This is a genomic window from Luteimonas sp. AC640a, from assembly GCF_979256585.1.
Map to the genome: position 1 here is coordinate 1 of NZ_CEEDOV010000011.1, position 54946 is coordinate 54946.

A 54946-nucleotide genomic window follows, 5' to 3' on the forward strand; every position below is an offset into this window, starting at 1 on the left:
ACGCGGCACGCAGCCCAAACTCGCTGCGCTCAGACATGGGCTGCTCTTCGGCCACGCCAGGCTCCGGTGCTCGGCTCTCTTTACGGCTCGATTCAAGTCAAAGGCTGAAAGCCAGAGCCAGAGCCAGAGCCAGAGCCAGAGCCAGGGCCAGGGCCAAAGCCAAAGCCAAAGCCAAAGTCAGAGCAGAACCAGAGCCCAAGCCGGCCAGAAGCAGCAGCCGAACGAAGCAGAACGAAACCGGAGTGCGTGCCGGCGCCGAATCCAGAGCAGGTGAAAAAGACGCGCGAACCGAGGCTGGCATGCATGTACGCGCGGAGATCGCGACGACGGCAATCCGGTCTTGAGGCGCCCGGAGCCTGCGTGAAGTGCGTCCTTATCGACCCGAAACCGCTCCGAATACGCAACAAAAAAGCCGCGCAATCGCGCGGCTTCTTCGAGTCCACAGACCTCAGCGCTGCGCGATCGCAGGCCGCAGGTCGCGTCGCAGCCAGTCGTCGATCAGCTGCTTCTCGTAGCGCAGCGCATCGCTGTTCATGCTGCTGGCGCGGCTGAGGAACCCCATGTCGCGCAGTTCGCGCGGGCCTTCGGCGATCACGGTGCCGCCGGCGTCGCGGAGCACGAAATCGAGATCGATCCGCGGCGGGTAGTGGTCTTTGATGATCCGTACGTGGTCGTAACGCGGGCCGTTCCAAGGCTCGTACATACCGGCGCGACGGATGTCGCGGATGGTCACGTCGAGCGTGCTGCCAGCCGGCAGCTCGCGCTCCGCGCGCTGGCGTACGTAGCGCGCGATCTGCTCGACCCAGTCACCCCGACGCGCTTCCCAGCGATTGCCGCTGAGCCGGATATCGGAGAACGCTTCGGGATCGGTCCACGCCACCGCGACCGGGCTGTCGCCGGTCAGGCTGCGCGGCAGTTCGGGATCGGTGACGTCGTTGCCGGCGAGCGCCGGCATCGCGAGGGCGCTCAGCGCGGCGGCGAGCAACAGGGGCAGGGATCGGCGATGCATCGCGGGTACTCCCGACTGCGGGCGGTGCGCGCAGGATGGATGGCTGGAATTCGATCATGCGCCGGGTGGGCTTAACCGGCAATCAAGGTATTCGGCCGATTCAGTCCAGCAGGAACGCATGCGCGCTTGCGCGGAAGCGTCGCAGCGAAACGCGTGCAGCCATCAGATAGGCCGCCGTCAGCGTGATCCAGAGCGCTGCCCAGACAGCAGGGGACGATTCCACCGGAAGCGGGATCACGGCGACCATCGCCGAAGCGATTCCAGCGATCAGCAGCGGCAGCAGGATGAAGAATGTACGCATGCTCGCGACATCCATCCGGGTGAGCGCGATCGCGCACAGCAGCACGCCGCTGGCACCAGTGCCGGCCAGTACACCCAGCAGGAGCACGACATGCGGCCAGGTGATGCCGCGGATCCAGGCCAGAAGCAACACGCCTGCAAGCGCGAACAGCATCAACTGCCCGAGCCGGACCATGACGCTGCGCAGCAGTCGCGTGGCGGCTTCGGCCGGCGTGCCCAGTCCCGGCAACAAAGCCAACTCGGCCAGTTCACCTGAGACGCGACGACGTTGCCGTTCCAGCCGGAGGGCCAACGTCCAGCTACCCGCGAACAGGCCGAACAGCGCGCCGATCAGCAGCGCGTCGCGCACCATCGGCGTGTCGCCGCGGAACGGAATCACCAGCACTGCGATGACGCAGAGCGTCAGCAGAGCCCACTGCTTCAGCACCGCGCGCCGCGCGATGTATCCCATCGGGCCGGCCAGCAGCGTGTCGATCGCCGCGCCCGGCGTGTGTGGTCCGGCGTGCTCCGGTCGAGGCAACGCGACCAGCCATCCCGTGTGCACCTGCGGCGCATCGGGGCTTGCGGCGATCTTCGAGTCGGTCCACGCCACCATGCCGCCGGGCGCCTGCAACATCACCGGACGACGCCAGGCAGGAATGTCCGCCGGGTCGGGCGTTCGCATGATCGAGCGGACGCACGCGGCCAGCACCAGGACGCCGAGGACGGCGATCGCCAGCAGATGCGGGGTGGCCATCGGCGGCAGCACACTCGCGAGCACCCGCGACAGCCCCGGCAGGGTCAGCAGGGCCACTGCGGCAGGCCAGGACAGCACCGCGAACAACAGGCCGCCGAGCATACCCAGCGCCGCCGCACCCAACGCGGTTGCAAGGGGGACACCCAGCGCGAGCAGGAGCGAGGCAGGCAGCAACAGGGTCACAACGGCGGCGCCTGCCAGTGCAGACAGCACTGCAACCGTGATTCCGGGCGTGCGCAGACCGGCGGCCTGCGACTGCATCAGCAGCAGGCGTGAGAGCCAGCCGCCCCAGATCGAGAAATTGGCAATCAGGACGAAGAACGCCAACCCGTTAGCGCGTGAGGCTGCGTCGTCGGACGGGATGAGCACGCCCAGCAGGCCGGCCGACGCCAGCAGCACGACGTACACCGTGAGCATCCAGATCCGGTGACGCAGCGTGGAGCAAGCACGGAGCGCGGCGATCCCCGGGCCCAGGCCGGTGGACCCTGGCTTCGGCATCACGGCGGCGTTCATGCCGACACCTCGATGAAGAGATCCTCCAGCGGCAGCGCTTCGGCGCGGACGCCGGGCACCTGCAGCAGGTCGGGCCAGGGCGCGTCTTCACCGCGCAACACCGTGATCGACAGGCCGCCGTAGGGATGCGGCCGTCGCGAGACCTCGCCGGGCACGTCCTGGCGCAGTTGCACTGCAACGGCCGCGGGCACGTGCAGGCGCAGATTGCGTTCCTTGAGGCTGTCGAGCTCGCTGTGCAACAGCAGCTGGCCCTCGTGCAGGAACGCGACATGCGAGGCGACGCGCTCGAGGTCGGACACGATGTGGGTCGAGAAGAGCACCGTCGTGCCGGACTCGCCGGCGCGCGACGCGATCTCGCGCAGCAGTTCGCGGCGGCCGACGGGATCGAGCGCCGATGCGGGTTCGTCGAGCACCAGCAGTTCTGGACGCGGCGCGAGCGCGCGCAGGATCGCGACGCGTTGTCGCTCGCCGGGAGAGAGCTTCGCGAGCATGCGGTTGCGCGGCAGTTGCCAGCGTTCCAGGGTGGCGTCGACATAGGCGGCGTCCCAGCGCGGATAGAACCTGCCGATGAAATCCAGCATCTCGCCAACCTGCAGCCACGCCATCGCCTCGGGCTGCTGCGGCACGTAGCCGAGCCGCTGCTTGATCGCATCGGTCAGGCGCAGGGCCGGCACGCCCCAGACGGTGGCGCTGCCGGCGTCGGGTTCGATCAGGCCGAGCATCGCGCGGATGAGCGTGCTCTTGCCGGCGCCGTTGCGACCGATCAGGCCGAGCACGGCGCCGGGTTCGATTACCAGCGAGACGCCGCGCAACACACTGCGGTGGTCGTACTGCTTGATCAGGCCGTCGACGGCGAGCGGCGCTGCGGCATCGAGGGCGGGCAGGGAGCGTTCGAGCATCGCATTCATTGCGGATCCTCCGAGAGTCGGGTCTTGAGGCGGTCGAGCAAGGCGTCGGCCGGCAGTTCGAGTTCGCGCGCCTGGCGTGCGAGCGCGTCGAGTGCAGGATCGATCAGCGCCCAGCGCCCAGCGAGATCGGGTGGGGCCGCGAGATCGGCGACGACCATCCCCTTGCCGCGCAGCCGCAGCAGCACGCCCTCCGCTTCGAGCTGGCTGTAGGCCTTGGACACGGTCATCGGGTTGATGGCGTGCAATCCGGCCACATCGCGCACCGAGGGCAGGGATTCGCCGGGCTGCAGCACACCGCCCGCGACCAGCCGCCGGATCTGACCGGTGATCTGCCGGTACAGCGGCTCGGCGGCGTTGGGCTGGATCGAGAGCAGGCATGCGTCCATGTGTATCAATACAACAATACACTTGGACGGGTGTCAAGCGACAGGCCGCGCTACGCGCCACGGCAGGCCGTTGGTCGTGCCGTTGAGGCGCTTGGCGTTCAATCTGCCAGCGATAAACTGCTTCGCATGCGCACCACTATCCTTCGGGCATCGCTGATCCTGTCGCTGCTGGCGTCGTCGTCGCTGCTGCAGGCCGCCGATGCCCCGCTCGACACCCTGGCCGCTGCTGCGCCGGCGCTTGATCGCAACGTCCTGTCGCTCGCACTCGATGCACGCGCATGCGCGGCACGTGGTCACAAGGTTGGACGCCGGCTCGCGGTCATCGACTATTCGCGTCCCTCGACCGACGTCCGCATGTGGATCTTCGATGTGCAGAGCGGTCGCCTGCTGCATGCCGAGCATGTCGCGCACGGACGCGGCAGTGGCGACAATGTGCCCAAGGTGTTCTCCGATGTCGAAGGCAGCTACCAGTCGAGCCTCGGCCTGTTTTCGACGGCCGAGACCTACACCGGACAGAACGGGTATTCGCTGCGCATGGATGGACTGGAGCCCGGCATCAACGGGCGTGCGCGCGAGCGGTTGATCGTCATGCACGGCGCCGATTACGTCGATCCCGCGCAGGCGCGGCGCCAGGGCAGGCTCGGGCGCAGCTGGGGTTGTCCCGCCGTGCGCGATGAAGTGGCGCAGGCGGTGATCGACGATCTCAAGGACGGCCAGCTGCTGTTCGCCTATGCCAACGATCCGGCGTGGCGGCGCGACTCGAAGCTGTTGCGCTGCCCGGTACGCTGAACACTGGCAGCGGGGCTTCACGCGGATGGCGCGCGTGTGCCGGGAGCATGCGATGTCACGAGCCCAAGGAACGACCCCATGCCTGCCCACTGGATCCGCACTGCCCGCGCGCCTGTCTGCGCCTTCGCCATGCTGCTGGTCGCCGCGCCCGCGTTCGCACAGGATGCGCCTGCGCGCGATGCCACCGCGCAGCCTGCTGAGGCTGCCACCGCGCTGACGGCCGAGTCGGTCAATGCGGCCGGCATGGACGCCGGTGATGCGGCGATGCTGCGCACCCAGGTGCTGCTCGACCGCGTGCATTTCTCGCCCGGCGAGATCGACGCGCGCGGCGGTACCAACACCACGCGTGCGATCGCCGCGTTCCAGCGCTTCCGCGGTATCGAGGCCAGTGGCGAACTCGATGCGCCCACCTGGGAGGCGCTCACCAGTGGTGATGCACCTGCACTGCTCGCGCACACGCTGACGGCCGAAGATGTCGCCGGTCCGTTCGTCGCGGTGCCCGACGACATGATGGCGCAATCGAAGCAGGACGCTCTCGGCTTCGAGACTGTGGTCGAAGCACTCGGCGAGCGCTTCCATGCATCGCCCGCGTTGCTGCGCCGGCTCAATCCCGGCAGCGAATTCGAGGCCGGTGCGCGCATCGTCGTCCCGAACGTCGCCGAGACCGCGCCGCTCGCCGAACCCGCGCGCGTGGTCGTGAGCAAGTCGGATTCGGTCGTGCGTCTGGTCGATGCGGGCGGCAAGGTCTATGCGCAGTTTCCGGCCTCGACCGGCACCGAACACGATCCACTGCCGACCGGCGAGTGGAAGATCGAAGGCGTCGCCACCGACCCCACGTTCCACTACAACCCGGACCTGTTCTGGGATGCCAACCCCTCGCACGCGAAGGCCGCGCTGCCGGCCGGCCCGAACAATCCGGTCGGCACGGTGTGGATCGATCTGTCAAAGCCGCATTACGGCATCCACGGCACGCCCGAGCCGCAAAACATCGGCAAGACCCAGTCGCACGGCTGCATCCGCATGACCAACTGGAGCGCGCGCCGCGTCGCCGACGTGGTCAAGCCGGGCACGGTCGCGCTGCTCGAGGAGTAAGCGATGAAACGATCGGGCATCTGGATCGCACTGGTTGCGGTGCTGCTCCTGGTGAATATCGCCTGGTTCCTATGGCAGGGCGGTCCGCTGCTCGAGCGAGGCGCGAGCGAAGCAGATGACGCGGCGCGCGCGGCGCCCGCCCAGACAGCCACCGGGACTGTGAAGTCCGGAAGCACATCTCCGTCTGCCCCCGCAGCGGAAATCGATGCCCAGGTCGCGACCCCGACGATCCCGCCGCCGACGGTGCCACCCGCTGCACCGGTCGTGGATTCCGCATCGCCCGACGGGCTGCTGCTGCCGGTGCAGGGCATCGCCATCGCCGACATCCACGACACGTTCGGTGATGCGCGCGGCAGCGAACGGCAGCACGAGGCGCTCGACATCATGGCGCCGGCCGGCACGCCGGTCCTTGCGATCGCAGACGGCACGATCGAAAAACTGTTCACCAGCGATCGCGGTGGACTGACGATCTACCAGTTCGAGCCCACCGGGCAGTTCTCGTATTACTACGCACACTTGCAGGCGTATGCCCCCGGTCTGGCCGAAGGCGCGACCGTGAAGCGCGGCGATGTGCTGGGCAGCGTCGGCAGCACCGGCAATGCCGATCCCGCCGCGCCGCACTTGCACTTCGCGATTTTCCAGCTGACACCGGAGCGGCAATGGTGGTCGGGAACACCGATCAATCCGTATCCGCTGCTGCGCGATGCCGCCGAGGCACCAGCGCCTCGTTGACCGTGCGGGCCACGCTGTGTGGTGCGATCGGCATTGATGTCCCCCGACCCACACCCGTCGACTGCGCGCGCTGGAACCGCAGGCATGAAAAAAGGAGGCGACCGGATGGCCGCCTCCTCCTGGAGACACGCAGACCAGACGAGGAATCCGCGTGGGTGACACGTGGTGCCGGCACCGCGCAGCGGCGATGCCGACGGATGCGTTACGGCATCAGCACGGTGTCGATGACGTGGATCACGCCGTTGCTCTGGCGGACGTCGGCGGTGGTGACCGTCGCCACATTGCCCTTCGCATCAGTCAGCGTGACCTTGCCGCCGTCGGTCTTGGCAGTCAGCTCTTCGCCTTCCACGGTCTTGAGCATCGCGCTGCCACCGCCGGCCTGGATCTGCTGGGTGAGCGCGGCTGCGTCGATGTTGCCCGGCACCACGTGATAGGTCAGCACCTTGGTCAGGTCGTCCTTCATTTCCGGCTTCAGCAAGCCGTCGACGGTACCCGCCGGCAGCTTCTCGAACGCGGCGTTGGTCGGCGCGAACACGGTGAACGGGCCAGCGCCCTTCAGCGTGTCGACGAGACCGGCGGCCTGGACCGCGGCGACCAGCGTGGTGTGATCCTTGGAATTCACCGCGTTGTCGATGATGTCCTTGTTGGCATACATCGGCGCGCCGCCCACCATCGGGTTCTCGGACTGCGCGGTCGCGTCGGCTTCGGCAGACATCGCCGGATCAGCGACGGGGGCGGTAGCGGGTGTTTCGGCCTGCGACGGCATCGCGGCCGTGGAATCGGCAGCCGCTTCCTTCTGGCAGGCGGTGAGGGCGATCGAGGTGAGCAGCATGGCTGCGAGCAGATTGCGCTTCATGGCGGTATTCCCTGGTTGGGTGACGGGACCTGCCACGTGTGCGGCAGGTTCAAGTCATCTACGCAACGCGGGCGCCAACTGGATGCATCACGCGGCGCTCACCTTCCCGAATACGCAGCGGCGTCCGGATGCGTACGTCGCATCATGGAGTGCGTCAGTCCAGCAGCGGCCGCAGCGCGGGCCACATATGGTCGAGCAACTGCACCTGCACGGCGGCGGTGGGGTGCAGGTTGTCGTCCTGGAAGTTCGCGCGGTCGTCGGCGATCGGCTCGAGCAGGAACGGCAGCAGCGCGGTGTCGAAGGTCTTCGCCAGCAGGCGGTAGTTGTCCTCGAAGCCGCGCGTGTAGTCGGCGCCCAGATTCGGCGGCATGCGCATGCCGACCAGCAGGACCTGCGCGCCGACGTACTGGGACGCGCCGATCATCCGCGCGAGATTGCGACGCGCATCAGCCAGCGGCAGACCGCGCAGTCCATCGTTGGCGCCGAGCGCGATGATCACGATGTCGGGCTGCTCGCGGACGACCGCCTCGGAAATTCGCGATGCGCCACCCGCACTGGTCTCGCCGGAGATGCTCGCATTGACCACGCGCCAGCCGGGCGCGTCGCGCTGCAGACGCTGCTGCAGCAGCGAGACCCAGCCTTCGCCGGCGGACATGCCGTAGCCCGCGGAGAGTGAATCACCCATGACCAAAATGGTCTTCGCCGCGCCACCGGGTGACGCAGCAGGCGACGCCGACTGCGCCTGTGCTAGAACGGGCAGGGCCAGCAGGCACGCCAACATCCAGCGCATCCACCGCGCTTGCATCCGGCGGCGCGCGGCCGCAGTTCTCTCAATCATTCCCACATCTCCGGTCGGTCCGGCGACGCCGCTGCTTGGCGACGTGCGCGGCGCTGGTTCGAAACATCGAAGGATATCTATGCACGACGGCACCCCCACGCAAGATGAAACCGCACGCGCCGGTCATGCACTCGACGTCACGGCGCTGGGCAAGCGGGTCGCACTGCCGTCGGGCGAACTGACCATCCTGCAAGACGTCGCGTTCCGCATCGGCCACGGCGACACGGTGGCGATCGTCGGCGCATCGGGGTCGGGCAAGAGCACGCTGCTGTCGCTGCTCGCCGGTCTCGATACGCCGAGTACTGGCACTGTCGTGCTCGATGGTGCGTCGATCTCCACGCTCGACGAGGACGGCCGCGCGAAGGTGCGCGGCGAGAAGGTCGGCTTCGTGTTCCAGAGCTTCCAGCTGCTGCCGTCGCTGACCGCGCTGGAGAACGTGATGCTGCCGCTCGAGCTGCGCGGCGACCGCGAGGTGGAAGGGCCGGCGCGCGACGTGCTCGCGCGCGTGGGCCTGGGCGAGCGCCTCGGCCATTACCCGCGCCAGCTCTCCGGCGGCGAGCAGCAGCGCGTGGCACTGGCACGTGCGTTCGTGACCCGGCCGGCGCTGCTGTTCGCCGACGAGCCCACCGGCAACCTCGATACCGCGACCGGCCAGTCGATCATCGAACTGCTGTTCGCGCTCAATGCCGACGCCGGCACGACGCTGGTGCTGGTCACCCATGACGATCATCTGGCGCAGCGCTGCCAGCGCCGTCTGCGCATCGACAGCGGGCGCCTGGTCGCCGACGAGGCGATGACCGCATGAGGACCGCCGCGCTCGCGTGGCGCCAGCTGCGCCGCGATTTCAAGGCCGGCGACATCCGCATCCTGTTCGCCGCGCTGGTGCTCGCGGTTGTCGCGGTGACTGCGGTCGGCTTCGTTACCGATCGCGCCGAGCGCGCGCTGGCGATCGAAGCCAACCGACTGCTCGGCGGCGATGCGGTCGTGCGCGGCGACGCGCCGATCGAAGGCGCGATCCGCGATGCGTCCAAGGCAGCGGGTCTCGAAGCTGTCGACACGATCGAACTCGACAGCATGATCCGCGTTGGCGCAGGCGACACCGCGAATCTGCAGCTGGGCGACGTGCGCGCGCTCGGCGACGGCTTTCCGCTGCGCGGCAGTTTCCGCATCGCCGGCGCCGATGGCGTCGAGCGCGATGCCGAGGCCGTGCCCGAGCCCGGCACCGCATGGATGAGCCGCGCCGGTGCCGACACGCTGGGCGCGTCGGTCGGCGACACCGTGTTTCTCGGCGACCGCAGCTTCCGCCTGGCTGCGCTGGTGCTGCAGGAACCGGATGCGTCGATCGACTATTTCAACGTCGCGCCGAAGGTGTTCCTGCACCTGTCCGATCTCGAGGCGACGGGGTTGATCCAGCCGGGCAGTCGCATCCGCTATCGCCTGGTGATCGCCGGTGACGCGAATGCCGTCGACAGCTTCGCCAACGCCGCGCGCGCGAACATCGGCCGTGGCCAGCGCGTGGAAACCATCGGCGATGCGCGCCCGGAAGTGCGCTCCTCGCTCGATCGCGCCGGCCGCTTCCTCGGCCTTGCTGCGCTGGTCTCGGTGATCCTCGCTGCGGTCGCCGTCGCGATGGCCGCGCGCCAGCATTCGGCGCGACATCTGACCTCCGTCGCGGTCATGCGTTGCATGGGCGCGCAGCAACGCACGCTGGTCGGCATCCATGTCGGCGAACTGCTGTTGCTCGGCGTGATCGCCTGCACGCTGGGCGTGGTCATCGCCTTCGGTCTGCAGTGGGGCATCGGCCGCTGGCTGGAGTCGCTGCTGGGCCTGTCGATTCCGTCCGCCGGGCTGATGCCGGCTTTGCAGGGTTACGGCGTCGGCCTCGTCGTGCTGATGGCCTTCGGCGCGCCACCGGTGCTCGCACTCCGTCGCGTGCCGGCGTTGCGCGTGCTGCGGCGTGATCTCGGAGGTTTCGAGCCGAGTGCGTGGCTGGTCGGTGGCGCCGGGTTCATCGGTCTTGCCGCACTGCTGTGGTGGAAGGCCGGCTCGGCGACGCTCGGTGGCGCGATGCTCGCGGGCATCGCGGCGACGTTCGCCGTACTCGCACTGCTGGCCTGGGGCCTGATCCTGCTGGTGCGCGCGTTGCGCACGCGGCTGCGTGGCAGCCTGCGCTACGGCCTGGCCAATGTGAGCCGGCGCGCGGGCACCAGTGTCGCCCAGGTCACCGCGCTCGGCCTCGGCCTGATGGCGCTGCTGCTGCTGACCTTCGTGCGCACCGACCTGCTCGACCGCTGGCAGCTGGCCATCGGCCAGGACGCGCCGAACCGCTTCATCATCAACGTGCAGCCCGACCAGCTCGATCCCGTGCGCGCTTTCATCGCCGATCAGGGCGTCGATGCACCGGTGCTGTTCCCGATGATCCGCGCGCGTCTGGTCGAGCGGAACGGTGAACCGGTGCGCGGCGAGGACTACGCCGGCCGCAGCGGCGACGAGGCGCAGGACCGTCAGGCGCAGCGTCGCGCCGAGCGCGAGTTCAATCTCTCGATGCAGAGTGATCTGCGCGACGACAACCGGGTCACCGCCGGCACGTTCTGGGGCGAGACCGCGCCGGCCACGCCGGAGATCTCGGTCGAGGAAGGCTTTGCCAAGGATCTCGGCTGGCAGCTCGGCGATCGCATCGTCTTCGACATCGCCGGCCAGCGGTTCGAAGCACCGATCACGAGTTTCCGCAGCATCGAATGGGAGAGCTTCCGGCCGAACTTCTTCGTCGTCGCCTCACCCGGCGCGCTGGATGCGTATCCCGCCAGCCACATCACCGCGGTCCGCGTACCGACCGACAAGCCGCGCTTCACCGCCGATCTGGTGCAGCAGTTCCCGAACCTGTCGGTGGTCGACATCGACGCGGTGCTCACCCAGGTACGCAGTACCGCGGACCAGGTGTCGACGGTGGTGCAGGTGGTGTTCTGGTTCTCGCTGGCGGCCGGCGTGCTGGTGCTGCTGGCGGCGGTGAGCGCCAGCCAGGACGAGCGCCTGCTCGAAGGCGGCGTGATGCGCGTGCTCGGCGGCAAGCGGGCGCAGCTGCGACTGGCGCAGGCGTCGGAGTTCGCGGCGATCGGCTTGCTAGCCGGACTGGTCGCGTCGATCGCGGCCTCGGTACTGGCCGGCGTGATCGCAGTGCAGGTGTTCGATCTGCCCTGGACACCGAACTGGGCGCTGGCCGCAACCGGCGGCGGCATCGGCGTGCTGATGACGCTGCTCGCCGGTCTGTGGGCCACCCGCAAGGTGCTGGACGCGCCGCCGTCGGTGACGTTGCGCGCACTGCAGGACTGATCGAAGTCGCGCCGCGCGATCAGTGCGGCGCGCGCATCGGCACGATCCACAGCGCCAGCGCGCCGAGCAGCGTGCCGGCGACGATATCGGCGATGTCGTGCTGCCAGGTCGTCAGCGTCGACAGCAGGATCAGGGCGCACCAGGCATGCCAGAGCATTCGCGCTGCAAGGTGCGGGTGCAGCGCAACGCTGCCCGCGCGCCACACCAGCACGAGTACAGCCGCGTGCAGCGACGGCGCCATGTTCACCGGCTGCTCGAATGCACGCAGCTGCTCGAACAGTGCGCCGGTGACGCCGGATGCGTCGGGCGCGTCGCGCACTGCAGCCGTCGGCCAGAGCCAGAAGACGAGGAAGCAGACCGTCTGCACCAGCGCGATCCGCGCCGCGTGCATGCGTAGTGCGCGCACGTGCTCGAACGCGAAGAACGCGCAGGGGTAGAGCAGGTTGAGACTGAGGTAGGGCCAGATCGTCCAGCCGAGGAACGGCACGCGCGCATCCCAAGCGCCATGCAGCGAATGCGGCGCGGGCTGCGCGGCCGCCCACTGGTTGGTCAGCGAATAGCCGACCACGAAATACGCGCCGAGACCGCAGGCCCACATCAGGGCTTCACGCCAGGGATGGAAGTCGTTGGCGGCGTTGGGCGTTGGGGGCACGGCGTCACGCTAGCAGATCGTCGTGCGCGCCAGCCGCTATCCTCGCGGCCTCGACACGACACGGCCGGAGCCAAGGTGCAGGACGACATCGCCAGGTGGCACGGCTGGATCAACAACCCGGCGTGGACGCTGTTCGCGCAGTCACAGGACGACGCCACGCTGCTGCTGGTCTCCGGTGGCGCGGATGCGCTGTACGTCGTCGACGAAGCGCAGGGCGTGGACGCCATCGACCGCATCGTCGCGGCGTGGCATGACGATGCGCTCGCGCGACTGGTCGACGATGCCGCCTGCGGCGCCGCGGTGCGTCAGCTCGTGCGGCTCGGCGTGCTGCTGCCGCCGACCGCGCTCGCATCGCCTGCGCGCATCGCGTTCGCGTGGCTCGGCACGCCGATGCCTGCGCTGGAATCCGCGTTCGATGCGATGTCGGATGCAGGCGGGGCGACGCGTGTCGATGCAGACGCTGCATCGGTGCAGCTGGTCGTGCGTACGGATGCGTCGTGGTCGGATGCACTCGCGACGTACCGCGATGCGATGCCGGCGGTGCCGCATCTCTTCGTCGACGTCGCCTACCAGCGCACGCTCGGCGTCGGTCCCTACGTCGTGCCCGGCGACACCGCCTGCGTGTACTGCCTCGGCAACCGTGTGATCCGTCGCTGGGGTGATCCGCCGACGCCGCAACGCCCGTCGGTCGCCAGCGACGCGGCGCGGGTCGCAGCCCTGATCGCACCGTTGCTGCGTGACGCGACGCATCTGCTGCCGTTCCTCGAACACGCGGTGAGTCTCGACCTGTCCACGCTCGCCAGTACGCGCGAGCGCGTCGTGCGGTTGCCGTGGTGCCCGGCGTGTCGCCCGGGCATGCGCGCACCATCGCCGCTGATGTTGCCGTGGGTCGATGCATCCCCCGGTGCCGGGGCCGCATCGCCCCGCTAGTATCTGCACACCCCATCCGCTGGATGCGGTCCGATATGGAGTGCGCGATGTACCGTCTGCCGTCCCAGTTCGATCCCACCGCGCGTCACGATGGCCTGTCGGCCGCCGGTGGCGGCTCCACGACGACGACCTGCAGCTCCTGCATCGTCACGCTGGGCGTGGGCTCCTTCGTCACCGCGCAACTGTTCGTCGCCAACACGCCGCGGGTCGATCCCGAACTGCCCGGTCACGCTGCCGCTGCGGTGATCCGCGAGACGCCAGAGGCATCGGCGACTACGGCGCCGCCGATCGACGCGGTGGTACGACCGCCACCGTCACGTCGCAAACTGATGCTGGTGGGACTGTTCTCGATGGTGATCGCGAGTCTCACGGGCTTGATGTCGGGGGCGATGACCACCGTCTTCCTGCTGTCCCCGATCGTCGGTCTCGCGGTCTTCATCGCCCTGTACTGCTGGGCCTACGAGCGCACCGGACGCAGTCCGGCACGTGGCGCGTTGATCGCGGTCGCGGTGCTGGTCTGTGCCGCGATCGGTGCAGCCATCGAAATGTGGATGTGGCTGGCCGCCATCGGATGACGGCGGCCGGCTACCGGTCGACGCGGACCCGCTGAGTGCAGACGCTGTCCGATCATCTGCTACACAGCGTGGCCGGTGCGCGCTGCGGCGTGGTCCTGCCGGCGCATGCGCTGCAGGCGGAACCCTGCGACGACATCGGCCCGTTGTTCGATGGCCTGCGCGTGCACAACGCGGCGACGCCCGCCGATCCGGCCAATCCGTGGCAGACGGCATCCGGCGCCGTCGCGCTCGACGCACGTGGCGCGGCCAGCGGTGCGATCGCCGAAGCGCTGGAGCGCATCGCCGCGGCGCAGGCCACGTTCGAGGTGCGGCCTCGCCGTGAGATTCCTGCCGGAGCGCGGCTTGACGATGCGGCGTTCGCGCTGTTCTCCGATGCGCAGCGCGCCACGCCGGAATTCCCGTGGAGGATGCCGCAGACCGATGACGATCTGCTCGCCGAAGTGCATGCGCTCAGCGACAACCGCGCGGTCTGGGTGCCGCAGGAACTGGTCGGCCTCGGTCCGCGCCAGGGTGAGGCGCGCATGCCGTCGACATCGAGCGGACTGGCCGCATGGCGCGACACACACGGCGGTCCGTGGCTGGCCGTGTTGCGCGCGGCGCAGGAACTGCTGGAACGCGACGCGCTCGCGGTGACATGGTCGAACGGGCTCGGCGGGCGCACCGTGGAACTGCCCGCGGAATGGCAGACCTTCGTGGCCGCGCGTGGCGGCATGCTGCGGGCGTTCGAACTCACCCAGCACTGGAATCCGCATCCGGTGATTGCGGTCGCGGGCAGTCTGCCGTTCGAGGGCCGGCCGCGGTACGTGCTGGGCATCGCCTGCCGCGCCCATCGTGGCGAAGCGCTGCACAAGGCGCTACTGGAATGGGTGCAGGCACTGACGTTCGCGGCGTACCTGGTCGGTCAGCACGGTGAGACCTTGCCGCGCACACCGGCAGAACTTCGACGCTTCGACGAACACGCCGCGTTCTACACGTTGCGTCCGGAGCTGTGGACGCAGACCTCGCTGCACGCGTATGCGGCGCCGAGCGGGCTGCGGATCGATGCAACAGATGTGCATGCGCGCAACACGCAAGCGAGCGACGCGGCCGCGCAACTGCAGACGTTGAATGCATCGCTCGGCGACGCAGGCGTGGCGCTGTTCTATCGCGAGCTGACCACGCGCGAGGTCGCGGACGCCGGCCTGCGCGTCATGCGCGTGCTGTCGCCGCAGCTGACCGGCCTGCATGCCGACGAACGGGCGCCGTTTCTGGGTGGTCGCTGCGCCGATGTCGCCTGGCGCTATCCCGGCGCGGTGTCGCACGGCGCCTGGCCCAATCCACTGCCGCATCCCCTCGGCTGACCGGAGTTCTGATGTCGTCTTCCGATGCCGATTCCGTGTTCGACGCAGCGCCGTTGTTCCATCTGTTCTGGGACAACGGCGCGCTCAATCCGTCGCGTGCACAGGTGATGCACGAACGGATCGCGCACGACGCCGCGCGCCCGTACCAGCCGCCGCGACCCTTGCACGCTGCAGCGGGCGTCGCCTTGCCGGCGCCCTGCGCCGAGCGCAACACCGCGTGGCTGCAACGTCGTAGTGCCCGCGCCTTCGGTCCGGAGCGCTGGATGCTCGACGCCGTCGCACATCTGCTCGCGCCGCTGCGCACGCGCGAAGGGGCCGGGCTGACCGATGCCGATGCTCAGACGCGACTGTTGCCGTCCGGCGGCGGCAAATATCCGGTGCAGGCCTATGTTGCGCTGTGCCGCATCGACGGGCCGCCGGCTTTGCAGAACAGCCTCGCCTGGTACGACCCGGTGCGCCACGCGCTCACGCCGGTCGCACCGTGTCCCGACTGGCCCACGCTCGCGAAGACGCTGGGCGTGGACTGGCCGGACGCGCCGGCCGTCGTCGTATTGCTGGTGGCGGAAGGCGCCGGCACGCTGGCGAAGTACGGCGAACGCGGCGGCCGCTTCCTGCTGATCGAGGCGGGCGTGCATCTGGGCGCGCTCGGTTATCAGGCTGCCGAAGCCGGCTGGGCCGGATCGGCGATCGCCTCCTTCGACGATGACGCGGTGCTCGCGCTACTGGGCCTGTCGGCGCCGCGACATCTGGCGATGCTGGCGTATGCCTGTGGGCCGAGTGCCTGACAGTCAGCGCGCTGCCTGCGTTAGCGGCCCGCACACCGCGACCCGCTGGCTGCGTTGGTCGATCAGCACGACACTATCTTGCAGCGCATGCGCGCCGACCAGCGCTTCGGGAAAGCGTGCCGACACGCGCGCATCGAAGTCGGAGAGCGACAGCGCGCCGATCCGCAGCGGACCTTGCAGCCGCGTGCGACCGCCGTCGATCTCACCTTTGCTGAGCGTCAGGCGGTCCTGCGTCACCGCCGCCGCATCGGGCATTGCGTCGTGGATCGCCTGTGGCAGCACGAGTGTCACGCTGGCGCCAGTGTCGAGTTGCGCTTCGACCTGTGCATCGCCGATCGCGACCGGAATCCGGAACGGTCGGTCGTACGCAAGCGCGCCGGGGTCTTCGGGCAACAGCCGACGGGTCCGGCTGAAGATCAGCCGCCGCTGCGCGTAATCGATCGTCAGCAGGCCGTCGGCGAAGAACCCGCGCGCGAAGATGCCGTCGAAGGCTGCATCCGCGGATTGACGCGCGTTGTAGTCGCGCGTGGTCGCGATGACCGCCTCGTGGCGCAGCGCGCCAAGCGCGAGGCTGCGCAGTCGCACGGTGTCGGCCTGCGCGGTGCTGACGCCGTCCGAGTTGTCCGCGCGTCCTTCGCGCGGCAGGCCAAGCGCGTCGACCATCCGCGTATCCGCGCGTGCGATGCCGCTGGCGCCGGTGTCCACCGCGAACCGGAATGGTCCCGCGCCGTCGACCTGCGCGTCGACGTAGATGCGTCCGTCGACGATGTCGAAGGGCACGTCGACCAGTGCGTCGGTGTGCGGCGATGCCGCGAAGTCGCAGGCGTCGTGACGCGGCACAGCGGCATGTTTGGCGCTCGTGCCGAGGAATACACACAGCATGAGCGCGGTATCGCAGGCGCGACGGAAGAGTCCGGTGCGCGCACCGGAAGCAGACAGGGTCATGGGGAGGCTCGATTGCCGCCTGACGCGCCGATGGATCGACGGGATGGGGCGGTTAGGACGGGGAAGCGTGCCGCAGGCCGCGGATCACGCGTGCGGGATATCCGTTCGCAGTGCCCGGCCATGAGGCCGGGCGTGAATCGGGATCAGCGGACGCGGCGCGCCAGGGCGAAGGCGACGAGATTGCCGATGCCGGTCGCACCGAGCAGCAGAGCGAACACGCCCGGGCTCGCTTCGGTCCAGCCGAAGGCTTCGATGCCGGCGAATCCCAGCGCCAGCGCGACGAGGATCGTGCCCCAGCGCAGCGAGGCCTGCCGGCGCCGGGTTTCTTCGCCTTCGAGGATCGACCGCAGCATGTCCTCCGAGCCGTTGGCGGCGACCATCTGCCGCCGCGTGCGCGCATCGACAACCGCCTTGATGGAGAGATAGACGCAGACGAACAGGGTGACCGGGATCAGGATGGCGAAGTCCATGGGGCGGGTTCCGTTGGATGGAGATGCGGGGTTCGAAGACTGGGATGCGGCGAACGCGCGGGCGGTTGCAACCGACGTCGCCGGTCCGGGCCGCGGCGCGTCTTGCAACCGCCAGCCCGCCCGGCGTATCCCTGTCTGCAATGCCGCCTGACGCACCGACCTCCGATGATGCGAGACGCGACGACCATGCCCTGGTCGCCGCCGTGCTGGCCGGCGTGCCGGGCGCGTTCGAGCAGCTGGTGCGCGCGCATCAGGGGCTGTGCTGGCACGTGATCGAGCGCATGGTCCGCCATCCGGAAGACACCCGCGAGCTGTGCCAGGAAGCGTTCCTGCGCGTGCACCAGGCCTTGCACCAGTACCGCGGCGAGAGCGCGCTCAAGTCATGGATCGCGCAGGTCGCGTATTCGGTGGCGAAGCGGCATCTCGAACGCCGGCGCATTCCACTGGCCGATGTGCCCGACGATGCCGACGGCCTGTCGCTGGCAGCGCGCGTCGCCGACGGCTTCGATCTCGAACAGGCCGCGTCCGATCACGAACTGTCCACGCATCTGCACGCCGCGATCGATCGACTGCCGCCACTGCAGCGCACCTTGCTGACGCTCTATCACCTCGACGAGCTGTCGATCGGTGAGATCGGCACCATCACCGGGCTCGCCGATGGCACGATCAAGAGCCACCTGTTCCGCAGCCGCAAGCTGTTGAGAGACTTGCTGGAACCCCGACTGGGAGTCGTCGCCGCATGAACCGTGTACCGGGTTACGAATCGAATGACGCGCGCTGGCAGGCGCAGGAACGCAGGCTGGCCGGCGCGCCCCCGGACGCGGGTGATGCGCTGCTCGCGCAGGCGCTGCGCACGCTGCCGTCGTCGTCGCCCCCTGCCGTATTCGCAGCGGGCGTCGCCCGCGTCGCAATGCAGGCGCGCAACGCCGAATCCGACAGCTATCGTGGCGAACAGATCCTGATATGCGTACTCATCGCGGCGATGGCGATCGGCGCAACGGTCTGTGCGTTCGTCTATAGCAGCACGTGGGCGGTGACCATCGCCTCGACACTCGGCGACGGCGCACTGCGGTGGGGGCTGGCCGGCGCGGCATGCGTGGCGATCTCGGCGCTACCGTGGCGACACGCTCTAACGTCAGCAGCGCGCTCGCCCGCTTCCGGCTGACGGTCAGCCGACGATGGTCTCGGTCGCCTCGAACCGCCGCGCGTAATCACGCTCCTCACTGACACGCTGCACTTGTTCGTAGGCGATGTCCGGTCCGCCATAGACCGCGTAGACGATCTCGTCGTCGCGACGGCCCACTGCATGCAGGTGGTAGCGCGACTGGCCGCTACCGGAATCCGGTGGATAGCGGGCCGGCGGCTCGGCGCCGTCGAGGTCGAGTTCGCTGTTGTCGATGGTGCCGCCGACGAACAGGGCATGAATGGGCATCGTGGTCTCCTCGGGTGTACGGAACGCAGTGAGGTCATCGTGCGGGCAGGGATGTTCGCGGCGGATCAACCTCGCGTTCGGATGGCGTGGCGCGGGCGGTCGCGATCGGCTGTTCCACGGGCGCGGTGGCACGACCGGTAGAATCGACGCCCGTCCCGCATCCGCCTCTTCATGTCCGATCCCGCCCTCGACGCCCTGTTCCTGCCGCTCGAACACCGCCAGATCGCCTGGCCCGACGAGGGCGCGCTGTTCCTGCGCGCGCGTCCGGGCGTGCCAACGACGGGTGGCCGTTGGCCGGGTCTGGTCTGCGAACAGAGCCTCAAGCCGCTGCATGTGGCCCTGCAGCGCGCCGGCCTCGAGGTGTTGCCCGGCGACGACGGTGATGTCGCATTGCCGCGCAAACCGCTGGTGTTGGTGCTGCCGCCGCGCCAGCGCGACGAATCGCGCGCGGTGCTGGCGCGCGCGCTGCAGGCGGTGACGCCGGGCGGCTGGGTGCTGGCCAGCGTGTCCAACGACGAAGGCGCGAAGTCCGCGCAGGGCGATCTCGCCCGCCTCGCCGGCAACATCGGTGCACTGTCGAAGCACAAATGCCGCGTGTTCTGGGCGCAGGCCGGCGACACCGTCGACAGCGCGCTGGTCGAGGCCTGGGCCACACTGGACCGTCCACGCGCCGTGCTCGGCGGCCGTTTCCAGAGCCGCCCGGGCGTGTTCGCCTGGGATCGCATCGATCCTGCATCCGCGCTCCTGGCCTCGCACCTGCCGAGCACGCTGGCCGGGCGCGGCGCCGATCTGGGCGCCGGTTACGGCTATCTGTCCGCCGAACTGCTGCAGCGTTGCCAGGGCATCACCGCGCTGGACGTCTTCGAAGCCGAAGGCCGCGCGCTGACACTGGCGCGCCAGAATCTCTCCGCATTCGGCGCGGGCGCGACGCTGGCCTATCACTGGCACGACGTCACCACCGGCGTGCCGCAGGGCTATGACTTCATCGTCAGCAATCCGCCGTTCCATGCGCACGGCCGCGAAGGCCGACCCGACATCGGACGCGCGTTCATCGGCGCCGCTGCGGTCGCGTTGAAGCCGGGCGGCGCCTTGTGGCTGGTTGCGAACCGGCATCTGCCGTACGAGGAGGTGCTCGATGCGCGTTTCAGCGAGGTCAACGAGGTCGCGTCCAGCGGCGCGTTCAAGGTGATCCACGCGGTACGCGCCCGCGCCACGCCTGCGAGGCAGCGCGCATGAAGCTGGTCAAACTGCTCGCCAATCTGGGCTACGGCAGCCGCAAGCAGGTCGCGTGGATGTTCCGCGAAGGCCGGGTCACCGATGCGGCGGGCGACGTGTTGTATGCCGACGACCAGGTCGGCCATGCCGACGTGCGCGTGGACGGCGAACCGCTGGATCCGCCGCTCGGCCTGACGCTGCTGCTGCACAAGCCGCCCGGCTACACCTGTTCGACCAAGGACACCGGACGGCTGGTCTACGACCTGTTGCCGCCGCGTTTCCGGATGCGGTCCCCGGTGCTGTCGTCGGTCGGTCGACTCGACCGCGAGACCAGTGGCCTGCTGCTGTTCACCGACGATGGCCAGTTGCTGCACCGGATCATCTCGCCGAAGGCCGCACTGCCGAAGGTCTACGAGGCCACGCTCGCCGAGCCGTTGCGCGGTAACGAGGCGGTGTTGTTCGCCAGCGGCGCGATGCTGCTGGAGGCCGACAACACCCCATTGAAGCCGGCAGTGCTCGACGTGCTGTCGCCGACGCGGGCGCGGCTGACGATCACCGAGGGCCGCTATCACCAGGTGCGGCGCATGTTCGCCGCGGTGGGCAACCACGTCGTCGCGCTGCATCGCGGCCGCGTCGGTGGACTCGCGCTCGATGATCTGCCGGAGGGCGAATGGCGTGCGCTCGACGCCGACGACATCGAGAGGCTGATGGCTGCTCATGGCTGAGGTCGCGCCGCTGCCGTTCCGGCCGGCGGCGGTGATCTTCGACATGGACGGGCTGATGCTCGACAGCGAGCGCGCGATTCTCGACGCGTTGCGTACCGCCGCGATCGACCATCGCGCGGATATCGAACCGGACTGGTGGCTGTGCCTGATCGGCCACACCGAAGCCGTCTGCCGCACGCGCCTCGGTGCGCATATTGGCGACGTGGCGGCCGATGCGTTGCTCGCGGACGGGCATGCGCGCTATGTCGCGGTTGCCGAGAGCGGGGTGCCGCATCGCCCGGGCATCGTCGCGTTGCTGGAACTGCTGCGCGCGCACGACATGCCGCGCGCGGTCGCGACCTCGACGCGATCACCGCTGGCGCAGCGCAAGCTCGAAGCGGCGGGACTGCTCAAGTATTTCGATGTGGTCTGCACGAGCAGCGACGTCGCGCAGCCCAAGCCCGCGCCGGATGTCTACCTGCTCGCGGCCGAATGTCTGGGTGTGGCGCCGTCGCAGTGCCTGGTGCTGGAGGATTCACCGACCGGCGTGCGCGCCGCGCTCGCTGCGGGCATGACCGCGGTGCAGGTGCCGGATCTGCTCGCGCCGGACGATGCCGTGCGCGCGCTCGGGCATCGCATCGTCGGATCGCTCGAGGCGGCGCAGGCACTGCTTGCGCCGTGGCTGGTCGCAGAGCAGACAGACTGATCAATGTGATGGGTTTCGCTGTCGCTCTACCTGTCCTGCGGTCAGGTCACGTGCGCTTCGTGGGAAGGGTAGAGCGCAGCGAAACCCATCAGCACACCTCTTACCTCTGTGGCTGCAACCGCGCCAGCTCGCTCGCGCGCTCGGTGGTCATCATGCGCACGCAATCCGCCGCGGCGACCGACGCCAGCGTGCCGCCGTCGGGATCGGCGCGGAACCGGCAATTGGCATCGCGATACTGGATCCACAACCGTTGCGCCGCGCGCAGGCGTGTCTGCTGACCGGACGACACCGCGGCCAGCGTGCGCCGGTATTCGGCATTGAGGCGGGCGTCCTGCAGTTTGGTTTCGTTGCCGATGCAGTCGAGCATGCGCGCGGTCACGCCGCCGCCCGCGTCCATGCAGCGGGTGAAGCCTGCGGAGGCGTCATCGGCTGCGCTGGCCGACGGCACATGGGTGCAGCCGGCGACCAGCAGCAGGGCGACGGCGATTCGGGACGGGATCGACATGGGCAGCGCTCGGCAGCAAGTGATGCAGGCCAGTGTCGACAGCGCGGCTCGCGCCGGCGTGAACGCGTCGACACGTCAGGTCAGGCGTGCTCGCCGGTGTGGTCGAGCATGTCGCGCAGCATGTCCTGCACATGCGCGTCGTCAGCTTCGTACAGCACCTGGCGCGCTTGACGTTCGCCACGCACCAGCCGCGCGCCGCGCAGCAGTCGCAGGTGATGGCTGACCAACGGCTGCGAGGCGCCCGTGCGGCGTGCGATCTCGCCGACGGCAACCGGGCCGTCGAGACAGGTCAGCAACACGCGCAGACGTGTGGGATCACCGAGCAGCTTGAAGGTCTCGGCGAGGATCGACAGCCGCGCATCGTCGACAGCGGTCATCGCGCAGGCCCGGGCGCGTGCGGCATGTCGTGCGGGTGATTGTGGGTGTCATCGTGATCGTGATCGTGATCGTCGTGATGCACGTGGGCGTGCTTATGCGCATCGCCACTCCGCTGCCGCTCCAGCGCGCATTGCGCCTGCGGCATGTGCACGACTTCGACAGTGGCATGGCCGATCGCGAACCGCTCGGCGAGCACGCGCTTGACCGCGGGCACCACCTGCGCCGGCTGCGCGTCGTCGGTCAACGTGAGCTCCAGCGTCGCCAGCACCTTGCCCGACGTGATCGACCACACATGTACGTGGTCGATGTCGGCGACGCCGGGCACGGTGTCGCGCACGTGGTTCTGCAGCACAACGATGTCGATGTCCGGCGGTACCGCTTCCATCAGAATGTCGAACGCGCTGCGCAGGAGCGCCCAAGCGCTGCGCAGGATCAGCAAGCACACCAGCACTGACAGGATCGGATCGATCGGCATCCATCCAGTGAAGTGGATCACCAGCGCCGCGATGATCGCCGCGACCGAGCCGAGCAGATCGCCGAGCACGTGCACCGTCGCGCCCTTGATGTTGACGTGCGACTGGTCGCCGCGATGCAGGATCCAGAACACCAGACAGTTCACCAGCAGGCCGACCACTGCGACCGCGAGCATCGGCCCGGCCAGCACCTCGCCCGGACTGCGCATCCGCTGGATGGCCTCCCACACGATCCAGATCACCAGCGCGAACAGCGTGACCGCATTGACCAGGCCGGCCAGCACCTCGAAGCGCATGTAGCCGAAGGTGCGCCGTGCATCCGACGCGCGGCGCCCGATGCGGAAGCCCACCCAGGCCAGCAGCAGTGCGGCCGCGTCGGTCAGCATGTGGCCGGCATCGGCGATCAGCGCCAGCGAGCCCGACAGCACGCCACCGACGACCTCGACCAGCATGAAGCCCGCGGTCAGCGCAAACCCGGTCAGCACCACGCGTTCGTTGGCGGCGGAGACCGACGGCGCGTGGCTGTGGCCGTGTTCGTGGGTGTGATCGTGGTCGTGCGACATGGGGAGCGGGGCATGTAGGTCCGGCCGCCATTATATAAATATATTTTTATATGTTGATAGCGGTCGCCGTCGCAGCCGGTCGGCTGGCTCCGACGGCGACCGGGTCAGGAATTCCCTGCAGCGTTGCGGGCAGCGACCATTCCGACGACTGCGCTACTTTGCGGTGGCCAGGCACGCGACGGGGCCACGCGTCGCGCCGCTCTCAGTTCGCTTCGGTGAACAGCCGTGCCCAGCCGGCATGTCCCAGCGTTTCGAGCGTGCCGAGATTGCGGTCGATGATGCGGTCCGGTTCCGGATACGCATCCACCGCGCGCGCCACGCTGTCTTCGCGCAGCAGATGCAACGTCGGGTACGGCGCGCGGTTGGTGTAGTTGCCGATGTCGTCGGGCGCGGTGCCGGCGAACTGGTACTCGGGATGGAAGCTCGCGACCTGCAGCACGCCATCGAGTTCCAGCGCCTCGACCAGACCATCGGCCTCGTCGAGGAAATCGTTGTAGTCGAGAAAATCCCCGAGCACCTGCGGATGCACGATCAGCGTCGTGTCGATCGCGCCGGCCGGCGTGTCGCGCAGGCGCAGCAGTTCCTCGCCAAGCTCTTCCAGCAATGCTTCAGGCGTGGTCGCATCGCTCAGTACGAATCGCACCTGCTCCTTGACCACGACCGCCTTCGCGAACGGGCACAGGTTCAGCCCGATCACCGCGCGTTCCAGCCACAGGCGGGTGTCGGCGATCGGGTCGGCGCTCGGAAACATGCGGATCAGTCGCGGAAGTTGTCGAACTGCAGCGGCAGCTCAAACTCGGCGCCCCGCAGCAGCGCCATCGCGGCCTGCAGATCGTCACGCTTCTTGCCGTTCACGCGCAGCTTGTCGCCGTTGATCTGGCTGTCGACCTTGAGCTTGGCCTCCTTGAGCGTGTTCTGGATCTTCTTCGCCAGATCGCGCTCGATGCCCTGCTTGACGGTGACCGTCTGCCGCGCGCCGGCGAGGTTGGTCTCGATATCGCCGAACTCCAGGCACTTCACGTCGATCTTCCGTGCGGCCAGGCGCTGACGCAGGATCTCGGTCATCTGCTGGACCTGGAAGTCGCTCGGCGCCGACTGCTTGATGGTCGACTCGTCGAGTTCGTAGGACGCCTCGACGCCCTTGAAGTCGAAGCGCGTGGTCAGCTCGCGGTTGGCCTGGTCGACGGCATTGGTGAGCTCGTGGGTGTCGACTTCGGAGACGATATCGAAGGAAGGCATGGGGCACCTGCAGGTGGGACGAAGGCGCGCAGATTACCGCACGGGCGGTATGCGCTGTTCCGCCACCGCCACGTCAGCGATGCACGCCGGAGCGCAAAATGGACAATCCCCAAACGCTCCTGACGAGGCCTCCGCCATGCTCGAGACTCCCGCCTACGCTGCCGCCGACGCCACCACGCCGCTCGCGCCGACCACGATCCAGCGCCGCGCCCCGCGCGCCAATGACGTCCTGATCGACATCGCCTTCTGTGGCGTCTGTCATACCGATCTGCATCAGGTCCGCGATGAATGGGGCGGTTCGATCTTTCCGATGGTTCCAGGCCACGAAATCGTGGGCCATGTCGCGCAAGTCGGCACCGGCGTCACGAAGTTCAAGGTCGGCGACGCCGTCGGTGTCGGCTGCTTCGTCGACTCGTGCCGGTCATGCGCGCAGTGCCAGGCGGGCGAGGAGCAGTTCTGCGAGCAGGGCATGACCAGCACCTACAACGCGATGGAGCGCGATGGCAGCGCGCCGACCCAAGGTGGCTATTCGACCCGCATCACCGTCGACCAGGACTACGTGCTGCGCGTGCCGGAGTCCCTGCCGCTCGACGCCGCGGCGCCGCTGCTGTGCGCCGGCATCACCACGTATTCGCCGCTGCGCCATTTCGGGCTCAAGGCTGGCGATGCGATCGCGGTGGTCGGCCTCGGCGGCCTCGGCCATATGGCAGTGAAGTTCGCCGTGGCGATGGGCGCGCGCGTGACCGTGCTCAGCACGTCGGAGTCCAAGCGCGACGATGCGCTGAAGCTCGGCGCACACGATTTCGCCGCGACCCGTGACGATAAAACGTTCAAGACGCTGGCCAAGACCTTCGATTTCATTGTCGACAGCGTGTCTGCGCCGCACGACTACAACGCCTATCTGTCGCTGCTGAAGGTCGACGGCACGATGATCCTGCTCGGCGTACCTGACCAGCCGTCGCCGGTTGCCGCCGGCGCACTGATCATGCAGCGCCGTCGCTTGACCGGTTCGCTGATCGGCGGCATTCGCGAGACCCAGGAAATGCTCGACTTCTGCGCCGAGCACGGCATCGTCTCCGACATCGAACGCATCGGCATCGCCGATATCAACACCGCCTATGAGCGGATGCTCAAGGGGGATGTGCGCTACCGCTTCGTCATCGATACGGCCACGCTGAAGGGCTGAGTGCCTGCACCTTCCCCCGCGAGCGGGGGATGAGGGTGGTCCGCTTGCGCGGCACCGCCGCGTGGATCGGTCGAATGCCCGGCGTGCTTCGCCGGGCCGGGCAGGCCGGGATGGGGCGAACCGTGCGTGTCGGCGCAATGCACCGGGCGCGATCTCACCGACGAACTCGCACGAGGAGGGCAGTGCCGAGCTCGGACCGTTCGCTCCCACCCATCCCGTCCCCACAATGCGGGGGCGGGCTTCAGCTGGCTGCTTGCAGAGACGCAATGCTGATCGGTGATCGGCTGGATGGTGAAGAGAGTTCAGCACGTTCCGGCTCAGCCCACCTCGCCCGCCCATGCGAGGATGCGCATCCGCACCACCGCCTCGCCCATCGTCATGTCCGCTTCTTCCGCTCCCACCGATGCCCGCGCCGCCGCACTGTGGATGCTGTTCGCGGTGCTCGCGTTCGCCGGCATGGACGCGGGCATGAAGTGGATCGCCAACGACTATTCCGCGTTCCAGGTCGCGACCTTCCGCAGCCTGGCCACGCTGCCGTTGATCGTCGGCTGGCTGCTGCTGCGCGGACGCGCTGGAAGTCTGCTGCGCATCCACTGGCCGCTGCACCTGCTGCGCGGCGTACTGGGCGTCGGCATGATCGCGGGCTTCGTCTATGGCCTGGCGCGGATGCCGCTGTCGACCGCCTACGCGATCGTCTTCGTGTCGCCGCTGATGGTCACCGCGCTGGCCGTGCCGCTGCTCGGCGAGAAGGTGGGCCCGCGTCGGTGGACCGCGATCGCACTCGGCGTCGTCGGTGTGCTGGTCGTGCTGCGGCCAACCGGCGAAGGCATGGCGACGCTCGCCGGGCTGTCGGTCGTCGGCGGTGCGCTGTGCTATGCGATCGCGTCGATCACTGTGCGCAAGCTCGCGCAGCGCGACAGCCCCGAGGCGCTGGTGTTCTGGTTTCTCGTGCTGATGGCGGTCTTCGCCGGTGCGCTGGCGTGGCCGGACTGGCAGCCGCTGCAGCGCGAACACGGGTGGGTGCTGGCGCTGATCGGCGTGACCGGTGCGCTGGGCCAGGTCGGGCTGACGCATGCGTTCCGGCTCGGCGAGGCCAGCCAGGTCGCGCCGCTCGAATACACCGCATTGCTGTGGGTCGTGCTGCTGGATCTGTTCGTCTGGCAGGTGCTGCCCGACGGCATGACGTGGCTGGGCGCCGGCATCATCGTCGCCAGCGGTCTCTACATGTTCCGCCGCGAAAAGGTGTTGGCCGGGACGGGCGAGGTCGACGGCGACGTCAAGCGACTCGACGGCACGCCGCCGCCGTAAGCGACGGCACACCTTCATCGTGGTCGCGCGCTGCTTCGCCGATCATGCCGCCTCCAACTCGCCGGAATCCGCCACACCGCCATGCCTCTTCTGCTGCTCGCCGTGGTCCTACTCGCCATCTTCGCGTTGCTGCTTCTGCTATGGCCGCTGGCGCTGTGGAACCGCTATCGCGTCGGCACCTCGCGCCGACGTCCGCCGCGTTGGTTGACGCGCCTCAATGCCTGGCTGATCCCCGCATCGGCGCTGGTGTTCCTCGGCGGCATGGGCATCGCCCAGTGGTTCGTCGCCCACGCATTTCCGTATGCCGCGCTCGGTGTGCTCGCCGGCCTGGCGCTCGGTGCGCTGGGCTGGCTGGTGACGCGCGTCGAACATCTGCCTGGCCAGGTCTGGTACACGCCAAACCGCTGGCTGGTGCTGGCGCTGACGCTCGTCGTCGTGGCCCGCGTGTTCGCGGGTATCTGGCAGGCCTGGGAACGCATGCGTGGCGATTACGCCGCGCTCGCGGCCTGGGGCCCGCTCGGGGAGCCGGCGGGCCTGTTCGCGGTCGCCGGTCTCGTCATCGGTTACCACGCCATGTATGCAGTGCTGCTGCAATGGCGGCTGGGGCGCTGGCTCTGATCTGACTACCCGGGCCCGCCCGGAGCGTCGCCAGGCGGGCGCAAAAAAAGACCCGCCGAAGCGGGTCTTCCATGGCACACGACTCTGGGAGAGAGGTCAGAAGCGTGCGCCGATACCAACGCCCACGGTCCACGGGTCGAGCTTGAGCTCCTGACCGGTGGACACGCCGGCCTGGTTCACGTCGGCGCGGCTGCGCAGGTAACGCGCATCGGCACGGGCAAACCAGGTAGGAGTGATGTTCATGTCGACACCGACAGTGCCGATCGCGCCCTTCGGCGACGACAGGCTGACGTGCTCGCCGCCCGGATTGAGGTCTTCACCACTGATGTTGGAGTGGTGGTAACCCAGACCCACGAACGGGCGGAAGGTGTTGTCTGCCTGACCAAAGTGATACTGGCCGCTCAGCGCGATCGGCTGCTGCTCGACGGTGCCGACCTTGCCGGCGTCGTTGCGGACGCGGTGGTCGAACTTGTCGAGGGCGCCCCACAGTTCGGCGCTGATGTTGTCGGTGAAGTTGTAGGAGACCGATGCGGTCGGTGCGGGGCCGCCGTCGACTTCGACGCCATCGTTGGCGCTGCGGTTGGTCGGCTCGAGCAGAGTGGCGCCGCCGACGACCGAAAAGCGCTTGCCGGACGCGGTGTCGCCCGCATCCTGGGCGAAGGCAACCGACGAAACAGCGAAGCTGGCCAGGGTGGCGAGCGCAAGAACGCGCTTGTTGGACTTCAGCATGGGGTGTGCTCCTTCTTGAAGGCCGGACCGTGTCGCGGGTCCAGCGTTGCGACATGTCGCAGCGTGCGGGGGCGGCGCTGCGACCTTCCTCTGCGGGAAGGCGGCGCCATGCTCGCAATCGGAAGCTGAATAGACGATTTGCGCTAGCTGAAGCGTTCGCAACGCTTCACCGTGTCTTCGGGAACCCGTTCGCGCAGTTCATCTGCAAGGGCGTGCCGATGCGACATCCACGCAACGCAAGCGCCAAAAAATCCATGTGCCGTCGTCGAATGTCACGGCTGCGACGCAGCGTTCCGCATTCGGTGTCGGGCATGCACGCGCGCTGCGCGCGCAGCGCATGTGCACGCGCGCCCATGCGTGTCCGTACGCGATGCAACAGTTGGCGCAAACCCGGCTGGGCCGCACAATAGCGGGTCACGAGATGCCCGGAGGGCCGCATGGCCGACCTGAAAGAAGCACGCGTTCCCGACATTGGCGGGTTTGACGATGTCCCGGTGATCGAGGTGCTGGTCGCCGTCGGCGATACGGTGTCGGTCGACCAGGGGCTGGTCACGCTCGAATCCGACAAGGCCACGATGGAAGTGCCGGCGCCGTTCGCGGGCGTCATCAAGGAACTGAAGGTCAAGGTCGGCGACGCCCTGTCGGAAGGCGGCGTGGTTGCGATCATCGAAGCCGAGGGCGGCGACGCCCAGGCGGAGGCGCCGGCGAAGGCCGAAGCGCCCGCGAAGACCGAAACCCCGAAGGCTGCCGACAAGCCTGCTGCCGAAAAAGCCGCACCGGCCACGAAGGCCGAGGCGCCGAAGGCGCAGTCCGGCGGTGGCGGGACGCAGGAATCGAAGGTGCCCGACATCGGCGGCTACGACGACGTGCCGGTGATCGAAGTGCTGGTTGCGGTCGGCGACACGGTCGAGAAGGACCAGGGCCTGATCACGCTGGAATCCGACAAGGCCACGATGGAAGTGCCGGCCGCGGTCGCCGGTGTCATCAAGGAACTGAAGGTCAAGGTCGGCGACACGCTGTCGGAAGGCGCCGTGGTCGCGATCATCGAAGCCGCGGGCGATGCACCTGCTGCGGCGTCCGAGCCGGCCGCCGCGCCGGCCAAGGGCAAGGGCAAGGACGACAACGCGGTCGAGCCGGTCGCGACGCAGGGCAAGCCCGACAGGATCGCCGAGGCTTCGATCGAACATCGCGCGCCGGGCGGCGGCAATCCGCCGGTGCGGTTCGACGCTGATGCGATCTTCCCCGACAAGGTGCCGTATGCCAGCCCCGCGGTGCGTCTGTTCGCACGCGAGCTCGGCGTCGATCTGACCCAGCTCAAGGGCAGCGCCAAGGGCGGCCGCATCATCCGCGAGGACGTGCAGTCCTTCGTCAAGAGCGCCCTGCAGGGCGGCGGCGCGAAGGCCGCATCCGGCGCGCCGGCAGTGGCGGGCGGCGGTCTCAACCTGCTGCCGTGGCCGAAGGTCGACTTCGCCAAGTTCGGCGAGATCGAGGTCCAGGAACTGGGCCGCATCCAGAAGATCTCGGCGGCCAACCTCGCGCGCAACTGGGCGATGATCCCGCACGTCACGCAGCACGACGATGCCGACATCACCGATCTCGAAGCGCTGCGCGTGCAGCTCAACAAGGAAAACGAGAAGGCCGGCGTCAAGCTGACCATGCTCGCGTTCCTGATCAAGGCCTCGGTCGCGGTGCTCAAGCAGTACCCGCGCTTCAACAGCTCGCTCGATGCGTCCGGCGAGAACCTGACGCTCAAGAAGTATTTCCACATCGGCTTTGCCGCCGACACGCCCAACGGTCTGGTCGTCCCGGTGATCCGCGACGCCGACAAGAAGGGCGTTATGGAGATCTCGCAGGAGATGTCCGCGCTGGCGAAGAAGGCGCGTGACGGCAAGCTCGGTCCGGCCGACATGCAGGGCGGCTGCTTCTCGATCAGCTCGCTCGGCGGCATCGGCGGCACCAGCTTCACCCCGATCGTCAACGCACCGGAAGTCGCGATCCTCGGCGTGTCGAAGTCGGCGATGAAGCCGGTCTGGGACGGCAAGGCCTTCCAGCCGCGCCTGACCCTGCCGCTGTCGTTGTCCTACGACCACCGCGTCATCGACGGCGCCGCGGCCGCGCGCTTCACCGCGACGCTGGCGCAGCTGCTCGGCGACATGCGCCGGGTGCTGCTGTAAGCGTGCCGGTGAGCAGCGACGCGACGCGCGAGAAAGCGCGGCTGACCGTCCGTCATGCGACGGTTGCCGACATTCCGGCGATCGTCGCGCTGTCGGATACGGTCTACGGCGAGGAAGGTGGCTACACGGCCGAGATGCTCACCGGGCAGATCGCCCAGTTTCCGCAAGGCGTGTTCGTCGCCTGCTACGAGGAGGTCGCGGTCGGGTATTGCGCGACGTTCCGCATCGACGAGGCCAGCGCGATGGCGCCGCATCGCTGGACCGAGATTTCGGGCGGCGGCTACGGCGCACGACACCTGACCACCGGTGACTGGTTGTACGGCATGGAAGTCTGCGTCGATCCCGCATATCGCGGGCTGCGCATCGGCCGTCGTCTGTACGAGCTGCGCAAGCGGCTGTGCCAGGAACTCGGTCTCAAGGGCATCGTGTTCGGCGGTCGTCTGCCGGGCTTCTCGCGTCGCGCCAAGGCTTACGGGAATGACGCCCACGCCTACGTCGCCGACGTGCGCGCGGGTCGTATCCGCGATCGCGCTTTGAGCTTCCAGCTCAGTAATGGTTTCGAGTTCATCGGCCTGCTGCGCAACTATCAGCCGGCCGATCGCGAATCGCGCGGCTACGCGGCGCATCTGGTCTGGCGCAATCCCAAGATCGACCCGAACGTGCGCACCACCGGCACGGCACGGCAGCTGCCCGATTCGGTGCGCGTGGCGACGGTGCAGTACCAGCAGCGGCGCGTGGCCTCGTTCGAGGAGTTCGCGACCCAGGTCGAGTACTTCGTCGACATCGCGGCCGATTACCGCGCCGACTTTGTCGTGTTCCCGGAGCTCTTCACCCTGCAGTTGCTGTCGGTCGAGAACAAACCGCTGTCGCCGCAGGATTCGCTGCTCGCGCTCACCGGTTACACCGAGCGTTTCGCCGCGCTGCTCAGCGAGCTCGCGGTGCGCCACAACATCAACATCATCGGCGGGTCGCATCCCACGCGGACCAGCGACGGCCCTGACGCGAACGTGCGCAATATCTGCTACGTCGCCTTGCGCGACGGTTCGCTGCACACGCGCGACAAGCTGCATCCCACGCCCAACGAGCGCACATGGTGGGGCATCGGCGGTGGTGACAGTGCGCGGGCGATCATGACCGACTGCGGGCCGATCGGCGTCATGATCTGCTACGACAGCGAGTTCCCCGAACTCGGCCGGCACCTGGTCGACCAAGGCGCGATGATCCTGTTCGTGCCCTTCTGCACCGATACCCGCGAAGGCTATCTGCGCGTGCGCTACTGCTCGCAGGCGCGCGCCGTGGAGAACCAGTGCTACGTCGTGCTCTCGGGCAATGTCGGCAACCTGCCGGGCGTCAACAACTTCGACATCCAGTACGCGCAGAGCTGCATCCTGACGCCCTGCGATTTCCCGTTCGCGCGTGACGGCATCGCCGCCGACACCACGCCCAACGTCGAGCAGGTCGCGTTCGCCGACCTGCGCCTCAACGATCTCGTCGTCGCCCGCAACGACGGCACCGTGCAGAACCTCAACGACCGCCGCCACGATCTGTATTCGCTGACCTGGGCCCGTCGCCCGGCGTCGCGTACGGCCGCGTCGGACCCCACGCAACAGACTCCGGAGAATCCGTGATGGCCCAGACCCTCGAAGTGAAAGTCCCCGACATCGGCGGCTACGACGACGTGCCGGTGATCGAGGTGCTGGTCGCGGTCGGCGACACCGTCGTCAAGGACCAGAGCCTGGTCACGCTGGAATCCGACAAGGCCACGATGGAAGTGCCCTCGTCGGGCGCCGGCGTCATCAAGGAATTGAAGGTCAAGGTCGGCGACACCCTGTCGGAAGGCAGCGTGGTCGCGGTGATCGAGCTCGAAGGCGAGGGCGATGCTACTCCCGCCGATGCCAAGGCAGCGGTGCCTGAGAAGAAAGAAGGAACCCCTGCGAAGAAGAGTGACGCGCCCGGCAGCAATCCGCCGGTTGCGCGTTCGCACGCCGCGCCCGCCGAACCGGAAGCGGTCAAGGCCGCGCCCTCGTCGGGCCGACAGGCCGACGTCGAATGCGGCGTGGTCGTACTGGGCTCCGGTCCCGGTGGGTACACCGCCGCGTTCCGCGCGGCCGATCTCGGTCTCGATACGGTGTTGATCGAGCGCTACGAGACACTCGGCGGCGTCTGTCTCAATGTCGGCTGCATCCCTTCGAAGGCGCTGCTGCACGCGGCCGAGGTCATCGACCAGGCCAAGCACGCCAGCGATTACGGCGTCGACTTCGGCGCCCCGACGATCGCCCTCGACAAGCTGCGCGGCTACAAGGAAAAAGTCGTCGGCCAGCTGACCAAGGGCCTGACCGGCATGGCCAAGCAGCGCAAGGTGCGCGTGGTCACCGGCGAAGGCCTGTTCGTGTCGCCAAACGAGATCGAAGTCACCGGCAGCGACGGCAAGACCCAGCTCGTGCGCTTCGAGCAGTGCATCATCGCCGCCGGCTCGCAGGCCCTGAAACTGCCCGGTTTCCCGTGGGACGACCCGCGCGTCATGGATTCAACCGACGCGCTGGAACTCGCGGAAACGCCGAAGAAACTGCTCGTCGTCGGCGGCGGCATCATCGGTCTCGAGATGGCGACGGTCTATCACGCGCTGGGCTCGGAAGTGACCGTCGTCGAGCTCGCCGACCAGCTGATGCCCGGCGCCGACAAGGATCTGGTCAAGCCGCTCGCCGATCGTCTGAAGAAGCAGGGCGTGTCCGCACATCTGAAGACCAAGGTCGTCGAGGCCAAGGCCGCGAAGACCGGCATCGATGTCACGTTCGAAGGCGAGAGCATTCCGGACACGAAGACCTTCGACCGCGTGCTGGTGGCAGTGGGCCGCACGCCCAACGGCGGCAAGATCGGAGCCGACAAGGCCGGCGTGCGCGTGTCCGATCGCGGCTTCATCGCCGTCGATGCGCAGATGCGCACCAACGTGCCGCACATCTTCGCGATCGGCGATCTGGTCGGTCAGCCGATGCTCGCGCACAAGGCCACGCACGAAGGCAAGCTCGCGGCCGAAGTCGCCGCCGGCGAGAAGAAGGAATGGGTGGCGCGGGTGATTCCGTCGGTCGCCTATACCGATCCGGAAATCGCATGGGTCGGCATTACCGAGACCGAGGCCAAGGCCAAGGGGCTGAAGGTCGGCGTGGGCAAGTTCCCGTGGGCGGCCAGCGGTCGCGCGATCGGCATCGGCCGCACCGAGGGCTTCACCAAGCTGATCTTCGACGAGGCCACGCATCGCATCGTCGGCGCCGGCATCGTCGGCGTGCATGCGGGCGATCTGATCGCCGAAGCCGGTCTGGCGATCGAAATGGGCGCCGAAGTCGCCGACATCGGCCACACGATCCATCCGCATCCCACGCTCAGCGAATCGGTGGCGATGGCGGCGGAAGTGTTCGACGGCACGATCACCGACCTGTACATCCCGAAGAAGAAGTAAGCGCGCGGGACAGCACGTCCGCGCCAACGAAAAAAGCCCCGGCATGCCGGGGCTTTTTCATGTCCGCGCGCCTGTGTCCAGGCGCGCGGCTCGGTGACGCGAATCAGAAGCGGAACGTCACGCCGGCCATCGGGCCGTGGACCTTCAGATCGCCGGTCACGTTGCCCGAGTACGGGAACGGACCCGCGTCGATGCCGTCCGGTGCGCGCGCGGTGCCGCGGTACTGGTCCTTGAGCTTCAGGCGGAACCAGTCGTAGCCGACATGGATGCCGACGCGCTCGCTGACCATGTACTCGACCAGCAGGCCGCCGCGCTCGAAGTGACCTTCCTCGTCCAGGATGTTGCCCCAGGTCGTATCGAGGTACTGCGCTTCGAGGCCGACGGTCCAGCGCTCGGCCGGCGTCCAGGTCAGGCGGGTGTGCAGGCCCGGCGAGATGCCGTCGCGTTCCCAGCCCACGCTCTCGAATTCCGGGTCCAGCAGATCGGTGCCGGTCGAGCTGCCGTTGGCGGTGGCTTCGAGCTTGGCGTAGGTCACGCCGAGGCCCAGACCCCACTGGAAGCTGTCGTTCTTGATGACCGAGTACTCGTAGTTGAGGTTCGCCAGACGGAACGACAGGCGACCGTCGATGCGCGCCGACGGAATCTCGATCGCATCGCCGCCCGGGATGATCGTGCCGGTGTCGAGCACGTTGCCGCCGTATTCCCAGGTCTCGTCTCGGCGGTAGTCGTAGAAGTTGCCGATCAGCGCCTGGCGCTCGCTGATGCGAAAGCCGATCGCGCCGCGCGGACGCCATTCGCGGCCGGTGTCAAAGCTTTCGTCGAAGCCGAAGGTCGCGGTGTCTGTGCCGTCGGTGACCGTGCCATCGCCGGAAAAGCCCAGTTCGGCTTCCGGATTGAACGCGCTCAGGCGCAGTACGAAGCGGTCGTCACGGCTCTGCGCCTGCGCGGCAGTGGCGAACGTGGCGAGGATGGCGGTCGAAAGCAGGGCGAGGGCAAAGCGGGACGCGGGTCGTGACATCGGGGGAAGTCTTCATGTGGGAGGCGGGCGATGTTCGTTAACCCGCAGTCATTTCGACGTGAAGTCGACATGTGACCGATGTTCGTTTCTGGCGCCAAAGGCGTGGATCGTGCGGTGCGCGAAAACCGATGATCTTCCAGAAAAAAAGAGCCCCGGCGGCGGGCCGGGGCTCGGGGTGGCGATCTGCAGACGGGACCGACGAGGAAGGACGGCAGATCGGACACATGGGATACGACTGCCTGCGCGGGCCGAAGTTCCGGGGAGACGCAAAGAAATTCCCTTAAAATTCTGAATACGCAGGCAGTGCGAGCATGGCGTCAGGCGCCTTGCGTTCCGTGTTCCGAAACAGGACCTTCGCCGGTTGTAGGGGAATTGGCGCCGCTGCTATACTTTTGCGGCTCGACGGGGCCGTTTCGACGCCCCCGTGTCCTCCAGACAGTGGAATCCTTTGAAGTGTTGACGTCCGTCGCAGTGGGTCGGCGGCTGGCACAGCGCGCAGTCGCCTGGCAGGCGGTCGCGATCGCGGTGACGGCGCTCGCCTTCCTCGCAAAGGGAGCCGACTGGGCGCTGGCGGCAGGTCTCGGTGGTGCGGCGATCGCACTCGGAGGCTGGCTGTCGAGCGTCATCGCGCTGGGGGGAGGGGTCAATCCGTCGACAGGCGCGCTCGCGCGGCTGCTGGCAGGGGTGGCGTTGAAGTGGGTCGTGGTGGTGGCGGTTCTGCTGCTGGGCGTGGGAGTGGCGGGTTTGTCGCCGGTTCCGATGCTCGCCGGGGTCATCGTCGCGCTCTTCGCGCAGTTGCTCGCAATGTCCCGGCCTCTGGCCAGGCACTGAACCAATCACAGGCAGGGTTTTCGATCTTATGGCAGCTGATGCGGAACTGACCCCAACCAGCTACATCCAGCACCATCTGCAGAACCTGACCGCGTCGACCGGCGAAGGCGGCTTCTGGACGCTGCACGTGGACACGCTGATCACGGCTCTGCTCATGGGCGGCCTGATGGTGTTCGCGTTCTGGATGGCGACCCGCAAGGCCACCGCCGGCGTGCCGGGCAAGTGGCAGGCGTTCGTGGAGATCTGCCTGGAGTTCGTCGACAAGCAGGCCCGCGACACGTATCACGGTTCCAGCAAGCTCGTGACGCCGATCGCGATCACGCTGTTTTTCTGGATCCTGCTGATGAATCTGCTGAAGATGATTCCGGCGGACTTCATCGCCAAGCCGCTCGAGCTGATGGGCGTCGCGTACTGGAAGCCGGTGCCGACCGCGGACGTCAACGCGACGCTGGGCCTGTCGATCAGCGTGTTCTTCCTGACGGTCTTCTTCGCGCTGCGCGCCAAGGGCGTCGGCGGCATGACCAAGGAATTCCTGTTCGCACCGTTCGGCAAGTGGATGGTGCCGTTCAACCTGATCCTCAACATCGTCGAGTGGCTGAGCAAGCCGATTTCGCTGGCGATGCGACTGTTCGGCAACATGTTCGGCGGCGAGATCGTGTTCCTGCTGATCTGGGTCCTCGGCGGCGCGAGCCTGCTGGGTGTGCTCGGCGGCGGTGTGCTCGGCCTGGGCTGGATGCTGTTCCACCTGCTGGTCATTCCGCTGCAGGCCTTCATTTTCATGATGCTGTCGATCGTCTACCTCAGCCTAGCCGAGGACGACCACTGATCGTCAGCGTCACGTGACACCGCTTTCGTAACACCCCAATCCCTGGTTCCACCCTTACCAAGCAATCGCTCCGGAGAAAACAATGGAAATCGCACTGACCTCGTTCGCCCAGATCCAGGCTTCGACCGTTCTGGCCATCGGCATCATGATCGGCCTGGCTGCGCTGGGTGCGGGTCTGGGCCTGGCCATCATGGCCGGCAAGTTCCTCGAGTCGGCCGCGCGCCAGCCGGAGCTGATCCCGGTGCTGCAGGTCCGCATGTTCATCACCGCCGGCCTGATCGACGCCGCGTTCATCATCTCGGTCGCCGTCGGCCTGCTGTTCGCGTTCGCTTCGCCGTTCATCGGCCCGGTCGCCGCGCAGCTTGCGGGCTGATCCAGCTGACGCTTCCAGTGCGGTGCGTGCCTTGCGCATGACCGCACCGGTAGATGACAGGGGGCGCGCGTGCGCGCCCAACCCTTCACGACAGGCAGTCACAAGCCCATGAATATCGGTCTGACCCTAATTGCCCAGGCACTGGCGTTCGCCGGTCTGATCTGGATCATCGCGACCAAGATCTGGCCGCCGCTGCTCAGTGCCATCGAGGAGCGCCAGAAGAAGATCGCCGAAGGTCTGGCCGCGGCCGACAACAGCCAGCGTGCGCTGGCACAGGCGCAGGAAACCGCCAACGAGGAACTCAAGGCCGCGCGTGCGAAGGCCAACGAGATCATCGAGCAGGCGCACCAGCGTGGCACCCAGATCGTCGAGGCCGCCAAGGCCGAAGCGGTCACCGAGGGCCTGCGCCAGAAGGCGATCTTCGACGCCGAACTGCAGGCCTCGGCCACCCGTGCACGCGAAGAGCTGCGTCGTCAGGTCTCCAGCCTGGCGGTGACCGGCGCCGAGCGTCTGCTCAAGCGTGAGATCGACGCCAACGCCCACAAGGCGCTGCTCGACGAACTCGCCGCGGAGATCTGAGTCCGATGAGCCAGGCCATGACGATCGCCCGTCCGTATGCCCGCGCCGCGTTCGCGATCGCGCGTGACGGCGGCCAGTTCGCGCCGTGGTCGGACGCACTCGCGTTCTCGGCCCGCGTCGCTGCCGATCCGCAGGCGGCCGCGCTGCTCGGCCACCCGGCGCTGTCGCACGACGATGCCGTCGCGCTGCTCGCACCGGAGGGCGCCGACGAGAAGTTCGCCGGCTTCCTCACGCTGCTGGCCAGCAACGGCCGTCTCGCACAGTTGCCGGAGATTGCCGGCCAGTACGAGGAGCTGCGCGCCGAAGCCGAGCACATCGTGCTGGCGACGGTGACGTCGGCGGCCGAACTGCCGGACGCAGAAGTGGAGCAGATCCGCGCCGCGCTCAAGCGTCGTTTCGGTCGCGAGGTCCAGGTCGAAACGGCCGTGGACGCATCGCTGATCGGCGGCGCGGTGATCTCGGCCGGCGATGTGGTGATCGACGGCTCGCTCAAGGGCAAGCTGGCGCGCCTGCAGTCCGCTCTGACGCACTGACACGATTTTCAATTGCAACGTCGGCGGCAACGCCGGCTCAAGGGAACCCCCGATGGCTACCACGCAACTCAATCCTTCCGAAATCAGCGAGCTGATCAAGTCCCGCATCGAGAAGGTCAAGCTGAGCGCCGAATCGCGCAACGAAGGCACCGTGACCTCGGTCGCCGACGGTATCGTGCGTCTGCACGGCCTGGCCGATGTGATGCAGGGCGAAATGATCGAACTGCCGGCCGCGGCCGACGGTTCCGCGACGTTCGCACTCGCCCTGAACCTGGAGCGCGACTCGGTTGGCGCCGTGGTGCTGGGTGACTACGAGCACCTGCGCGAAGGCGACGTGGCCAAGACCACCGGTCGCATCCTCGAAGTGCCGGTCGGTCCGGAAATGCTGGGCCGCGTCGTCAACGCGCTCGGCGAGCCGATCGACGGCAAGGGTCCGATCGACGCCAAGCTCAGCGCGCCGGTCGAGCGCGTCGCGCCGGGCGTGATCTGGCGCAAGTCGGTCGACCAGCCGGTGCAGACAGGCTACAAGTCGGTCGACTCGATGATCCCGATCGGCCGCGGCCAGCGCGAGCTGCTCATCGGCGACCGCCAGACCGGCAAGACCGCGATGGCGATCGACGCCGTGATCAACCAGAAGACCACGGGCATCAAGTGCGTCTACGTGGCGATCGGCCAGAAGGCCTCGACCGTCGCCAACATCGTGCGCAAGCTCGAAGAGAACGGCGCGCTCGCGCACACCGTCGTCGTTGCCGCCACCGCATCCGAATCGGCCGCGATGCAGTACATCAGCGCCTACTCGGGCTGCACGATGGGCGAGTACTTCATGGACCGCGGCGAAGACGCGCTGATCGTGTACGACGATCTGTCCAAGCAGGCCGTCGCCTACCGCCAGATCTCGCTGTTGCTCAAGCGTCCGCCGGGCCGCGAAGCCTACCCGGGTGACGTGTTCTACCTGCACTCCCGTCTGCTCGAGCGCGCCGCGCGCGTGTCCGAGGAGTACGTCGAGAAGTTCACCAACGGCGCCGTGACCGGCAAGACCGGTTCGCTGACTGCACTGCCGATCATCGAAACGCAGGCCGGTGACGTGTCGGCGTTCGTGCCGACCAACGTGATCTCGATCACCGACGGCCAGATCTTCCTGGAAACCGACCTGTTCAACGCCGGCATCCGCCCGGCCGTGAACGCCGGTATCTCGGTGTCGCGCGTCGGTGGTTCGGCGCAGACCAAGATCATCAAGAAGCTCTCGGGCGGCATCCGCATCTCGCTCGCCCAGTACCGTGAGCTGGCGGCGTTCGCGCAGTTCGCCTCGGATCTCGACGAAGCCACCCGCAAGCAGCTCGAGCGCGGTCAGCGCGTCACCGAGCTGATGAAGCAGAAGCAGTACAAGCCGATGTCGATCGCGCACCAGGCGCTGACGATCTACGCCGTCAACGAGGGTTACCTCGACGACGTGCCGGTCGCCAAGCTGCTCGCGTTCGAAGAAGGCCTGCACGCGCACTTCGACAACACCGCAGGCGAACTGGTCGGCAAGATCAACCAGACCGGCGGCTGGAACGACGAGATCGAGGGCGCCTTCAAGCAGGGCATCTCCGACTTCAAGACCACCGGCAGCTGGTAAAGCGATCGCGGCGGACGTTTCGTCCGCCCGATGCGGTGAGCACAGGTAAGCCAAGGCGGGTTCCAGACCCGCCCCAAGCAGGGATATGAGATGGCCGGCGGCAGAGAAATCAAGACGAAGATCAAGAGCGTGCAGAACACCCGCAAGGTGACGCGCGCGCTCGAGATGGTCTCCGCGTCGAAGATCCGCAAGGCGCAGGATCGGATGAAGGCATCGCGCCCGTATGCGAACGCGATGAAGCAGCTGATCGGGCATCTCGCCCAGGCCAGCTCCGAGTTTCAGCATCCGTACCTGGTCGAGCGTGAGGTCAAGCGCGTCGGTTACATCGTCGCGTCCTCGGATCGCGGCCTGGCCGGCGGTCTGAACAACAACATGTTCCGCAAGCTGCTGGGCGAGATCCGCGCCTGGCAGGACAAGGGCGTGCAGGTCGACGTGGTGACCATCGGCACGAAGGCGACGGTGTTCTTCCGCCGCCTGAAGGTGGACATGGTCGGCAGCGTCACCCACATCGGCGACACGCCGGAAGTCGAACAGCTGGTCGGCATCATCAAGGTGATGCTCGACGGCTACACCGACGGCCGCGTCGACCGTGTGTTCCTGGCCTACAACCACTTCGTCAACACGATGACCCAGAAGGCCAGCTTCGATCAGCTGCTGCCGCTGCCGGCCGCCGAGACGCAGGTGGTCAAGCACGACTGGGACTACATCTACGAGCCGGACGCCGAATCGGTGCTCGGCCACGTGCTGACGCGTTACATCGAATCGCTCGTGTACCAGGCGGTGATGGAGAACGTGGCTTCCGAACATGCCGCACGCATGGTCGCGATGAAGTCCGCGAGCGACAACGCCACCAAGCTGATCGACACGCTCAAGCTGGTCTACAACAAGGCCCGCCAGGCAGCGATCACCCAGGAAATCTCCGAGATCGTCGGCGGCGCCGCAGCGGTCTGATCCGCACGCGCACCAGAATTCTTCTAGAGGAATGCAGCAATGAGTCAGGGCAAGATCGTTCAGATCATCGGCGCGGTCGTCGACATCGAGTTCGCGCGCAACGAAGTACCGAGGGTCTACGACGCACTGAAGGTCGAAGGCACGGAGATCACGCTGGAAGTGCAGCAGCAGCTCGGTGACGGCATCGTGCGCGCGATCGCGCTCGGTTCCACCGACGGCCTGAAGCGCAACCTGATCGCGACCAACACCGACCGAGGCATCTCGGTGCCGGTCGGCCCGGGCACGCTCGGCCGCATCATGGACGTGCTGGGTCGCCCGATCGACGAAGCTGGTCCGGTCGAAGCCACCGACCATTGGGAAATCCACCGTGCGGCACCGTCGTACGAAGATCAGTCGTCGTCCACCGAGCTGCTGGAAACCGGCATCAAGGTCATCGATCTGATGTGTCCCTTCGCCAAGGGCGGCAAGGTCGGCCTGTTCGGCGGCGCCGGCGTCGGCAAGACCGTCAACATGATGGAACTGATCAACAACATCGCCAAGGCGCACGAAGGCCTGTCGGTGTTCGCTGGCGTGGGCGAGCGTACCCGTGAGGGCAACGACTTCTACCACGAGATGAAGGACTCCAACGTCCTCGACAAGGTGGCGATGGTCTACGGCCAGATGAACGAGCCGCCGGGTAACCGCCTGCGCGTCGCGCTGACCGGTCTGACGATGGCGGAGTACTTCCGCGACGAGAAGGACGAGTCCGGCCGCGGCAAGGACGTCCTGCTGTTCGTCGACAACATCTACCGCTACACGCTGGCCGGTACGGAAGTGTCGGCGCTGCTCGGCCGTATGCCGTCGGCCGTGGGCTACCAGCCGACGCTCGCCGAGGAAATGGGCGTGCTGCAGGAGCGCATCACCTCGACGAAGTCGGGTTCGATCACCTCGATCCAGGCCGTCTACGTGCCCGCGGACGACCTGACCGACCCGTCGCCGGCGACGACCTTCGCCCATCTCGATTCGACGGTGACGCTGAGCCGCAACATCGCCTCGCTCGGCATCTACCCGGCCGTCGATCCGCTGGACTCGACCAGCCGCCAGATGGACCCGAACGTCATCGGCAACGAGCACTACGACACCGCCCAGCGCGTGCAGTCGACGCTGCAGAAGTACAAGGAGCTCAAGGACATCATCGCGATCCTGGGCATGGACGAGCTGTCGGAAGAAGACAAGCAGGCCGTGTCGCGCGCGCGCAAGATCGAGCGCTTCTTCTCGCAGCCGTTCCACGTGGCCGAAGTCTTCACCGGGTCGCCGGGCAAGTACGTCGCGCTGAAGGAAACGATCCGCGGCTTCAAGGGCATCGTCGACGGCGAATACGACCACCTGCCCGAGCAGGCGTTCTACATGGTCGGCGGCATCGACGAAGCGGTCGAGAAGGCGAAGAAGATCGCGGCCTGATTCGGATCCCTCTCCCGCTCGCGGGGGAGGCGCAGGGTAAGGGCAACGACGCCCGCGCCCTCAGCCCTGCCCTCTCCCGCAAGCGGGAGAGGGGGAAACGGAAGAGAAGCACGTTATGAGCAGCACCATCCGTTGCGACATCGTCAGCGCAGAAGCCGAGATCTTCCACGGCGAAGCGACCATGGTCGTGGCCACCGGCGAGCTCGGCGAGCTCGGCATCGCGCCGCGCCACGCCCCGCTGATCACGCGTCTGAAGCCGGGCAAGGTAGTCGTGACCCAGGCCAACGGCGAAGTGCTCGATTTCGCCATCGGCGGCGGAATTCTCGAAGTGCAGCCGCAGGTCGTGACGATCCTGGCTGACACCGCGATCCGCGCCGACGACATCGACGAGGCCGCGGTGAAGGCGGTCAAGGACGAGGCCGAGCGCATCCTGGCCGGCCGCGGCGAGGCGATGGACATTGCCGAAGCGCAGCAGAAGCTGGCCGAGGCCGTGGTCCAGTTGCAGGCGCTGGAGCGTCTGCGCAAGACCCTCAAGCACTGACGGGTGCCGGGCGCCGGGCGCCAAGTCCGGTTGCCGTGTACCGCACGACCCCGCTCCGGCGGGGTCGTTGCGTTTTTGGATCATGAGCAGACGCGTGGCTCGCGAGCGCCGCCGCGGCGCGCGGCACTTCGGCGGCAAAGCATCCGCCACGTCGCGCGCGTCCGCTCCGTCAGTTTTTCCGGCGCCTGCACCGGACAAGTAGTCCTGTCGACTACGCACGCCTTACAGCCAGGTCGCGGATCAGCGCTTGTAGATCCAGTACCGCGACAGCACGAAGCCCACTCCACCCAATGCCACCTCGATCGCGGGCTTTGCGATCCAGACCCAGCGCAGGCCCAGCACGTCGTCGATCTGGGTGAGCGCCCAGGTACTGAACAGCGTCGTCGAGATCCACATCACCATGAAGCGCTGAAACTGCGCTTTGCCCAGGGTGTTGCGTTCGTTCGCGAAGGTGAACTTGCCGTTGAGCCAGAAACCGATCAGCGCCCCGGTGATGCGCCCCATGACATTCGCGGGCGCGACCGGCAACCCGGCATGCGTCAATGCGACGACGACACCCCAGTCGATCAGCCACTGCAAGAGACCGATCGCCAGGTAGTTGCGTCCCTGTCGCGTCAGGCTCATTACGGTATCGACTCCATGAATCTGGCAGGCCGTCTGGCGGCGGACGACGGCATCCTACCTGCGACGCCGTTAGAATTTCTGCATTCAACGCAGGATTCCCCCATGACCGCACCGCTGCACGTCGTCATCCTCGCCGCAGGCGAGGGCAAGCGCATGAAATCCTCGCTGCCCAAGGTGCTGCAGAAGATCGCTGGGCGGCCGATGCTGTGGCACGTCATCGAAGCCGCACGTGCGCTCGAGCCGGCGGGCATCCACGTCGTTTACGGTCACCGCGGCGAGCAGGTGCAGGCCGCGTTCGCCGACCAGCCCGACCTGCACTGGTCCGAGCAGCGCGAACAACTCGGCACCGGTCACGCGGTGCGTCAGGCGATGCCCGACGTGCCCGATGGCGCGCAGGTGCTGGTGCTCTACGGCGACGTGCCGCTGTTGCGCGCGGAGACATTGCGTCATCTGGTGTCGGTCGAAGGCCGGCTCGCCGTGCTGGCCGCGCAACTCGAGGATCCCACCGGCTACGGTCGTATCGTGCGCGATCCCGAAGGTCACGTCGGCGCGATCGTTGAGCACAAGGATGCGAGCGACGAACAGCGCCGCATCAGTCTCGTGAACACCGGCATCCTCGCCGCCGAAGCGACCGCACTCAAGGCGTGGCTGACACGGTTGTCGTCGGACAACGCGCAGGGCGAGTACTACCTGACCGACGTCTTCGCGATGGCGGCTGCCGAGTACAGCGCCGCGCAGATCGTGCTGGTGGCCGATCCGCTCGAGGCCGAAGGGGCCAATGATCCCTGGCAGTTGTCGCAGCTCGAACGCGCCTGGCAGCTGCGTGCCGTGCGCGCACTGTGCGTGGCCGGCGCACGTTTCGCCGATCCCGCGCGCGTGGACATCCGCGGCGAAGTCACCGTCGGCAGCGATGTGGAGATCGATGTCGATGTGATCTTCGAAGGGCGCGTCGCGCTCGGTGACGGCGTGCGCGTCGGGCCGTTCTGTCGCCTGAAGAACGTTGGCCTGGGCGGCGGCACCGAAGTGCGCGCGCATTGCGATCTCGAAGGCGTGCGCGCGGAAGGCGCAGTGACGATCGGTCCGTTCGCGCGGCTGCGCCCGGGCACGGTGCTCGCCGACGGCGTGCACATCGGCAATTTCGTCGAGACCAAGAACACCACGCTGGGCGTTGGCAGCAAGGCCAACCACCTCACCTATCTGGGTGATGCGGAGATCGGCGCCGGTAGCAACATCGGCGCCGGTACGATCACCTGCAACTACGACGGCGTGAACAAGTCGAAGACGGTGATCGGCGATCGCGCCTTCATCGGTTCGAATGCGTCGCTGGTCGCGCCGTTGCGCATCGGCCACGACGCGACGACGGGCGCCGGGTCGGTGATCGTCAACGATGTGCCGGACGGCAAGCTCGCCGTCGCCCGCGGCCGGCAGACGGTCGTCGAGGGCTGGGAGCGGCCGAAGAAACGCTGAGCCTCACTCCACGCGGCGGTAGCCATCCGCAACCGGCGACCATCGGTAGAGATCGCCGCCGCGACCACCGCGCTCGCGCAGACGCAGATCCTGATGGCCGTGGTGCGCGCGCGGTTCGATGATGAGCACGCCGGCCCATTCCTCGATGTCGTGCTCGCGGGTGCCGTCTTCGTTCCAGCTGCCTGCGATGTCGCGATACATCGACATCTCTGCGCCGAACACCTGCTTCAAGGTGTCGTCGCGCAGTTCGAACAGATACAGCGCCGAATAGAACGCGCCGCCGCCGGCGTAGCCTTCCGACCAGCCGCCGCGCAGGCCCAATGCGGGCGCTCCACTCGACAGACGATAGGCGGCGAGATCGAAGCGCTCCCAGCGTTCGGGTATCGCGGTTGCGCCCGCGTCCTCCATCCGCAGCGGTTGTTCGCCGTTCCAGGACAGCACCGGCCACTCGACTGTCTCGTCGAGTCGCAGGCGCGCGACCAACTGCGTATTGCCTGCATCGTCGACACGCAACACTCCGAGAACCTGCGCGGTGTTCCCGGTCTCGCAGCTCGGCTCCGCAGACGCGTTGCGCAGGGCATCGTCGCGATAGCAGACGAGTGCGACAAGGTGACCAGGATGCTGCGCCCAGCGTCGCGCGCCGAGCAGTGCGATGCGGTCGGCTGCGACATCGGGCACCAGCAGCCGACGCAGCATCTCGGCGTCGAGGCCGGCGAGATCGCGGGTGCCGAGATGATCGGGCGCCGGGCGGCCTTCCATCTGTTCGGCCCAGACGGCTTTTGCTTCCGGGCTCTTCAGCAAGGCGGGCACTGCATCGAGACTCTTCGCGCGTTGCGCGAATGCGGGTGCAGTCGTCAGGCACATCAGGAGTAACGCGAACGCAGGGGGTCGGAGTCGCATCGGGAACCGTCGTGGAGCGGGCCTTCGATTCTGCCCGATCGTCGCGCCCGCGGCCGTGGCGCGGATCAGTCCGGCAACACCAGCGACACGCAGAGTCCGCCGCCGTCGCGGTTGAGCAGGGCGATGCGCCCGCCGTGGGCTTCGGCGATCTCCCGCGCGAGGGCCAGGCCTAGACCCGTACCGTTGCGCTTGGTCGAGTAGAACGGCAGCAGCGCGTTCGCGAATACCGCCTCGTTCATGCCGGGCCCGCGGTCGAGCACATCGATCCGCCAGCCGTCCACGGCGCGCCGCAGCCCGACCGCAACCGCATCGGGATCGCCATCGGCCTCGTGTGCATTGCGCAGCAGGTTCAACAGCGCCTGTTCGACCTGGGCGGCATCGAAGGACGCGGTGAATGCATCGTCGAGCGGGCCGGCATCCACGAACGGCACCTGTGAACGCAGCTGATCGAGAAATGCACGCCAGCGGATCGGTTCGCGACGCGGCGCCGGCAGCTTGGCAAAATGCGCGTAGCCGCGAATGAAACCTTCCAGATGTCGTGCGCGTTCTTCGATCGTGCGCAGCGCGTCAGGCAGTCGCGCGGTCTGGCCGCGACGCAGCAGCTCGGCGCCCGAATGCGCGAGCGAGGCGATCGGCGCCAGCGAATTGTTGAGTTCGTGGCTGATGACGCGGATGACCTTCTTCCAGGTCTGCACTTCCTGGCGACGCAGTTCGGTGGTCATCTGCCGCAGCAGCAGCAGTTCGTGCCGGCGGCCGTTCAACCGGAAATGGCGACGCGACAGATGATGGATTTCCTCGGTCTCGCCATCGCCGATGGTGAACAGTCCATCGCCGCCGCGTGCGAACGCATCGGCCAGCGCGTGCGGCGCGTCGGCGAGCAGCGCGGAAAATGCCTGGCCTTCGAGCTTGCGACCGCCACCGAGCGCACGACGCGCGGCGAGATTGGCGTGCACCACACGATCGGCCGGATCGAGCAGCAGCATCGCGACCGGTGTGTTCTGCACCATCGTGTCGAGCAGCAGTTCGCGCTGCACCAGCGACAGGCGCTGCGCACGCAGCGTTTCGCCCAGTTCGTTGTGCGCGGCGACGAGCTCACCGAGCGCGCCACGGCCCTGCCACGACACGCCGAACCCGTAGTCGCTGTCGCGGTAGCTCGCCACGGTGCCGGCGAGGGCGCGGAACAGGGCGTGCGACGGCGCGAATGCACGCTGCAACGACCAGACCAGCGACGGCACTGCGCACAGCGTGCCGCCTGCGACTGCGACCCAAGGCGACCACCATCGCAGCATCAATACCGCGAATCCCGCGCCCAACGCGATATGCACCAGTGCGATCGCGATGACCACACCCGTCAACGGCAGCCGCTGTTGCCATCGCATGTCAGTCGCGACGGATGCCGAGGCGGTCGAGGCGTCGGTACAACGCCTGCCGCGAGAGCCCGAGTTCGCTGGCAGCCTGCGCGAGCACACCGCCGCTGCGTGCGAGCGCTGCCTCGATCTCTGCGCGGCCGGGCTCATAGGCGTCGCCCTCGATTGCGGCCACGGCTGCGGCCGGCAGCGCGAGATCGCGTGCGTCGATCTGCGCTTCGCGCGCCAGCAGTTCGGCGCGCTGGATCACATTGCGCAGTTCGCGCACGTTGCCCGGCCAGCCGTGCTGTAGCAGAGCGCGTTCGGCGCCGGCCGACAACGGCTTACGGCCATCGAGAAAATGCCGTGCCAGCGGCAGGATGTCACGCGGCCGTTGTGCCAGTGGCGGCAGCCGCAGTTCGATCCCATTGAGCCGGTAGTAGAGATCTTCGCGGAAGCGGCCATCGGCGATCATCGCTGGCAGATCGGCGTTGGTCGCGCTGAGCACGCGCACCGACACGCTGCGTTCGCGATTGCCGCCGAGCCGTTCGAAGCGTCCTGTTTCGAGCACGCGCAGCAGCTTGACCTGTCCCGCGGGCGGCAGCGTCCCGACCTCGTCGAGAAACAGCGTGCCGCCATCAGCCGCTTCGAACTTGCCTTCGCGGGCGCGGGTCGCGCCGGTGTAGGCGCCGGCCTCGGCGCCGAACAGTTCGGCCTCGATCAGATCGTGGGGCAAGGCGCCGCAGTTGACGGCGACGAATGGCCCCTCACGTACGCCGGAGTTGGCATGCAGGATCTCCGCGTACTTTTCCTTGCCGGCGCCGTTGGGGCCGGTGATCATTACCGGCAGATTCGAACGCGCGACCTGCAAGGCCAGCGACAGCGTGGTCTCGCTGGCGGGATCGTCCCAGACCAGACCGCGCAGATCACGGCCTTGCGTCAGTGCATCGCGTCGGCGGCGGTCGTCGCGCGTGCGTGCATCCAGGGCCCGTCGCGTCGACGACAGTTCCAGCAGGGTGTTGGCGGTCGCCAACAGCTTGCCGTCATCCCAGGGCTTGCCGAGATAATCGGCAGCGCCGGAGCGGATCAGTTCGACCGCCGATTCCAGGCGTGTCCACGCGGTCAGCAGCACGACCGGCAGATCGGGATCGAAACCCCGGATCGCATGGAATAGCGCGATGCCCTCGTCACCGGATGTGGTGTCGGCATGGAAGTTCATGTCCTGCACGACCAGATCGATGCCGCCAGCCTGCAAGCGGGCGATGCCGGCCTCGGGCGTCGCCGCGTGTTCACAGGCGATGTCGTGCAACGAGAACAGCACCTCCAGCGCGGTGGCGACAGCGGGGTTGTCGTCGATGACGAGGATCGTGGGCATCAGGTGCTGGACATCCGGTAAGAACGTATGGGATCGACAGGCATGGTCGTCGCCGGCTGCACTGGACGCAACCGGCGACAGGTTGGCGCGCGCACTCAGATGCTGCGCGTCGCTACGGCCGGCGGCACCGAGGCCGCGCGGCGGGCTGGCCAGTACACCGCGATCTGCCCGAGCGTCCACAGCACCACAGCGCCGATCGGCAGATACATCAGCGGCAGGCGGCCCAGCTCATAACGCGACATCAGCAACTGGTTGAGCCCGTAGGCCAGCAGCATGCCGAGCACGATGCCGATGGTCGCGAGCAGGAAGTTTTCGACCTGGAAGTAGCGCAGGATCTGCCTGCGCGTCGCGCCGAGCGCGCGGCGGATGCCGATCTGCTTGCTGCGCTGCTGTACCCAGAAGCTGGCCAGACCCACGATGCCCAGCGCGGTGACCACCAACAGCGCGATGCACACCACGACCAGCAGCATCGCCATCGCCCGGTCCTCGCGGTAGTACTTTTCGCGCAGATCGGTCATCAGGTCGGCATTGACGGCGACGCGGTTCGGATCGATCTGCTTGAGCGCGGCGACCGAGGTATCGAGGACCTGGCGGCGCTGCGCCGGATCGGTGCGGATCACGTAGTTGATGCCGTTGAAATCATCGCGTATGGGGAACAGCATCGTCGCATTGCCGGGGCCGGTGCTGTCGTTGGGCATCGCCAATGTTTCGACGACACCGACGATCGGAATCGGCGCGTCGCCCCAACTGTAGAACTGTTTGCCGATCGCGTCCTCGCCCGGAAACAGACGCTCCGCCATTGCGCGGTTGATGATCGCGGCCGGCACACGCCCGCCGTCGCCTTCGCGGGCGATATCCGCCATGTCGACGAACTCGTCGGGATTGAACTTGCGTCCGGCCACCAGTTGCAGGCCGAAGGTGTCCAGCAGATCTTCGCTGCCCAGGTAGGGGGAGGCGAGCAGCGTGTTGTTGCGCTGGTCGGCATTGAGCCGCACGCCGCTGGTCGAGCTGCTGTTGCCGTACGGAATCTGCGTGACCGCCGCAACATGGCGCACGCCGGGGATCGCACGCAGCGCGGCGAGGTCGCGTTGAATGCCCGCCTTGCGATCGACGTCTGCGGCTTCGTCGATGCTCGGCATCTGGATGCGCAGCAGTTCATTCTCGACCGTGCCGCTGGGGCGCGACATGTGGTCGATCCGGCGATCGATCAAATAGATCGCGTTGCAGATGATCGCGCAGGCAAGCGCGATCTCGATCACGATCAGGGCAGCTGCGGTCTTGTGCCGGCGCAGTGTCGAGAAGATAGGGCGGATGTCCATGGAAGTCCTCGAAGAAGTCTGGGTCATTGCGACTTGAGCTGGATCGCCGGCGTCACCTGCATCGCGCGCCATGCGGGCAACAGGCCGGCCAGCAGACTCGCCACGATCGACAGGGCGAAGGTGGTCAGCAGCATCGTCAGGTCGAGCTTGGCGAGCGCGGCGTAGCTGCTCGGGTTCTGGCGCACGGCCCACAGGCCGAGCAGGGCGAGGCCCAGACCGACCACACCACCGGCCACGCCGATCGCACCGGCCTCGATCAGGAACTGGGCGAAGATCGCGCGTCGCGATGCGCCGAGTGCGCGGCGCACGCCGATCTCCGAGGCCCGGCGCAGGCTCTTGGCGAGCAGCAGGCCGACCGTGTTGACCAGGCACACCAGCAGGAAGCCGACTGCGAGCCACAGCTGCAGTCGCACGTCACTGGGCACCACCTTGTGGTGGTCGAGCAGCGCCGTGACGTCTCGCAGGCGCACGTTGTTCGGACGTTCAAAGCGTCCCGCCGCGCGCTGCATGTCGGAGTAGCTGTTCAGATAATCGCGATAAGCGGCAGCGTCCGCGGGCGATTCAAGCTCTACCCAGTACTGCACCCAACTGCAGGGCGCATTGAGCGCGTTCGGATCGGTGCCTGAGTCGCCCCAGCAGTTCATGCTACCCATGCGCGAGAGTTTCTGCTCCATGGCGGTCGAGAACGGGACGAACACCGATTCCAGCGTGTTGAAGCGATCCAGCGTCAGGTCCCAGAAGCGTGGCGTCGGCATCCACGGGCCGAGCACGCCGATCACGCGGAAATCGGCGCCATTGATGCGCAGTGTTTGACCTGTGCTGTCGCCACCGCCGAACACCTTCTGGTTGGTGTCGGCCGAGATCACCGCGACGCGTGCGCGCGCGGCGTCGTCGTCCGCGGTCCAGGCCCGGCCGTAGGCCAGCGGCGCGTCGAACATCGGGAAGAAATCCGCCGAGGTGTAGCGCGCATCGGTGAAAAAAGGCGTGCGTGTGCCCTCCGGTGCGATGGCAACGAATCCGCCGCTCATCATCGCCTGGTGCGTGCCGCGCGCTTCGCGCAACAGCGTCTCGGCGTCGAAGCGTGTGACGTTCGCATCAGGCTCTTCGCTGGCGACGAAGCCACTCATGTTGGCGGCATCAAGTTGTACGTAGAACAGGCGATCGCTCTTGTCGGGGATCGGATCGCCCGACAGCACGTGGAAGACAGTCAGCGTGGTCATGCTGGCGCCGATGCCCAGCGCGATCGCCAGCACCATCAGTGCGGTGAGCACCTTGCTGTTGCGGAAGCTGCGCAGCGCGAGCTGCAGGTAGTAACCGAACATGCCGGGTCTCCTCAGGCGTCTGCGGGAACGCGCGACGCGGCCGCCGGCGAGGGCGCGGCGTGCAGCGCCTGCAGGTCGGTCGCCATGCCGTCGACGATGTGCACGTTGCGGTGCGCGCGCGCCGCGAGCTCGGGATCGTGCGTGACCATCACGATCGTCGTGCCGCGTGCGTTGATGTCCTCGAGCAGCTCCAGCACGCTGCGCGCCATCTGCGAATCGAGGTTGCCCGTGGGTTCGTCGGCGAGCAGCAGGCGCGGGCTGCCGGCGAGTGCGCGTGCGATCGCCACGCGCTGCTGCTGACCGCCAGAGAGTTCGGCCGGAAAGTGTTTCATGCGCGAGCCCAGGCCCACCAACGACAGCGATTCCTCGATGCGAAGGCGACGGTCGGACGCCGCCATACCGCGATAGCGCAGCGGCACGTCGACGTTGTCGAACAGGTTGAGATCGGGAATCAGGTTGAAGCCCTGGAAGATGAAGCCGATCTTCTCGTTGCGCAGTTTCGAGCGCGCATCGTCGTTGAGTCCGCGTACTTCGACACCGTCGATCCGGTACTCGCCACCGGTGAAGGTTTCCAGCAGGCCGGCGATGTTGAGGAAGGTCGTCTTGCCCGAACCCGACGGTCCGGTGACGGCGACGAATTCACCCTCGGCGACATGCAGGTCGAGCGAGCGCAACGCATGGGTTTCGACGAGTTCGGTGCGGTAGACCTTGGCGACCTGGCGCATGTCGAGCATGAGAATGTGTCCTGTGACGTGAGCTGGAAAGAAGGAAGGCGCGTCGCGATCAGCGGACGCGGAATAGGGTGGGCAGGCCGTGGTCGACGGTGCGCCGGCGGGCGCGCGCGAACGTGGGCATGCGCGCGCCGGCTGACATGTCGGTGGGAATGCCCGCCTCGAATGCGGACGACAGCCGATGCGGCAAGGCGCTGGCGAGCTCGTCGGCGGTCCAAGCGACGGGAAACGGGCAATCGATGCGTGTGTGCATGATCAGAGTCCGGAGATGCGGATGCGGTCCGCGTTGTCGAAGAGATCGGTGCCGGCGACGACGACGCGTTCGCCCGGCTGCAGGCCCTCGACGATTTCCACCGCCGACAGGCTGCTGGCGCCCGCCGTGATCGGCCGGCGCACCGCCGTGTTGCCATCCATCACGTACGCCGCGCTGCCGCCTTCCTGATCGAGGAAGGGACCGCGCGCCACCATCAGCACGTCCTCGCGGGTGTCGAGCAGGATGCGCGCGGTCAGGCGCTGGCTCTGACGCAGACCCGGCGGCTGGCTGTTCTCGTCGAAGCGCAGGCGCGCGACGACTTCACCATTGACGACCTCGGGCGAGACCGCCGAGACCTTCGCCGGATACGTCGTGCCGACGCTGCGCAGTTCGGCCGGCATGCCGATTTCGAGATCGCGCGCGAAGCTTTCCGGCACCTTGATCTCGACCTCGAACACCGACAGGTCGACGACCGACAGCACCGGCGCGTTCACGGCGACGTTGCTGCTCTGCACCGCCTGCACCTGGCCGACGATGCCGTCGAAGGGCGCGCGCAGCGTCAGCGCGTCGACCTGGCGGCGCACTTCCATGACCACACTGCGCTGGCGCTCGGCGACGAGCTGCTTGTTGCGCGTGTCCAGTCCCGCGCCGCGGCCTTGCAGGCCGAGGTCCTCGGTCGCAGACGCCACGCCGATCTCGGTCTTCTGCAATGTGTCCTGCGCGCGTGCGAGATCGACCTGCGCGACCGCGCCGCCTTCGTAGGCACGCTGATAACGCTGCAGATCGCGCTCTGCCGCAGTGCGGTCGATCTGCGCCTGGTCGAGCACCTTGCGCGCTTCGGCGCGGCGCAACTGCGCATCGAGCTCGGCGCGGCTGGCTTCGGCCTCGTAGCCCGCTAGCGTGGCCTCCTCCTGCGCCAGCTTGCTGCGCAGCTCCGGGCTGTCGATCTCGGCCAGCGCCTGGCCCTTCTCGACGCGATCGCCAGCGACGACTTTCAAGGTGAGCATGCCGCCGGAGATCGCATACAGCGTCGGGCTGTTGGCGGCGATGACCCGGCCCTCGGCCGCGATGTCGCGGACCAGATCGCCGCGAGTGACTTCAGCGAAGCGCAGGCGCTGCGCGTCGACGGACTGTGCGCCGGACGCCCAGCCGCTGAGCAACCACGCGACAGCGCCGACCAGCAGCACGCCCGCGATGCCGCCGATCAGCCACGGGCGGCGGCGCGAGTGACCGGAACGCGCGTGGACAGTGTCCTGTCGGGCGGTGTCGCGGATGCCGGCAGGGCGGGGGGGCGGATTGGGAGAAGCGTTGGACATGCGGACGATCTCTTGCGGATACGTCCTGTAAAGCAGATGCCGTGCCAATTTCAAGCGTTTGATTTATTTGGAGAAATTTTCCAGATGGGGCGTCCGCATGGTGCCCGGACGTCCGCGGGCGGACGGCGGCGCGCGGGTGGCGCGCGACTTGCCTGGGATGTCATTGGCTGTAGCGCGTCGAATCCGCGCCACGGCGCATTGACCTCTGAAGGCGGTGCTTCCGCCAGCAGTCTGACTCGCTGCCAGACGAGCTCCGCTGATCGTGTAATGCAGGAACCTTCCTGGATACGCGTTGTAAGCAGTGCAGGGACCCGTGATCGACGCGCTTCGCCGATACAGCTCCCAGTACCTTTCAGTGGGCCCCGTGGGTGCCTACATTTCCGAGGCTCTGCGAGGTGTCGAAGAGATCTCCGTAACACCAGAGTTCTGCAAGCGCTGAACGCGTGCAGGACCGCCATGCAGCTGCAGCCAGCAGCGCCGCTAGAATGGTCGTCTCAACAGATTAGGAGCAGGCCGGATGTGCGGAATTGTCGGTGCGATCGCGGATCGCGATGTGGTCCCGGTCCTCGTGGAGGGCCTCAAGCGCCTCGAATATCGCGGATACGATTCGGCCGGCATTGCGGTGGTGACCGACGGCGCGGTCCGTCGCGTGCGTCGCACCGGCCGTGTCGCTGAAATGGAGGCCGCCGCGCGCGCCGATGGCCTGCAGGCCGGTCTCGGTATCGGCCACACCCGCTGGGCCACGCACGGCGGCGTGACCGAAACCAATGCGCATCCGCACATCAGTCATGACAGCCTCGCACTGGTGCACAACGGCATCATCGAAAACCACGAGGCGCAGCGCGAACGGCTCACGCAGCTCGGCTATGTGTTCGAGTCGCAGACCGACACGGAAGTCATCGCGCACCTGATCCACCACCATCAGTCGCAGGGTTTCGATCTGCTGGCGGCGCTGCAGGCGTCGGTCCGGGAACTCGAAGGCGCCTATGCGCTGGCAGTGATCGACAGGAGTGAGCCCGATCGCATGGTCGTCGCACGCATGGGCTGTCCGCTGCTGGTGGGCCTGGGCGAGGGCGAGAATTTCGTCGCGTCCGACGTATCCGCGATCCTGCAGGCCACACGGCGTGTGATCTTCCTGGAAGAAGGTGACACCGCAGTGCTGACACGTCAGAGCGTGCAGATCTTCGACGACGCCGGCGCCTCCATCGTGCGCGACGAACATCTGTCCGATGTGTCGTTGGCCTCGCTGGAACTCGGCCCCTATCGCCACTTCATGCAGAAGGAGATCCACGAACAGCCGCGTGCGCTGGCCGACACAGTGGAAGCGATCATCGATGCCGCCGCGTTCGAACCCACGCTGTTCGGCAAAGACGCCGCCGAAGTGCTGCGCGAAGTCGAAGGTGTGCAGATCTTGGCCTGCGGCACCAGCTTCTATTCGGGATCGGTCGCGCGCTACTGGATCGAGGCCATCAGCGGGCTGCCGTGCTCGGTCGAGATCGCAAGCGAGTATCGCTATCGCAAGGCGGTCGCAAATCCGAAGCACCTGATCGTCACGATTTCGCAGTCGGGCGAAACGCTCGACACCATGGAAGCGCTCAAGTACGCGAAGTCGTTGGGGCACACGCGGACGCTCTCGATCTGCAATGTGCCCGAGAGCGCGATCCCGCGCGCCAGTGGCCTCGTGTTCTACACCCGCGCAGGCGCGGAGATCGG

General features: G+C 67.4%; 57 protein-coding genes (1 of these 57 cut by a window edge). 31 read left to right on the top strand and 26 right to left on the bottom strand.

All coding sequences use genetic code 11. From position 1 onward, the window contains the following. Nucleotides 1-448 precede the first annotated feature (448 nt). From ACZ9YD_RS12355 to ACZ9YD_RS12370, 4 genes are all read right to left on the bottom strand, one after another. Entirely contained in the window at nt 449-1009 is a 561-nt protein-coding gene (locus tag ACZ9YD_RS12355) for a DUF3016 domain-containing protein (RefSeq protein WP_465075544.1), read from the bottom strand. Nucleotides 1010-1109: 100 nt separating this feature from the next. Beyond that, nucleotides 1110-2558: a hypothetical protein gene (locus ACZ9YD_RS12360; RefSeq protein WP_465075545.1), complete on the bottom strand. Its 1449-nt coding sequence runs from the start codon at nt 2556-2558 to the stop codon at nt 1110-1112. Continuing rightward, entirely contained in the window at nt 2555-3466 is a 912-nt protein-coding gene (locus ACZ9YD_RS12365) for an ABC transporter ATP-binding protein (RefSeq protein WP_465075546.1), read from the bottom strand. Before ACZ9YD_RS12365 ends, ACZ9YD_RS12360 begins: the two co-directional genes overlap by 4 nt. After that, entirely contained in the window at nt 3463-3852 is a 390-nt protein-coding gene (locus ACZ9YD_RS12370) for a GntR family transcriptional regulator (protein WP_465075547.1), read from the bottom strand. Before ACZ9YD_RS12370 ends, ACZ9YD_RS12365 begins: the two co-directional genes overlap by 4 nt. A gap of 126 nt (nt 3853-3978) precedes the next feature. Here ACZ9YD_RS12370 and ACZ9YD_RS12375 point away from each other — a divergent pair, with 126 nt between their 5' ends. The 3 genes from ACZ9YD_RS12375 to ACZ9YD_RS12385 all read left to right on the top strand — a co-directional run bounded on the left by ACZ9YD_RS12375 (nt 3979) and on the right by ACZ9YD_RS12385 (nt 6465). After that, the gene (locus tag ACZ9YD_RS12375) at nt 3979-4641 is read left to right on the top strand and encodes a murein L,D-transpeptidase catalytic domain family protein (RefSeq protein ID WP_465075548.1); all 663 of its coding nucleotides are present in this window, start codon (nt 3979-3981) and stop codon (nt 4639-4641) included. A 129-nt stretch (nt 4642-4770) separates the two neighbouring features. Next, complete coding sequence (locus tag ACZ9YD_RS12380) at nt 4771-5733, top strand: L,D-transpeptidase family protein (protein ID WP_465075594.1); 963 nt, start codon at nt 4771-4773, stop codon at nt 5731-5733. A gap of 3 nt (nt 5734-5736) precedes the next feature. Further along, entirely contained in the window at nt 5737-6465 is a 729-nt protein-coding gene (locus ACZ9YD_RS12385; protein ID WP_465075549.1) for a M23 family metallopeptidase, read from the top strand. Nucleotides 6466-6667: 202 nt separating this feature from the next. Here the strand turns inward: ACZ9YD_RS12385 and ACZ9YD_RS12390 are convergent, their stop codons facing one another. After that, nucleotides 6668-7180 carry a fasciclin domain-containing protein gene (locus ACZ9YD_RS12390; RefSeq protein ID WP_465075595.1) on the bottom strand — a complete coding sequence of 171 codons (513 nt, stop codon included), beginning with the start codon at nt 7178-7180 and terminating at the stop codon, nt 6668-6670. Nucleotides 7181-7475: 295 nt separating this feature from the next. Then, on the bottom strand, nt 7476-8006 hold the full coding sequence (locus tag ACZ9YD_RS12395) for an arylesterase (protein ID WP_465075550.1): 531 nt from the start codon (nt 8004-8006) through the stop codon (nt 7476-7478). Between the two features lie 232 nt (nt 8007-8238). On the opposite strand from ACZ9YD_RS12395, the gene ACZ9YD_RS12400 reads away from it, so the two are divergent. Then, a complete protein-coding gene (locus ACZ9YD_RS12400; RefSeq protein ID WP_465075551.1) occupies nt 8239-8964 on the top strand; it encodes an ABC transporter ATP-binding protein in 726 nt (241 codons plus the stop codon). Next, nucleotides 8961-11489, top strand: coding sequence for an ABC transporter permease (locus tag ACZ9YD_RS12405; RefSeq protein ID WP_465075552.1), 2529 nt, complete (start codon nt 8961-8963; stop codon nt 11487-11489). The genes ACZ9YD_RS12400 and ACZ9YD_RS12405 overlap by 4 nt, the downstream gene beginning before the upstream one ends. 19 nt (nt 11490-11508) lie before the next feature. Here the strand turns inward: ACZ9YD_RS12405 and ACZ9YD_RS12410 are convergent, their stop codons facing one another. Further along, nucleotides 11509-12141, bottom strand: a complete 633-nt coding sequence (locus ACZ9YD_RS12410) for a phosphatase PAP2 family protein (RefSeq protein WP_465075553.1) — start codon at nt 12139-12141, stop codon at nt 11509-11511. Between the two features lie 75 nt (nt 12142-12216). Between ACZ9YD_RS12410 and ACZ9YD_RS12415 the strand changes: the two genes are divergently transcribed. From ACZ9YD_RS12415 to ACZ9YD_RS12430, 4 genes are read left to right on the top strand one after another with little or no spacing between them, the layout of a single operon-like run. Next, nucleotides 12217-13071: a hypothetical protein gene (locus tag ACZ9YD_RS12415; protein WP_465075554.1), complete on the top strand. Its 855-nt coding sequence runs from the start codon at nt 12217-12219 to the stop codon at nt 13069-13071. A 47-nt stretch (nt 13072-13118) separates the two neighbouring features. Continuing rightward, a complete protein-coding gene (locus ACZ9YD_RS12420; protein WP_465075555.1) occupies nt 13119-13646 on the top strand; it encodes a hypothetical protein in 528 nt (175 codons plus the stop codon). 35 nt (nt 13647-13681) lie between these two features. Next, a complete protein-coding gene (locus tag ACZ9YD_RS12425; protein WP_465075557.1) occupies nt 13682-14986 on the top strand; it encodes a YcaO-like family protein in 1305 nt (434 codons plus the stop codon). Nucleotides 14987-14997: 11 nt separating this feature from the next. Continuing rightward, nucleotides 14998-15771: a SagB/ThcOx family dehydrogenase gene (locus ACZ9YD_RS12430; RefSeq protein ID WP_465075559.1), complete on the top strand. Its 774-nt coding sequence runs from the start codon at nt 14998-15000 to the stop codon at nt 15769-15771. A gap of 3 nt (nt 15772-15774) precedes the next feature. On the opposite strand, the gene ACZ9YD_RS12435 is transcribed toward ACZ9YD_RS12430, so the two are convergent. Further along, the gene (locus ACZ9YD_RS12435; RefSeq protein WP_465075560.1) at nt 15775-16716 is read right to left on the bottom strand and encodes an aspartyl protease family protein; all 942 of its coding nucleotides are present in this window, start codon (nt 16714-16716) and stop codon (nt 15775-15777) included. Nucleotides 16717-16859: 143 nt separating this feature from the next. Then, nucleotides 16860-17186, bottom strand: a complete 327-nt coding sequence (locus ACZ9YD_RS12440) for a hypothetical protein (RefSeq protein ID WP_465075561.1) — start codon at nt 17184-17186, stop codon at nt 16860-16862. Nucleotides 17187-17326: 140 nt separating this feature from the next. On the opposite strand from ACZ9YD_RS12440, the gene ACZ9YD_RS12445 reads away from it, so the two are divergent. After that, nucleotides 17327-17929 (top strand): RNA polymerase sigma factor, encoded by a 603-nt coding sequence (locus tag ACZ9YD_RS12445; RefSeq protein WP_465075562.1) that lies wholly within the window; start codon nt 17327-17329, stop codon nt 17927-17929. After that, on the top strand, nt 17926-18351 hold the full coding sequence (locus tag ACZ9YD_RS12450) for a hypothetical protein (protein ID WP_465075563.1): 426 nt from the start codon (nt 17926-17928) through the stop codon (nt 18349-18351). The genes ACZ9YD_RS12445 and ACZ9YD_RS12450 overlap by 4 nt, the downstream gene beginning before the upstream one ends. A 3-nt stretch (nt 18352-18354) precedes the next feature. Here the strand turns inward: ACZ9YD_RS12450 and ACZ9YD_RS12455 are convergent, their stop codons facing one another. Beyond that, nucleotides 18355-18612, bottom strand: a complete 258-nt coding sequence (locus tag ACZ9YD_RS12455) for a hypothetical protein (protein ID WP_465075596.1) — start codon at nt 18610-18612, stop codon at nt 18355-18357. A gap of 177 nt (nt 18613-18789) precedes the next feature. Here ACZ9YD_RS12455 and ACZ9YD_RS12460 point away from each other — a divergent pair, with 177 nt between their 5' ends. Genes ACZ9YD_RS12460 through ACZ9YD_RS12470 form a run of 3 tightly spaced genes read left to right on the top strand, consistent with a single transcriptional unit; the run spans nt 18790 to nt 21243 of the window. Beyond that, the gene (locus ACZ9YD_RS12460) at nt 18790-19854 is read left to right on the top strand and encodes a class I SAM-dependent methyltransferase (protein ID WP_465075564.1); all 1065 of its coding nucleotides are present in this window, start codon (nt 18790-18792) and stop codon (nt 19852-19854) included. Continuing rightward, the gene (locus ACZ9YD_RS12465; RefSeq protein WP_465075565.1) at nt 19851-20558 is read left to right on the top strand and encodes a pseudouridine synthase; all 708 of its coding nucleotides are present in this window, start codon (nt 19851-19853) and stop codon (nt 20556-20558) included. Before ACZ9YD_RS12460 ends, ACZ9YD_RS12465 begins: the two co-directional genes overlap by 4 nt. Next, on the top strand, nt 20551-21243 hold the full coding sequence (locus ACZ9YD_RS12470) for an HAD family hydrolase (protein ID WP_465075566.1): 693 nt from the start codon (nt 20551-20553) through the stop codon (nt 21241-21243). The genes ACZ9YD_RS12465 and ACZ9YD_RS12470 overlap by 8 nt, the downstream gene beginning before the upstream one ends. 100 nt (nt 21244-21343) lie before the next feature. Here ACZ9YD_RS12470 and ACZ9YD_RS12475 read toward each other — a convergent pair whose 3' ends face one another. The 5 genes from ACZ9YD_RS12475 to ACZ9YD_RS12495 all read right to left on the bottom strand — a co-directional run bounded on the left by ACZ9YD_RS12475 (nt 21344) and on the right by ACZ9YD_RS12495 (nt 24401). Next, entirely contained in the window at nt 21344-21748 is a 405-nt protein-coding gene (locus ACZ9YD_RS12475) for a lysozyme inhibitor LprI family protein (RefSeq protein WP_465075567.1), read from the bottom strand. Nucleotides 21749-21828: 80 nt separating this feature from the next. After that, on the bottom strand, nt 21829-22125 hold the full coding sequence (locus ACZ9YD_RS12480) for an ArsR/SmtB family transcription factor (RefSeq protein ID WP_465075568.1): 297 nt from the start codon (nt 22123-22125) through the stop codon (nt 21829-21831). Then, on the bottom strand, nt 22122-23162 hold the full coding sequence (locus ACZ9YD_RS12485) for a cation diffusion facilitator family transporter (protein WP_465075569.1): 1041 nt from the start codon (nt 23160-23162) through the stop codon (nt 22122-22124). Before ACZ9YD_RS12485 ends, ACZ9YD_RS12480 begins: the two co-directional genes overlap by 4 nt. Before the next feature lie 202 nt (nt 23163-23364). Beyond that, nucleotides 23365-23913 carry a DUF1415 domain-containing protein gene (locus tag ACZ9YD_RS12490; RefSeq protein ID WP_465075570.1) on the bottom strand — a complete coding sequence of 183 codons (549 nt, stop codon included), beginning with the start codon at nt 23911-23913 and terminating at the stop codon, nt 23365-23367. A gap of 5 nt (nt 23914-23918) precedes the next feature. Further along, nucleotides 23919-24401, bottom strand: coding sequence for a YajQ family cyclic di-GMP-binding protein (locus ACZ9YD_RS12495; protein WP_465075571.1), 483 nt, complete (start codon nt 24399-24401; stop codon nt 23919-23921). A gap of 136 nt (nt 24402-24537) precedes the next feature. Here ACZ9YD_RS12495 and ACZ9YD_RS12500 point away from each other — a divergent pair, with 136 nt between their 5' ends. The 3 genes from ACZ9YD_RS12500 (at nt 24538) to ACZ9YD_RS12510 (ending at nt 27513) form a co-directional block, all read left to right on the top strand. Continuing rightward, nucleotides 24538-25587: an NAD(P)-dependent alcohol dehydrogenase gene (locus ACZ9YD_RS12500; RefSeq protein ID WP_465075572.1), complete on the top strand. Its 1050-nt coding sequence runs from the start codon at nt 24538-24540 to the stop codon at nt 25585-25587. A gap of 351 nt (nt 25588-25938) precedes the next feature. Next, entirely contained in the window at nt 25939-26895 is a 957-nt protein-coding gene (locus tag ACZ9YD_RS12505) for a DMT family transporter (protein ID WP_465075597.1), read from the top strand. Nucleotides 26896-26976: 81 nt separating this feature from the next. Further along, nucleotides 26977-27513 carry a DUF1453 domain-containing protein gene (locus ACZ9YD_RS12510; protein WP_159681446.1) on the top strand — a complete coding sequence of 179 codons (537 nt, stop codon included), beginning with the start codon at nt 26977-26979 and terminating at the stop codon, nt 27511-27513. Nucleotides 27514-27609: 96 nt separating this feature from the next. Here ACZ9YD_RS12510 and ACZ9YD_RS12515 read toward each other — a convergent pair whose 3' ends face one another. Then, nucleotides 27610-28242 (bottom strand): OmpW/AlkL family protein, encoded by a 633-nt coding sequence (locus ACZ9YD_RS12515; RefSeq protein ID WP_159681447.1) that lies wholly within the window; start codon nt 28240-28242, stop codon nt 27610-27612. Between the two features lie 437 nt (nt 28243-28679). On the opposite strand from ACZ9YD_RS12515, the gene aceF reads away from it, so the two are divergent. From aceF to lpdA, 3 genes are read left to right on the top strand one after another with little or no spacing between them, the layout of a single operon-like run. Continuing rightward, nucleotides 28680-30416, top strand: coding sequence for a dihydrolipoyllysine-residue acetyltransferase (gene aceF, locus ACZ9YD_RS12520; RefSeq protein WP_465075573.1), 1737 nt, complete (start codon nt 28680-28682; stop codon nt 30414-30416). Nucleotides 30417-30424: 8 nt separating this feature from the next. Further along, nucleotides 30425-32044: a GNAT family N-acetyltransferase gene (locus tag ACZ9YD_RS12525; RefSeq protein WP_465075574.1), complete on the top strand. Its 1620-nt coding sequence runs from the start codon at nt 30425-30427 to the stop codon at nt 32042-32044. Beyond that, a complete protein-coding gene (lpdA, locus tag ACZ9YD_RS12530; protein ID WP_465075575.1) occupies nt 32044-33870 on the top strand; it encodes a dihydrolipoyl dehydrogenase in 1827 nt (608 codons plus the stop codon). Before ACZ9YD_RS12525 ends, lpdA begins: the two co-directional genes overlap by 1 nt. Before the next feature lie 103 nt (nt 33871-33973). On the opposite strand, the gene ACZ9YD_RS12535 is transcribed toward lpdA, so the two are convergent. Continuing rightward, nucleotides 33974-34888: a TonB-dependent receptor gene (locus ACZ9YD_RS12535; protein ID WP_465075576.1), complete on the bottom strand. Its 915-nt coding sequence runs from the start codon at nt 34886-34888 to the stop codon at nt 33974-33976. 438 nt (nt 34889-35326) lie between these two features. Here ACZ9YD_RS12535 and ACZ9YD_RS12540 point away from each other — a divergent pair, with 438 nt between their 5' ends. From ACZ9YD_RS12540 to ACZ9YD_RS12580, 9 genes are all read left to right on the top strand, one after another. Next, nucleotides 35327-35719, top strand: coding sequence for an ATP synthase subunit I (locus ACZ9YD_RS12540; RefSeq protein WP_465075577.1), 393 nt, complete (start codon nt 35327-35329; stop codon nt 35717-35719). A 28-nt stretch (nt 35720-35747) separates the two neighbouring features. Next, nucleotides 35748-36545, top strand: a complete 798-nt coding sequence (gene atpB / locus ACZ9YD_RS12545) for a F0F1 ATP synthase subunit A (RefSeq protein WP_465075578.1) — start codon at nt 35748-35750, stop codon at nt 36543-36545. 82 nt (nt 36546-36627) lie between these two features. After that, entirely contained in the window at nt 36628-36918 is a 291-nt protein-coding gene (gene atpE / locus ACZ9YD_RS12550) for a F0F1 ATP synthase subunit C (RefSeq protein WP_159681455.1), read from the top strand. A 108-nt stretch (nt 36919-37026) separates the two neighbouring features. After that, entirely contained in the window at nt 37027-37497 is a 471-nt protein-coding gene (locus tag ACZ9YD_RS12555; protein ID WP_465075579.1) for a F0F1 ATP synthase subunit B, read from the top strand. A 5-nt stretch (nt 37498-37502) separates the two neighbouring features. After that, on the top strand, nt 37503-38030 hold the full coding sequence (locus ACZ9YD_RS12560) for a F0F1 ATP synthase subunit delta (RefSeq protein ID WP_232116622.1): 528 nt from the start codon (nt 37503-37505) through the stop codon (nt 38028-38030). A 52-nt stretch (nt 38031-38082) separates the two neighbouring features. Beyond that, nucleotides 38083-39648: a F0F1 ATP synthase subunit alpha gene (gene atpA, locus ACZ9YD_RS12565; RefSeq protein ID WP_465075580.1), complete on the top strand. Its 1566-nt coding sequence runs from the start codon at nt 38083-38085 to the stop codon at nt 39646-39648. 90 nt (nt 39649-39738) lie between these two features. Continuing rightward, nucleotides 39739-40599: a F0F1 ATP synthase subunit gamma gene (atpG, locus tag ACZ9YD_RS12570; protein ID WP_159681459.1), complete on the top strand. Its 861-nt coding sequence runs from the start codon at nt 39739-39741 to the stop codon at nt 40597-40599. 39 nt (nt 40600-40638) lie between these two features. Next, the gene (gene atpD, locus ACZ9YD_RS12575) at nt 40639-42039 is read left to right on the top strand and encodes a F0F1 ATP synthase subunit beta (protein WP_465075581.1); all 1401 of its coding nucleotides are present in this window, start codon (nt 40639-40641) and stop codon (nt 42037-42039) included. A gap of 115 nt (nt 42040-42154) precedes the next feature. Next, the gene (locus ACZ9YD_RS12580; RefSeq protein WP_465075582.1) at nt 42155-42580 is read left to right on the top strand and encodes a F0F1 ATP synthase subunit epsilon; all 426 of its coding nucleotides are present in this window, start codon (nt 42155-42157) and stop codon (nt 42578-42580) included. Nucleotides 42581-42820: 240 nt separating this feature from the next. Here ACZ9YD_RS12580 and ACZ9YD_RS12585 read toward each other — a convergent pair whose 3' ends face one another. Then, entirely contained in the window at nt 42821-43204 is a 384-nt protein-coding gene (locus ACZ9YD_RS12585) for a GtrA family protein (RefSeq protein WP_465075583.1), read from the bottom strand. A gap of 102 nt (nt 43205-43306) precedes the next feature. Here ACZ9YD_RS12585 and glmU point away from each other — a divergent pair, with 102 nt between their 5' ends. After that, the gene (gene glmU, locus ACZ9YD_RS12590; RefSeq protein ID WP_465075584.1) at nt 43307-44671 is read left to right on the top strand and encodes a bifunctional UDP-N-acetylglucosamine diphosphorylase/glucosamine-1-phosphate N-acetyltransferase GlmU; all 1365 of its coding nucleotides are present in this window, start codon (nt 43307-43309) and stop codon (nt 44669-44671) included. A 3-nt stretch (nt 44672-44674) separates the two neighbouring features. Here glmU and ACZ9YD_RS12595 read toward each other — a convergent pair whose 3' ends face one another. The 8 genes from ACZ9YD_RS12595 to ACZ9YD_RS12630 form a co-directional block, all read right to left on the bottom strand. Further along, nucleotides 44675-45571: a hypothetical protein gene (locus ACZ9YD_RS12595; protein WP_465075585.1), complete on the bottom strand. Its 897-nt coding sequence runs from the start codon at nt 45569-45571 to the stop codon at nt 44675-44677. Between the two features lie 65 nt (nt 45572-45636). Next, nucleotides 45637-46950: a sensor histidine kinase gene (locus tag ACZ9YD_RS12600; RefSeq protein WP_465075586.1), complete on the bottom strand. Its 1314-nt coding sequence runs from the start codon at nt 46948-46950 to the stop codon at nt 45637-45639. A 1-nt stretch (nt 46951) separates the two neighbouring features. After that, nucleotides 46952-48292 (bottom strand): sigma-54-dependent transcriptional regulator, encoded by a 1341-nt coding sequence (locus tag ACZ9YD_RS12605; RefSeq protein WP_465075587.1) that lies wholly within the window; start codon nt 48290-48292, stop codon nt 46952-46954. A gap of 95 nt (nt 48293-48387) precedes the next feature. Continuing rightward, nucleotides 48388-49611: an ABC transporter permease gene (locus ACZ9YD_RS12610; protein WP_465075588.1), complete on the bottom strand. Its 1224-nt coding sequence runs from the start codon at nt 49609-49611 to the stop codon at nt 48388-48390. Nucleotides 49612-49634: 23 nt separating this feature from the next. Continuing rightward, nucleotides 49635-50933, bottom strand: coding sequence for an ABC transporter permease (locus tag ACZ9YD_RS12615; RefSeq protein WP_465075589.1), 1299 nt, complete (start codon nt 50931-50933; stop codon nt 49635-49637). Between the two features lie 11 nt (nt 50934-50944). Then, nucleotides 50945-51667, bottom strand: a complete 723-nt coding sequence (locus ACZ9YD_RS12620) for an ABC transporter ATP-binding protein (RefSeq protein ID WP_465075590.1) — start codon at nt 51665-51667, stop codon at nt 50945-50947. A 49-nt stretch (nt 51668-51716) separates the two neighbouring features. Continuing rightward, nucleotides 51717-51917 carry a hypothetical protein gene (locus tag ACZ9YD_RS12625; RefSeq protein ID WP_465075591.1) on the bottom strand — a complete coding sequence of 67 codons (201 nt, stop codon included), beginning with the start codon at nt 51915-51917 and terminating at the stop codon, nt 51717-51719. A gap of 2 nt (nt 51918-51919) precedes the next feature. Further along, nucleotides 51920-53233 carry an efflux RND transporter periplasmic adaptor subunit gene (locus tag ACZ9YD_RS12630; RefSeq protein ID WP_465075592.1) on the bottom strand — a complete coding sequence of 438 codons (1314 nt, stop codon included), beginning with the start codon at nt 53231-53233 and terminating at the stop codon, nt 51920-51922. A gap of 517 nt (nt 53234-53750) precedes the next feature. On the opposite strand from ACZ9YD_RS12630, the gene glmS reads away from it, so the two are divergent. Beyond that, nucleotides 53751-54946 carry the 5' portion of a glutamine--fructose-6-phosphate transaminase (isomerizing) gene (glmS, locus tag ACZ9YD_RS12635; protein WP_465075593.1) on the top strand. The gene runs 637 nt beyond the window's last position, so 1196 of the gene's 1833 nt are visible here — the first part of the coding sequence; it begins with the start codon at nt 53751-53753; its stop codon lies beyond the right edge, outside the window.

Coding starts and splice junctions, on each gene's coding strand:
- ACZ9YD_RS12355 (WP_465075544.1), bottom strand. CDS start 1,009: ATGCATCGCCGATCCCTGCCCCTGTTGCTCGCCGCCGCGCTGAGCGCC.
- ACZ9YD_RS12360 (WP_465075545.1), bottom strand. CDS start 2,558: ATGAACGCCGCCGTGATGCCGAAGCCAGGGTCCACCGGCCTGGGCCCG.
- ACZ9YD_RS12365 (WP_465075546.1), bottom strand. CDS start 3,466: ATGAATGCGATGCTCGAACGCTCCCTGCCCGCCCTCGATGCCGCAGCG.
- ACZ9YD_RS12370 (WP_465075547.1), bottom strand. CDS start 3,852: ATGGACGCATGCCTGCTCTCGATCCAGCCCAACGCCGCCGAGCCGCTG.
- ACZ9YD_RS12375 (WP_465075548.1), top strand. CDS start 3,979: ATGCGCACCACTATCCTTCGGGCATCGCTGATCCTGTCGCTGCTGGCG.
- ACZ9YD_RS12380 (WP_465075594.1), top strand. CDS start 4,771: ATGCTGCTGGTCGCCGCGCCCGCGTTCGCACAGGATGCGCCTGCGCGC.
- ACZ9YD_RS12385 (WP_465075549.1), top strand. CDS start 5,737: ATGAAACGATCGGGCATCTGGATCGCACTGGTTGCGGTGCTGCTCCTG.
- ACZ9YD_RS12390 (WP_465075595.1), bottom strand. CDS start 7,180: ATGTCTGCCGAAGCCGACGCGACCGCGCAGTCCGAGAACCCGATGGTG.
- ACZ9YD_RS12395 (WP_465075550.1), bottom strand. CDS start 8,006: ATGGGTGATTCACTCTCCGCGGGCTACGGCATGTCCGCCGGCGAAGGC.
- ACZ9YD_RS12400 (WP_465075551.1), top strand. CDS start 8,239: ATGCACGACGGCACCCCCACGCAAGATGAAACCGCACGCGCCGGTCAT.
- ACZ9YD_RS12405 (WP_465075552.1), top strand. CDS start 8,961: ATGAGGACCGCCGCGCTCGCGTGGCGCCAGCTGCGCCGCGATTTCAAG.
- ACZ9YD_RS12420 (WP_465075555.1), top strand. CDS start 13,119: ATGTACCGTCTGCCGTCCCAGTTCGATCCCACCGCGCGTCACGATGGC.
- ACZ9YD_RS12430 (WP_465075559.1), top strand. CDS start 14,998: ATGTCGTCTTCCGATGCCGATTCCGTGTTCGACGCAGCGCCGTTGTTC.
- ACZ9YD_RS12435 (WP_465075560.1), bottom strand. CDS start 16,716: ATGACCCTGTCTGCTTCCGGTGCGCGCACCGGACTCTTCCGTCGCGCC.
- ACZ9YD_RS12440 (WP_465075561.1), bottom strand. CDS start 17,186: ATGGACTTCGCCATCCTGATCCCGGTCACCCTGTTCGTCTGCGTCTAT.
- ACZ9YD_RS12445 (WP_465075562.1), top strand. CDS start 17,327: ATGCCGCCTGACGCACCGACCTCCGATGATGCGAGACGCGACGACCAT.
- ACZ9YD_RS12450 (WP_465075563.1), top strand. CDS start 17,926: ATGAACCGTGTACCGGGTTACGAATCGAATGACGCGCGCTGGCAGGCG.
- ACZ9YD_RS12460 (WP_465075564.1), top strand. CDS start 18,790: ATGTCCGATCCCGCCCTCGACGCCCTGTTCCTGCCGCTCGAACACCGC.
- ACZ9YD_RS12465 (WP_465075565.1), top strand. CDS start 19,851: ATGAAGCTGGTCAAACTGCTCGCCAATCTGGGCTACGGCAGCCGCAAG.
- ACZ9YD_RS12470 (WP_465075566.1), top strand. CDS start 20,551: ATGGCTGAGGTCGCGCCGCTGCCGTTCCGGCCGGCGGCGGTGATCTTC.
- ACZ9YD_RS12475 (WP_465075567.1), bottom strand. CDS start 21,748: ATGTCGATCCCGTCCCGAATCGCCGTCGCCCTGCTGCTGGTCGCCGGC.
- ACZ9YD_RS12480 (WP_465075568.1), bottom strand. CDS start 22,125: ATGACCGCTGTCGACGATGCGCGGCTGTCGATCCTCGCCGAGACCTTC.
- ACZ9YD_RS12485 (WP_465075569.1), bottom strand. CDS start 23,162: ATGTCGCACGACCACGATCACACCCACGAACACGGCCACAGCCACGCG.
- ACZ9YD_RS12490 (WP_465075570.1), bottom strand. CDS start 23,913: ATGTTTCCGAGCGCCGACCCGATCGCCGACACCCGCCTGTGGCTGGAA.
- ACZ9YD_RS12495 (WP_465075571.1), bottom strand. CDS start 24,401: ATGCCTTCCTTCGATATCGTCTCCGAAGTCGACACCCACGAGCTCACC.
- ACZ9YD_RS12500 (WP_465075572.1), top strand. CDS start 24,538: ATGCTCGAGACTCCCGCCTACGCTGCCGCCGACGCCACCACGCCGCTC.
- ACZ9YD_RS12510 (WP_159681446.1), top strand. CDS start 26,977: ATGCCTCTTCTGCTGCTCGCCGTGGTCCTACTCGCCATCTTCGCGTTG.
- ACZ9YD_RS12515 (WP_159681447.1), bottom strand. CDS start 28,242: ATGCTGAAGTCCAACAAGCGCGTTCTTGCGCTCGCCACCCTGGCCAGC.
- aceF (WP_465075573.1), top strand. CDS start 28,680: ATGGCCGACCTGAAAGAAGCACGCGTTCCCGACATTGGCGGGTTTGAC.
- lpdA (WP_465075575.1), top strand. CDS start 32,044: ATGGCCCAGACCCTCGAAGTGAAAGTCCCCGACATCGGCGGCTACGAC.
- ACZ9YD_RS12535 (WP_465075576.1), bottom strand. CDS start 34,888: ATGTCACGACCCGCGTCCCGCTTTGCCCTCGCCCTGCTTTCGACCGCC.
- atpB (WP_465075578.1), top strand. CDS start 35,748: ATGGCAGCTGATGCGGAACTGACCCCAACCAGCTACATCCAGCACCAT.
- atpE (WP_159681455.1), top strand. CDS start 36,628: ATGGAAATCGCACTGACCTCGTTCGCCCAGATCCAGGCTTCGACCGTT.
- ACZ9YD_RS12555 (WP_465075579.1), top strand. CDS start 37,027: ATGAATATCGGTCTGACCCTAATTGCCCAGGCACTGGCGTTCGCCGGT.
- ACZ9YD_RS12560 (WP_232116622.1), top strand. CDS start 37,503: ATGAGCCAGGCCATGACGATCGCCCGTCCGTATGCCCGCGCCGCGTTC.
- atpA (WP_465075580.1), top strand. CDS start 38,083: ATGGCTACCACGCAACTCAATCCTTCCGAAATCAGCGAGCTGATCAAG.
- atpG (WP_159681459.1), top strand. CDS start 39,739: ATGGCCGGCGGCAGAGAAATCAAGACGAAGATCAAGAGCGTGCAGAAC.
- atpD (WP_465075581.1), top strand. CDS start 40,639: ATGAGTCAGGGCAAGATCGTTCAGATCATCGGCGCGGTCGTCGACATC.
- ACZ9YD_RS12580 (WP_465075582.1), top strand. CDS start 42,155: ATGAGCAGCACCATCCGTTGCGACATCGTCAGCGCAGAAGCCGAGATC.
- ACZ9YD_RS12585 (WP_465075583.1), bottom strand. CDS start 43,204: ATGAGCCTGACGCGACAGGGACGCAACTACCTGGCGATCGGTCTCTTG.
- glmU (WP_465075584.1), top strand. CDS start 43,307: ATGACCGCACCGCTGCACGTCGTCATCCTCGCCGCAGGCGAGGGCAAG.
- ACZ9YD_RS12595 (WP_465075585.1), bottom strand. CDS start 45,571: ATGCGACTCCGACCCCCTGCGTTCGCGTTACTCCTGATGTGCCTGACG.
- ACZ9YD_RS12600 (WP_465075586.1), bottom strand. CDS start 46,950: ATGCGATGGCAACAGCGGCTGCCGTTGACGGGTGTGGTCATCGCGATC.
- ACZ9YD_RS12605 (WP_465075587.1), bottom strand. CDS start 48,292: ATGCCCACGATCCTCGTCATCGACGACAACCCCGCTGTCGCCACCGCG.
- ACZ9YD_RS12610 (WP_465075588.1), bottom strand. CDS start 49,611: ATGGACATCCGCCCTATCTTCTCGACACTGCGCCGGCACAAGACCGCA.
- ACZ9YD_RS12615 (WP_465075589.1), bottom strand. CDS start 50,933: ATGTTCGGTTACTACCTGCAGCTCGCGCTGCGCAGCTTCCGCAACAGC.
- ACZ9YD_RS12620 (WP_465075590.1), bottom strand. CDS start 51,667: ATGCTCGACATGCGCCAGGTCGCCAAGGTCTACCGCACCGAACTCGTC.
- ACZ9YD_RS12625 (WP_465075591.1), bottom strand. CDS start 51,917: ATGCACACACGCATCGATTGCCCGTTTCCCGTCGCTTGGACCGCCGAC.
- ACZ9YD_RS12630 (WP_465075592.1), bottom strand. CDS start 53,233: ATGTCCAACGCTTCTCCCAATCCGCCCCCCCGCCCTGCCGGCATCCGC.